Genomic DNA, 57,671 nt, shown 5'->3' with positions numbered 1-57,671 from the left:
GAACGTAGATCCCGGCGGATATCTTCCCTGCAGACCGCGGTTCAGAAACACGCCGCTCTCATCGTCTGCGTTCAGTGCCTCCCAGTCCTCATCAATCGTATTAGGATTAAAAACCGGATTGCTCACATTGGCAAGTACACGGCCCGTTTTTGCCTCCAGCACGACAACTGCACCGCGGTATCCGTCCAGTGCATCGGCCGCGGCCTGCTGGAGTGTTGTATTCAGCGTTGTATAGAGACTGTCTCCCGGGTTCTTCGCATCGCTGAATTCATTCTTTACCTGCTTTAACTTACTTGTATGGGACTCCATCAGCATATAGTTGTAGGAAGATTCGAGGCCGCTGTTTCCTTTTCCCGTGTAGCCAACCACCTGCGCAAACAGGCTGCCGAACGGATACGTTCTTACCTCATCCCCGTTTTCATCTGTCGTCGTCTTTGCCAGTTCTTGGCCGTCCGCAGAATAGATTGTTCCGCGGATCACGCGCTCTGCATAGTTATTCTGTCTCGTATTGTAAGAACTATTCAGAAATTCTTCTTTCCGCACGACATTAAAGTAAACGAGATACGCGATCAGCCCAAGAAACATGGCCACGAACAGGAACGAAACGATCAGATACGGCCCTGCGCCGTTGTTTGCCGCCTTACCAGTGGAGGCTGTTCTCGGTCTGCTCTTCGATCCGCCGTTCGAATTCATCCGGCTGCTCGCGGTACTTCTGGCGGGTTCCCTGTCCGTCGTTCCGGCTGCCGCTCTTCTTTCGTCTTTCGGTCTCTTCGTCCGGGCGTCGTTTTTTCTTGGCGCCTGGGTCGTTTTTCTGCTGGTTTCGTTTCTTCTTGTTTTGTCTTTTCTCAAGCTCCTCACCTTCGTCTTCCCTTAAGATGTACAATCCCTGAATGATCGACAGCATCAGCACCGTGGAGAACATAGAGCTTCCTCCATAGCTGACCAGCGGCAGCGTGATACCTGTCATAGGAATAAATTTAATGGTTCCTCCGATGGTGAGGAACACCTGTGTCGCATATTCCGTTCCAAGACCCATGGCAATCAGTTTGTAGAACCGTTTGCTCATCTTCATGGAAATATTGATAATCAGAAGGAATGTGGACATGCACAGCAGAATCAGGCAGATTCCGAAGATAATGCCCATCTCCTCACAGATCGCACAGAAAATAAAGTCTTTCGTTGCAACCGGGATAATGTCAGGCCGTCCCTCGAAAAGGCCGGTTCCGAACCATCCGCCGGAGCACATGCCGAAGAGTCCCTGTGCTAACTGGCTGCTGATATCCCAGTTTCCGATCGGATCCTGCCAGAGTGCCACACGGTTCCGTACATGGGAAAACAGGAAATACGCCACAACGCAGGCGGCACTCATTCCCGCAAGTCCCAAAAGCGGATATCTGGCTTTTCTCGTTGCCACATAGATTACAACCACGTACGCCATAAAGAAGACGAACGCAGTTCCAAGGTCGGTGGATGCAACAAGGATCAGCACATGAACTGCCGCAACGACCGTTGCTTTCACAACGTTTCCAAAGGAATTATCCTCGCGCAGCATGCCTGCCATAAAGAACACGAGTGTGATCTTGGCAATCTCGGAGAGCTGGAACGTAATGCCGTGGATTTCGATCGACAGCTTCGCACCGCCGGAAGTAAAGCCAAGCACCATAACGACGGAAAGCATGGCAATTCCGAGCACAGCGTAAATCCAGGTCAGATTTTTCAGAAACTTGCCCTTTCGGACAATGACCGGAATGATGAAGCAGAGCAGTGTGGATGCCGCCAGAATTTTGTACTGGGACATCGCCTTTGACACGCTCAGTCTCGTCAGAATAATCATGCTGATCGAGAGCAGCATACACATGTTGTTTACCAGGATCATCGATGCCTTCCGGTAAATCAGGCGGTACAGGATCTGTACGCCCAGGATATACGCCATCGTGAGCAGAAACATCTGAATCGTTGATACTTCGCCTTCCTGCAGGAACATCACGAAGAAACAGATGAAATTCATCAGAATGATCATGATGATCTGCCGCATCAGAATGTAATGGCGCTCATCCTCATCCCGCTCTTTGAGTGCAGCAAACGACTGCACGGTAAAACAGATCATGAGGAAGGTAATCACATATTTTGATAACTGAACAATGGTATTTTCCATAAATTCCCCTTATTTTTTCTCACCGTTTACTCTACTTTCCGGCGGAAATGGCCTTTGGTATATTCCTGTTCGGCCGGAACTGCGATTCCTTTACAGTACGTTCCAGCAAACGCAGCGGCGATTTCTTTTGTCTCCTCCAGTGTCTCGATGGTAAAATTCAGCCGCACCGCAGCCGGATGCATGGACCGGATCTCATCGGCTTCTTTTACCAGGCCGAGCGGAAGGCTGTTGTAGATCACACTGTAGCACGAGGTGCAGTAACTCTTCACCGGGAAGTATTTTCCCATCCGGTCTTTTAAGCGTACCAGAGAATAACTGTGATTGCAGCCGTTCAGGTTCTTCTGGACACACTGGGCGGAAACCATCATCGGAAGGTAGCCGTAGACCACCATTTCGCTGTTCGTATTGTCACGTTTTCCGATTTCCCGCTCGTTCAGCTCATACGGAACGGTATCACGCTGCACGCCCTGCTCCTGCCAGAATGCCTGCGCACGGCTGTTGTACGTGTAAACGCTGTAATCGAGCCGGATATCCTTTTCCATTCCCATCTCTTTCAAAAATGAAAAGCTTTCGAGATTGCGGATCAGGAAACCGCCAAGACCGATCTCCTTCAGACAGCGGAACGTGTCGCGGTATTCCTTCAGATCGCCTTCACGCACAACGTGCGGCAGCATCAGATAAACCTGTTTTCCCAGTTCTTTCGCCTGCAGGATTCCTTTTTCCGCCTGTTCTTCGAAGATTTCCCGTTTGAAGCATCCCATGCCGGCGTAGATCGTCGTGATCTCCGGAATCTCGAGCAGCGCATTCCACTGGGCTCTCGTCTCGGCAGATGCGGTCAGCTCCATTTTCTTTTCTGCCCTGTTCTCCTGGTCCGGTTTTCCAGATGCTTTTGCTTCCTGTTCCGGCTTTTCCGCTGCTTTTCTGCGGTATGGCTCTGTCATCTCTTTCACCAGCTGGTCCGAAACGCCTCTCCGCAGCTCGTTTAACGTCTGCATCGGCACGAAACAGTTGTCATCCATACAGACATCGAGTTCTTTGAAATAGAATGGTGTCTCGCCTGTCTTTTCCAGCTGTGTTTTTACGCGTTCCTCTGTCAGCGGCTGCTTCTTTGCCGGTTCTACCATGCCCGCCTCTGCTGTTACGCTGTATTTTCCGCTTTCTGCACTTAAGAACGCCGGCTGGCCCGGATACAGGGTCAGAAAGCCGGAAATCGGCTCTTTTGCCTCAGTCTCGATATAATCTCTCTGGATCTCATAAAAGAGCTGCTCATTTCTGCGCTGTTTCTTTTTATTTTCCTGCTCTTTTTCGTTCTTCAGCGCCATCATATCGCGTCCGTTTCTTACGGTATAATAGCTTTTGTTGAAACCGTCACGGTTATACAGCTCATACAGCTTTTTCATGTCCTCCGGCAGAACGTGGAAACGGGACGGCTTTTTTTCGTACAGATCGAGGTATTTGCGGTAAATGCTGACAACGCCCGCTGTATACTCCGGCTTTTTCATTCTGCCTTCGATTTTGAGGGACATAATCCCGGATTTTACAATCTCCGGCAGCAGTTCTACCGTACACATATCCTTCGGGCTTAACGGATAGCGGTCGCCCGGCTCCCCCATGCGGTGGTTGTCTTTATCGTACGCTTCGTACGGCAGACGGCACGGCTGCGCGCATCTTCCGCGGTTTCCGCTTCTCCCGCCGATCAGGCTGGAAAAAAGGCACTGTCCCGAATAGCAGTAGCAGAGCGCCCCGTGGACGAAGCATTCAATTTCAAGGTTGGTCGTCCGGTGGATTTTCTGGATCTCCGCAAACGAAAGCTCACGGGCTGGTACCACACGCGTCGCGCCAAGGCTCTCCAGGAAACGCGCTCCCGCAGATCCTGTCACTGTCATCTGTGTGCTCGCATGAATGTCGAGATCCGGGAACCAGGAGCGGACCGCCTTTAAAACGCCCATATCCTGGACAATCACGGCATCCAGTCCCTGCTCATAGTACGGACGCAGATACGGATACAGTTTCTCTTCCAGTTCCTCCTCTTTTAAGAGGGTGTTGACCGTCAGATACAGTTTCCGGTTCCGCAGATGGACGTAATCGATGGCTGAGAGAATCTCCTGCTCATCCAGATTTTTTGCATACGCTCTTGCGCCGAATGCGGCTCCGCCGAGATAGACGGCATCCGCACCGGCGGAAACCGCCGCTTTTAACGCTTCCATCGAACCGGCTGGTGCTAATAATTCTGTCTTCATCTTTATCTCCTAAAAACGGGCGATTACCTGTTCCGCAATCCCCCGTTTTTCCTTCTTTTACGCTTTTAATAAATCTTCCAGATCCTTATTTGCCTTATCAAGCTGCCGCTGCAGTTCTTCCATCTCGCCGCGCACATGTTCCAGCTCGATTCGTTTCTCTTCCAGCTCTTTTTTCAGATCGCCGGCTTGGATTTCCGCTGCGATCAGATCGTGCTTCATATCGTAGGTTTCCCGGTCTTTGGCTTCCATATCCTCTTCGAGGGTATCTACCTGGCTTTTTGCTTTGAAATAGTCGTCTGCAATGTTCAGTGCAAGCAGTGTGTGCTTCGTATCCACCGACAGGCGGTTGTATCCGGCTGACTGGGAAAGTTCGCTGATCTTCTGATTCAGATAAGCAGCTACTTTCTGCAGATATTCCGGGCTCTCATAGCCTCCCAGTGTGATAATTTTTCCATCTATTAAAACCTGTGTTGTATTTTTTACAGCCATTCTTTTGCTTTTCCTCCACTGAATTTAACCGGACCAAACTTCCGGCTAATATAACCTATCATATACCGAAAATGGAAGAAAAACAACCTTTTTCTGCAAAAAGCGACAGAAAATGAAAGATTCAGGGCTTTTACTCTTCGATCTTACGCGGTGCCTCCAGCCCCAGGTGGTGCCAGGCAAATTCCGTTGCCACTCTTCCGCGCGGAGTGCGGTTGATAAATCCGGATTTGATCAGGAACGGCTCGTAGACATCTTCGATGGTGCCGGCATCTTCTCCAATCGATGCTGCCAGGGTATCGAGTCCCACCGGACCGCCCTGGAACTTTTCCATAATGGTGGTAAGAAGCAGCCGGTCAGTCTGATCCAGTCCGTAACGGTCTACTTCCAGCAGATCGAGAGCAAATGATGCGACCTCTTTTGTGATTCTTCCATCGTATTTCACCTGGGCAAAGTCGCGGACACGCTTTAAAATCCGGTTTGCCAGACGCGGTGTTCCCCTGGAACGGCGCGCCATCTCAAGCGCTCCCTGCGGGTCCACCTCCACATTCAGTACTTTTGAGGAGTGCAGGATAATGTTGGCCAATTCTTCCTCCGTGTAAAATTCCAGATGGTGGATGACACCGAACCGGTCGCGGAGCGGGGCAGTCAAAAGACCTGCACGCGTTGTTGCGCCGACCAGCGTAAACTTCGGCAGATCCAGGCGGATCGAGCGCGCCGAAGAGCCTTTTCCGATCATGATATCAATCGCAAAATCCTCCATCGCTGGGTAAAGAACCTCCTCGACCTGGCGGTTCAGGCGGTGGATCTCATCAACAAACAGGACGTCGCCCTCCTGCAGATTGTTGAGGATCGCTGCCATCTCACCCGGTTTTTCGATCGCCGGGCCGCTCGTTACCTTCATATGGGTTCCCATCTCATTTGCAATGATGCCCGCCAGCGTTGTTTTTCCAAGTCCCGGAGGGCCGTAAAACAGCACATGATCGAGAACATCACTTCGCTGTTTTGCTGCTTCAATATATACTTTCAGGTTCTTTTTCGTCTTTTCCTGTCCGATGTAGTCGTCCAGGTGCTGGGGACGGAGCGAACCTTCGATTTTCACGTCCTCCTCGAGAACGTCAGTTGTGATAATTCTTCTTTCCATCGTTATAAGGTTTCCTTCTTCCACAATTTAGGACCATCTGCTAAAACATATGCTTCAATGCCGCTTTCAGCACAGCCTCGCTGTCCATGCCTTCGGTGATTTCGACTTTCTTTACTGCCTGCAGTGCTTCCGTTCCGGAGTAGCCAAGCGCAGTCAGCGCCTGTACCGCATCCTGGAAGGCATCCGGTTCGCCTGTCTGCCGTACCGCCGCAGCCGCCTGATTTCCTGCCAGCTTCTGCTCGAACGCTTCCTGCAGGTCGAATTTGTCTTTTAATTCCAGAATCAGCTTCTGCGCGGTCTTCTTTCCGATGCCCGGTGTTTTGGCAATCGCCTGGACATCTTCCGAGAGGACGGCAAAGCGCAGATTGTCTGCAGTAAGCGTGGACAGCACCGCAAGCGCCGCTTTTGGTCCGATGCCGCTTACGCCGATCAGCATACGGTATATTTCAAGATCTTCACGGGACAGAAAGCCGAATAGGGAAATTCCGTCTTCCCGCACACTCATATGGGTATATATCTTTAACTCTTCTCCCTCCCGGATGCCTGCGTCGAACATACTCGCTGGAATATTCAGCTCATAGCCGATTCCATGGCTTTCGAGAATCATTTTTCCTTCCGAAAGAGAATCTACAGTTCCTTTGATAAATGCAATCATGTTTTTCCTCCAAAGCGCCGTTTTCTTTTTTCGAAAGCGAACGCACATTCTATTATAGCAGAACTTTTCTCATCACGCAACGATTAGTCGCTGTCTTTCTTGCATGTCAGATTTTTTCGTCTTATAATATCTTTAGATTCAAAAAAGTTTTTCAAAGGAGACAAAAAACCTTATGCAGATCATAGATTCTACCCCCGCTGCTCTCTCTGCCAATCTTCAGATGTATCTGAGAAACGGCGATGTCTTTTTCGATATTGAGACGACCGGCCTTTCCTGGCGTACCTCGCATCTCTATCTGATTGGTGCGCTGTTCTTTGACCCGGCCGCGGATGCTTTCACACTGCGCCAGTGGTTTCTTGATCGACCGACCGAAGAAAAAGAGATGCTTGTCTCTTTTTTCACGTTTCTTTCCGACGTGAAGCAGCTGGTGCATTTTAATGGAACGACATTTGATCTTCCTTACCTCACACACAAAGCACTGTTTTATCAGATGGAAGATCCGCTTTCGTCAATCGCATCCCTGGATCTTTATCAGGCACTCCGCCCGTTTCAGTCAATCCTGGGACTTTCTTCAATGAAACAGAAAAATGTGGAACAGTATCTCTCATTCCCACGGAAGGATCAACTTAACGGAAAACAGTTGATTTCTGTTTACCACGACTATCTTCAGACACTGGATGAAAAGAAACTGGAACTGCTTTTCCTTCACAATTATGAGGATGTCCTCGGCATGGGTTCTGTTCTGGAACTGCTCGCGCTTCCTGCCCTGTTTCACGGCGATTTTTCTGTCCAGTCGTGTCGTTTTACCGGACAGACACTGGAAGTTTCACTGCAGCCCGAGCGGGAAGTTCCGGTTTTCCTCTCCCGTGTCTGCGCGGATGGTTCTCTTACAGCCTTTGGTTCACGGGTTTCTCTCTCCCTGCAGACGCATACGGCGGAGCTGAAATATTTCTTCCCGGACTATAAGAATTACTATTATCTTCCGCTGGAGGATCAGGCTGTTCACAAGAGCGTTGGCGCGTTTGTCGATCCGGAACACCGTCAGAAAGCAAAGGCTGCCAACTGCTATCAGCGGCGGACCGGTACATTTCTTCCGCAGCAGAAAGAGTTTTTCACCCCGGCCTTCCGCGAGGATTTCAAAAGCCGCCCTTACTATTTTGAGTGGTCCGATGCCTTTCTTTCGCAGGAAAATCTCCTGAAAGAGTATCTCTGTTCCGAGCTTCAGCTCTTTTTCAAATACGATAGCAAAACCAGAAAATAAAACAGCCGTACACGTTTTTGCATGCACGGCCGTTTTTCCGGGACTGTCCTTTCCAAGCAGTCCTTTATTTTTTCTCTTCTTTCTCTTCTACCTTTTTTTCTTCCTTTTTCAGAGAAGCATGATGCGTTCCCTGCAGATGCGGATAGGCGCGCAGATAACGTTTCGTTGTCAGGCGCATCAGCCAGTTGGTCGGAAGCTGCGGTTTTGTCATCTGGTCAAAGCGCTCCAGCAGCTCTTTAAGATCCGGCATCTTATCGCTGCGCACATCAAATCCAAGTGCCGCAAACCGTTCTTTCTGCTCTGCTCCGAACTCGGTCAGGCGTTCCTTCTGCTCTGCTCCGAACTCCATCAGGCGGTTCTTCGACTCGGAAAGCGGATTTCTTCTTCCCTCGGCTTCTTTCCGCTCCTTCTCCAGCTTCTGCATCTGCTCCATTGCCTCAGACAGTGTCTGGCGTTTCTCGGCCAGATATTCTTTCATCTTATCTCTGGAATACTCTGCACGATACTGCTGTACTTTCGCATTCATCTCCTCGGCAAGCTGGTTAAAGCGGGATTTCTGCAGATATTTCATAAATTCTCCCCACGTTTTCTCCAGACTGCGCATCTTCTGTCCCAGCTGGAATGCTGCGGCTGCGGAAAATCCAAAATCTACCAGATAGCAGACGGTAACAACGGAAACAATGATCTCTCCTGTAGTATCCGAAACAAGATTCACTACTTTCACGGCAATCGGCTGCAGAATATAGAACAGCCCCAGTGTAAAGAATCCCCAGGCAATCGAACTGCTGAGGCAGATCTTTCCCTGAAAATTAAACTTCTGATTGCTGTAGTCCCACCAGTGCGCATGAAAAATGGTCTCCATCAGCACGCCGGTTACATATTCCAGAACCGTCGCTACAATGACACCTCCGAAATACAGTGCCCAGACGTTCGCTTCAAACGGGCGCAGGATCAAGTATACCATAACAGCGCCGGTGCCGTACAGTGTCAGCAGCGGACCATTGACAAAACCGCGGTTGACCAGTTTTTTCTGCCGGATCGATACATAGGAACTCTCCCAGATCCATCCGCAGAAGCTGTACAGCCAGAACCATGCTAGAACGTGGTACAGATCCACACCCAGAATCTTCGTCTCCCACATAAACTTTCATCCCCTTTTTCTTTTCTGGTGCCAAAAACAGGATGATAAGAAAATACCGCAGGCAACAGGTTTCCTGTCTGTTCAGGAAACCCGGTTGTCTACGGCATTCTAATCATCCAACTGCAGCACCTGCAAGTTAAATTATTCTTACTCTTCTACTGGCTCTTCGTTTTCCAGAGCTTTCATGCTCAGAGAGATTTTTTTGTCTTCCTCGTTGAAATCAACTACTTTTGCAGTGATTTCCTGTCCGATTTTCAGTGCATCAGACGGTTTCTCAACGTGCTCTCTGGAGATCTGGGAAACATGAAGCAGAGCATCTACGCCCGGCTCAAGCTCAACGAATGCACCAAAGTCAGTCATACGGGCAACACAGCCTTCTACTACGTTGCCTACAGCGTATTTGTCAGCAGCGTTCAGCCACGGATTCTCTTCCGGGAATTTTAAGGAAAGAGCGATCTTGTCGCCGTTGATGTCTTTGATCAGAACTTTTACAGTCTCACCAACTTTGAATACTTTTTTCGGGTTCTCTACGCGGCCCCAGGACATCTCAGAGATGTGAAGCAGTCCGTCAGCTCCGCCCAGATCGATGAATGCGCCGAAATCGGTAACATTCTTAACAGTTCCCTCTACAACATCGCCAACTGCAATGCGTGCGAACAGTTCTTCCTGCAGTTTCTTCTTCTCAGCAACGATGAGCTGTTTGCGGTCACCGATGATGCGTCTTCTTCTCGGGTTGAACTCGGTAATAACGAATTCAATTTCCTGATCTGCATATTTAGACAGATCTTTTTCATATACATCAGATACAAGGCTGGCCGGAATGAATACTCTGGTCTCCTCAACAACTACGGATAATCCTCCGTTCAGTACCTGTGTTACTTTTGCTTTCAGAACTTCATGATTCTCGAATGCTTCCTCGAGTCTCTTGTTGCCTTTTTCAGCAGCAAGTCTCTTGTAAGTAAGAAGGACCTGTCCCTCTCCATCATTTACTTTCAGAACTTTGACTTCCATTTTGTCACCTGGCTGTGCAACGGTGTGAAGATCGATGGAAGAATCGTTGGAATATTCGTTTTTGGTAAGAATACCATCGGCTTTGTATCCGATATTCAGGATAATCTGATCGTCTTTGACATCGATTACAGTACCCTCAACGACTTCTCCGTTTCTGATTGTTTTAAATGATTCATCCAGCATTTGTTCAAAACTCATTTCTGACATTTTTTGAACCTCCTCAATTATTTTATTCGGGGTGGATGCCCCAGCTGTAATACCTACGCGACCAAATGATTGAAAAGGCTTAGATTCCAAATCAACGAGTGTCTCTATAAAGTAAGTATTTTTACATTCTTCTTTACATATCTCATACAGCTTTTGCGTGTTTGAACTATGTCTGCCTCCCACGACAAACATGGCATCAACCTTCCTGGCAATTGCTCTCGCTTCCGTCTGTCTTTCCTCGGTAGCGTTGCAGATAGTCTTTAAAACAGTACTATCATAACTCTTTTTCAAAAAAATTTCAACTAAATCTTTAAATTTGTTGTAATTAAATGTCGTCTGTGCCACAATAGATATTGGTTTTCCATTTTCGGGCACAAAAATTTCCGCTTCTTCGGCGGTATGCATCACGGTAACCGGGCCGCTCGCCCATCCCATGATGCCCTGTACCTCCGGATGATCCGCGCTTCCGATGATGACGACGTGGCGGCCTTTTCTGCCCTCCTCGTCCACAATCCGGTGGATCTTCTTGACAAACGGGCACGTCGCATCTACAATCTTCATGCCGCGCGCTTCGATCTTTTCGCAGACATCCCGCGACACGCCATGCGACCTGATCACAACGGTTCCGCCGGAAAGCCCCTCTAGTTCATCTTCCGAATGGATCACCTGCACGCCGCGGTTTTCGAGATCCTCCACAACCTGTTCGTTGTGAATAATCGGCCCGAAGGTGTAGACCGGCTTTTCACCGCTCTCAATTTCACGGTATACCGTATCGACCGCCCGTTTGACGCCGAAGCAGAAGCCTGCACTTTTTGCAACAGTTACTTCCATCTGTTTTTCTTCTCCTCTTTTCTCTGCCGCGTTTACATGCGCTCGCGGGCAAGGCTTAAGATCTTTTCCACAACCTCATCGATCGTCATTTCAGAGCTGTCAACGAGTACGGCGTCTTCTGCCTGTACTAGCGGGGAATGCTCTCTGTGCATGTCCTGATAATCACGCTCATTGATATCTTCCTCGATTTTCGCAAGATCGGCTGTCTGTCCCTTTTCGGTCAGCTCTTTCCAGCGGCGCAGTGCGCGGACATGGGCACTTGCTGTCAGATAGACTTTCAACGGTGCGTTCGGCAGAACAGCAGTTCCGATATCGCGGCCGTCCATCACAAGATCCGTATTCTCCGCCATCTCCTGCTGCAGCTCCACGAGTTTTTTCCGTACTTCCAGATAGGCGCTTGTCGCGGATGCCATCTTTCCAGCCTCCTCGGTGCGCAGTCTTCCGGTGACATTGACGCCGTTTAAATAAACCTGCTGCTCTCCGTTTTCGTAGGAAATGGAAATTTTCACATCTTTGCAGGCTGCCTCAATTTTTTCCTGCTCTTCCGGTGCAATGCCAAGATCTGAAAAATAGATGCCCATGGCACGGTACATTGCTCCTGTATCAACGTAGACAAACGAAAGCTCCTTTGCCACACGTTTTGCGATTGTACTTTTGCCAGCGCCTGCCGGTCCGTCAATTGCAAGATTAAATCTCATCTTCTCTCTTCCTCCTGAAAATTCTAAAATCTGTGATCCATATTTTATTCCTGTTCTTCCTTTGCCCGGATCTCTTCGGCTGCAGCATGGGCACTTACCCAGGCAATCTGCAGATTGAAGCCGCCGGTCAGTGCATCGAGATCGAGCACTTCTCCTACGAAGTACAGACCTTCTTTTTTCTTTGCCTCCATCGTGCCCGGACGGATCTCTTTCACGGAAACACCACCCTGTGTGATAATTGCTTCACGGAAACCCCGTGTTCCGGTTACTGTAAACGGGAAATGCGTGATCAGCTCTTCAAAGTGCTGACGCTCCGCTTTCGATACGGCATTGACCTGTTTGTACGGGTCGATCCCGCCAAGAGAGAGCATCACCGGAAGCAGTTTCGCCGGGAACAGACTGTTGATCACGTTGCGGAACTGTTTGTTCCGGTTTTCCTCAAATTCACGCAGGATCCGCGCATCCAGCTGTTCTTCCGTGAGTGCCGGCTTCAGGTTCAGATATCCTTTCAGCGGCTGCTGTTCCAGTGCTTTTCCGATGTAGGAGCTCGCAGAAAGCCCCAGCGGGCCGGAAATTCCGAAATGTGTAAACAGCATCTCGCCGAATCCATCGAACAGCGTCTTTTTGCCGTTTTTAATCGTCATCGTCACATTTTTCAGGGAGAGTCCCTGCAGCTCACGGATGTACGCTTCCTCTGTTTCCAGCGGAACCAGCGCCGGGCGGAGCGGAGTGACGGCAAGTCCTGCCTCTTCTGCGAAACGGTAGCCGTCTCCATCCGACCCCGTCGTCTGGTACGACATACCGCCGGTTGCGACAACGACATCATCGTAAAAAAGCTCTTTCCCGTTTTCCAGGCGGATTCCTTTCACGCGGTCTCCTTCGAAAAGAAGCTCTTTTACTTTTGTATTCTTATGCACCTGCACATTTTTCCGTTTCAGTTCCGTCTCCAGCGCGCGGATAATATCCGAGGAGTGATCTGACTCCGGGAATACACGGTTTCCGCGCTCCACTTTTAAGCGGACACCTGCCGCTTCGAAAAACTCCTGCACCTGGGCGCTGTCAAAGCTGTAGGCGGAGCTGTACAGAAATTTCGGGTTTGTCACCACATTCGTGAAGAACTCTTCTGTCGGGCAGTCGTTTGTCACATTGCAGCGGCCCTTTCCTGTGATAAACAGCTTCTTTCCCAGCTTTTCATTTTTTTCATAGAGATGAATCTCTGTCTTTTCGCCGGCGGCAAGCACGGCGGTCATCATTCCGGCGGCGCCTCCGCCGATTACTGCTGCTTTTCTCATGCTTTCTCCTTTACCGGCAGAGCTGCCTTTTTTCCGCCCATGGGACGTGCATCGTCCAGCCCGTTGATTTCATCGTTGCTGTAAACCTGGTACTCATCCCACAGTTTTTCCATGCTCTCAAGTGTCTTTTTCACATCCGCCTGGCGTTTCATGCAGAGCGCCACGACAAGCGCATTGATTACACTCAAAGGGGCCACCAGAGAATCAACGATCGATGCCATATCGCTCTTGGCAATCAGCGTACAGGCTGCATAAACATTCATCGGTGAATGCACACTGTCTGTGATCGTAATCACCTTCGCTTTGCGGCTGTTCGCAAATTCCAGTGCCTTCATCGTACGCATCGAATACCGCGGGAAGCTGATGCCGATCACCACATCATCCTCCGTGATGCGGATCATCTGCTCGAAAATCTCGCTGGAACTGTTTGTCTGTACCTGGCGCACATCCGGGAAAATCATATGGAAATAGAACGCCAGAAAGCTCGCAAGCGGCGCGCAGCTCCGAATGCCGACAATGTAAATTGTCCGCGCAGAAAGAATCGTATCCGCAGCGCGCTCAAAGGCGCTCCGGTCCACTTCTTCCAGCGTCATCTTGATTTTTTCAATATCCGACTGCAGGACGGTCTCCAGAATTTCTCCCTGCGGCACGCGGCCATACGTAAACTGCATCCGCTGCACTGAATTCAGACGATTCATCACCATCTCCTCCAGTGCGCGCTGGAACTCCGGATATCCCGCGTAGCCAAGCTGCATCGCAAAGCGAACCGTTGTCGATTCGCTGACGCCGACCTGCTGTCCCAGGCGCGCTGCCGTCATCGATACGGCCTGGTCATAATGTGCCGTAATAAAATCTGCCAGCCTCTTCTGTCCTTTGCTCAACTTTCCGTAATTTTGATTCAGACGAATGAGGAGATTCTCGTTCGCTGCCTTCTGCTCTTCTGAAGAAGACTGTTCTTTTTCTTTTTTCATGTTATTTTCTTCCTGATTTGTTTTTCCGATCTGCAAATGCCGTTCGGCATCCACATTTTTTCTTTTGGGGGCATCCTGATTCTTTTTCGGACACACCTCGATCTTTTGAATTATAACACGAATAAATTACTGGCGCAATGGCTGAAAAGCTGAAAAGGAAAGCCGGTGTTCTGCATTCCCTTTTTACGGGGAACACAGAACACCGGCTGATTTTTTTACTCAGATTTTATTTAGACCGGATATGCGCCGTCTTTTTTGTCAGCGGCTGCCGGATCTACTTTTGTCTGCTGCGCTTCACGATATTTGAAGAAGTCTACAGCTACCTGCGGGAACAGAGCGTAGGTTAATACATCCTCATCCTGCTGTTTCCACTGCTCGATCTCTTTCTCCAGTTTCGGAAGCTCCGGCTCAAGCAGGTCTGCGTAGCGGCAGGTGATCGGCTCGGTATCGCCGATGCATTTCTTCTGTACTTCCGGATTGAACGGTTTTACAGTTGCACCGTATTTTCCGGCAAGAACGTCTTTTGTCTCTTTCGTTACCATCTTGTAACGCTCGCCCATCAGGACATTGAATACAGCCTGGGTACCAACGATCTGGGAAGACGGAGTAACCAGCGGGCACTCGCCGAGGTCTTTTCTTACGCGCGGTACTTCTTCGAGTACATCGTAGTATTTGTCCTCTGCGTGCTGCTCTTTTAACTGGCTTGTCAGGTTGGAGAGCATACCGCCCGGTACCTGATACAGAAGAGTCTTGATATTTACGCCAAGGTTCTTCGGATTTAAGAGGCCTGTATCGAGCGCTTCGTCTCTCATCGGACGGAAGTAATCTGCGATCTCAGCCAGTTTGTTCTGATCCAGACCAGTATCGTATGGAGTGCCTTTGAAGGTTTCAACCATAACCTCAGTTGCCGGCTGTGAAGTACCCATAGCGAATGGAGACATTGCGGTATCGATGATATCAACACCAGCCTCTACTGCTTTCAGGTACGTCATGGATGCAACACCGGAAGTATAGTGGGTGTGCAGCTGAATCGGAAGATCGGTTGCTTCTTTCAGCGCGGTTACCAGCTCAGTTGCCTTGTACGGAACGAGCAGGCCTGCCATATCTTTAATACAGATGGAATCTGCACCCATCTCTTCGATTCTCTTTGCCATGGTGGTCCAGTAATCCAGGGTGTAAGCATCTCCTAAAGTATAGGAAAGCGCTACCTGTGCGTGGCCTTTTTCTTTGTTTGCTGCGCTGACAGCGGTCTGCAGGTTGCGCAGATCGTTCATACAGTCAAAAATACGGATGATGTCGATTCCGTTTGCAATGGATTTCTGTACGAAATACTCTACTACGTCGTCTGCGTACGGACGATATCCCAGGATATTCTGTCCACGGAACAGCATCTGCAGTTTTGTATTTTTGAATCCGTCACGGAGTTTTCTCAGTCTCATCCATGGATCTTCATGCAGAAAACGTAAGGAAGCATCGAAAGTTGCACCTCCCCAGCACTCTACTGCGTGATATCCGATTTTATCCATTTTATCGATGATCGGAAGCATCTGTTCTGTTGTCATTCTCGTCGCGATCAGGGACTGATGTGCATCACGCAGAACAGTTTCCATAATCTTGACAGGTTTCTTTTCTACTGCCATTTCTATCCTCCTAAATTAAGTGTTTCTCACTTTTGTTTGTCTTAAGAAGTTATACACCGAAGATCGCCATGAAGGTACCGGCCGCTACGGCTGTACCGATAACACCGGCTACATTCGGTCCCATTGCATGCATCAGCAGGAAGTTCGTCGGATCTGCCTCCGCACCGACTTTCTGGGATACACGGGCTGCCATAGGTACCGCAGATACACCTGCAGAACCGATCAGCGGGTTGATTCTTCCGTGGGTTGCCTTGCACAGTACCTTTCCTAACAGGACACCGCCTGCGGTACCGAATACGAATGCGATCAGACCCAGGGCAACGATCTTTAAGGTGCTGACATTTAAGAATGCCTCAGCACTTGTGGATGCACCAACGGAAGTACCAAGAAGGATAACTACAATGTACATCATGGCATTGGAAGCTGTCTCCTGGAGCTGTTTTACAACGCCGCACTCACGGAACAGGTTACCAAGCATCAGCATACCTACCAGCGGAGCGGTAGATGGAAGGATCATGCAGACAACGATGGTGATAACAATCGGGAACAGGATCTTCTCGAGTTTGGATACGGAACGAAGCTGCTCCATTTTGATTTTACGCTCTTTCTCTGTAGTCAGAAGCTTCATGACCGGCGGCTGGATGATCGGCACCAGTGACATATAGGAATATGCTGCTACGGCGATCGGTCCCATCAGATGCTGCTGTCCGAGTTTATTCAGAAGGAAAATAGAAGTCGGGCCGTCGGCACCGCCGATGATGGAGATAGCAGCTGCCTCTCTTCCATTGAATCCCATGAAAATAGCGAAGAAGTATGCCAGATAGATACCAAGCTGTGCTGCTGCACCCATGATAAAGCTGATCGGGTTTGCAATCAGCGGACCGAAGTCTGTCATCGCACCTACACCCATGAAGATCAGGGACGGAAGGATACTCCACTCGTCCAGAGTAAAGAAATAGTAGAACAGACCGCCCGCATGCTCAAGACCCTGTACGTCGGTATAAGGCTCAGCCATGATGTCCGGGTAAATGTTTACAAGCAGCATACCGAATGCGATCGGTACAAGAAGCAACGGCTCAAATTCATGCTTAATCGCAAGATACAAGAAGAAGCAAGCCACTGCGATCATAACGTAATTGCCCCAGTCCAGATTAAAAAACGCCGTCTGGTGAAGCAGGTTGTTTAAAGTTTCAGTAATCATTTTTTCACCTCCGGTTTTTTCTTACAACGGGCATTAGTTCATGGTTGCAAGAACGTCACCGGATTCTACTGCATCGCCTACTGCTACATTGATGGTTGCTACTGTGCCATCCTGCGGTGCTACAACCGGGATTTCCATCTTCATGGCTTCCAGTACAAGAACAGCATCTCCTGCTTTTACAGCGGTGCCTGCTGCTGCTTCGATTTTGCAGATTTTACCAGGTACAGAAGCAGTAACCTCTACGCTGCCTGCTGCGCCTGCCGGAGCTGCTGCTTTCGGTGCTGCCGGTGCTGCTTTTGGTGCCGGAGCTGCTTTTGCTGCGCTGACAACTGGAGCTGCGCCTGCTGTGGTTCCTTCTTCTACAGTTACGTTATATACATTTCCGTTTACGGTAATGGTGTAGTTTTTCATTGAAAATTTCCTCCTTAAGCTCTTTTGCCTTTTCTGCGGATCGGACGTGCAACATAAGCATCTCCGGATGCAGAAGCCATATCTTCTTCATACATGGCGATTGCAGCTGTAATAACAGCCTGCAGCTCCATATCGTCTGCTTCCGGTGCTGTCTCTTCAACAACCGGTGCTGCGACAGCCTTCGGTGCTTCCTGTACAGGTGCTGCCGGTGCTTTTTTCTTCTTCTTGTCTCCCAAAATGTAATCAAACGAAGAAATAACGAAAATCAGGAAAATCAGCATAACAAATACGGTACCGATTCCGATGATGGTGTTCATGCCGGCCTGGCCGATCAGAACGCCCTTTGACTCCTCAACGGTGATGGTGAGGTCGGTCGGAACTGGTGTTCCGGTGCTGATGTTCCAGAATACGCGGACAATACCAGGATTTTTTTCAAATTCACCCGGAATTGTGCAGGTTACAAAATCTCCGTCTACTTCGAGAGTACCGTCTTCCAGGCTTTTTACCTCTCCGAGGTCAGCCTTTGCCTCTTCCCATGCCTCAGCTGCTCTTGCATAGAACTGCTGGTCGGAAGCTTCCATATTGGCAAGATCGTCATCGCTGTAGGTCATCAGGCTCTGTCCTACCCACTGAACACTGGAGGAGAGCAGAGAATCTACCGTAGATGCCTCAACCGGTGAATAAGCCGGTGTAGATGCCGCATCCGCAAAAACAGGAGCTACGGTCACAACCATGGTGCAGGCTGCGGTAAGGACGAGACTTACTAATTTTTTCCAGTTCTTTCTCATCGTATGCCACCTTCCTTAGACTGTTCCGTGTTTTCTGTCCGGTCTGTCTTCTCTCTTGGTATACAGCATCTCGAATGCGCCGATAACATATTTTCTGGTGTCTTCCGGCTCGATGATGGTGTCCACATAGCCTCTTCTGGCTGCGGAAGTTACATTGTTCTGAAGGGTTGCATATTCAGCTGCTTTCTCGTTGATGGTAGCAGCGTCAGATCCTTCGTACATGATCTTTGCTGCAGATTTTGCATCCATCATTCCGATTTCTGCGTTCGGCCATGCAAATACCATGTCTGCTCCGATGGATTTGCTGTTCATGACAACGTATGCGCTTCCGTATGCTTTGCCGACAACAACGTTTACTTTCGGAACGGTTGCGTTTGCGAAAGCTGCGGTCAGGGCTGCTGCGTTCTTAGCCATGGTTCTCTCAGAGCATTTGGTTGCCTTGAATCCGGTTACGTTTGTGATGGTAAGTACCGGGATGCAGAAAGCATCGCAGAAGTTTACGAAATCTGCTGCTTTTTTGGCTCCTCTTGCGCTTAAGGTTCCATCCATTTTCTCTTTTACAGTTCCGTCCTCGCCGTAGATTTCAGAGCGGTTTGCAACTGCTCCTACGGTTGCTCCGTTTAACTGGATGAATGCGGTTACAACATCTTTTCCGTAAGCGGCTTTGGTCTCAAAATAGATGCCGTTGTCGCTGAGCTGGGAAAGAAGGATTCCGGTATCGCCTGCGCAGTTTGCAAGGTCTGCACATGCACGGTTCAGATCATCCTCGCACTCGGTGTATGCTTCGTCCTCATTGTTTGCCGGAAGCATAGATACCAGGTTTCTGATCTGTCCGAGGATTTCTTCCTCGGTTCCAGCAAAGTCAACAAGACCTGCTTCTTCGCCCTGGAAATCTGCGGATGCGGTATCACATTTGGATACGTGGTTTCCGTCCAGTGCGTTCGGGGAGTTTACGAAAAGTTTTCCGTTTTTAGACTCCATGAACGTGAAGTCTGTCATAGCCGGGATGAGTGCCATACCGCCGCCGCATGTGCCAAATACTGCCGTGATCTGTGGAATCACGCCGGATGCCATTGCCTGCGCCATATAGATTTCGCCGAAACCGTTCAGAGCATCAGTTGCCTCCTGCAGACGCATACCGGCACAGTCTACCAGTCCGATGACCGGAGCACCTGTTTTCTGTGCAAACTCATACAGTCTCGCGATTTTTTTTGCATGCATTTCGCCGATAGTACCGCCCATCACAGACGCATCCTGGCTGTATACGTATACCAGGCTGCCGTTGATCACACCGTAACCAGTAATTACACCATCGGATGGTGTCTCCATGCCGGCCATGTTGAAATCTGTGCTTCTGGCAGTAACCTGTCCGCCGATTTCCACAAAGCTGTTTTCATCCAGCAAAGAGGCGATTCTTGTGCTCGCTAAACTTTGTGCTGTGTTACTCATTCTTCAAACCTCCATCTTTCTATTTTCATTATAAAATTTTAAACAAATTTTATACAAGTCTATCATATCTGTTTTTTCGTTTTTTTTCAATACTTTTTCTCACCTTTTTGACAGAAAATAGACAGAAAAATTTCAGATTTTTCCTATTATAAATGGAAGGTCAAACTTGATTTTTCCCGGCCTTTCCTTTTTCAAAAAGTCCTGTTTTCTTTCCGCATCGTACAAAAAAGCCGCCCGGCGGCGGCTTTTCTTACACGTTTTTCCTTCGGTTTAATATAGTTCAATGTGAACCGGAATTCCATTCTCATACTGCATCGCCGGTTCGCCAAGAATCAGCGGACGAAGATACGCCATCATCTCCTCGGTCACATCATGACCATCTTCTGTAATCCAGGAAAGCGGCACTTTCTTTTCTTTATTTGCCACTTCCGATACCGGAACGGAGGTATACTCCACGCGGTAAGGATCCGCGGAGATTCTTCGGATCGATGCCATCTGTCCTCCCTGTTTTTCCAGTGCACACTGGCAGGCTTTCATGCCGAGCATACGGGACTCCTCAAGATCGGTCGCACTCGCAAGATGAGCCGCGCACCGCTGCATCAGGTTCAGTTCAATCGATCTTACCTTACAGCCGATACGGTCACGCACCAGCTCTTCGAGTACTTTTGCAGAACCTGCAATGTAGCTGTGCCCAAACTGATCCTGTGCATCGCTCTGCACCTGCTCAGAAACATAGCGGCCCTCGCTGTCATGGATGCCCTCGCTGATTGCAACCAGAACACTGTCCTTCTGTTCCAGTTTTTCCTGCACATCCTTTAAAAACTGTTCGGTGTCAAAGACCGGCTCGCAAAGATAGATCAGGCTCGGCCCTTCTCCGCCGTTGACACGGGACAGTGCAGACGCTGCCGTCAGCCATCCTGCGTTTCTTCCCATGACCTCCACGATGGTCACAGCCTTCTTTTCATATACATGGCAGTCTCTCTCCAGCTCTGCAAAGGTTGCTGCCAGATATTTTGCCGCAGATCCAAAGCCCGGGCAGTGATCCGTTTCGACAAGATCATTGTCAATCGTCTTTGGCGCCCCGACAACAAACACATCGTCCACACCGTTTTCTTTGCAGTACTTTGACATCTTGTCTACGGTATCCATCGAATCATTTCCGCCGATATAAATAAAATAACGGATCTCATGTCTGCGAAAAATTTGAAGTATTTCTTCAAAATCCTCCTTGTTTTCTTCCGGATCGCCCAGTTTATAACGACAGGAGCCAAGCGCTGCTGCCGGGGTCTGCATCAGAAGAGAGATTTTTTCTGCTGAATCCAGTTTTTTTCCAAGATCAAGAAATTTTTCTGCAAGCACGCCTTCAATTCCATTTACCGCACCATAAATATGATCTACTTTTCCGGACAGTACAGCACAGGAAACAACTCCTGCCACCGTTGCATTGATCGCCGCGGTCGGTCCGCCAGACTGCGCTACTAACAGATTTCGCATATGATTTTCCTCCATCTATTCCCACTACTTTCTAAAAGTTTTTCACGAAATCACTTTCGCTTCGTCCTATAGCGTACCATATTTTTTTTCTTCCGTACACCCTGTTTTGCGTTTCCGGGAAAAGCCTGTAGACTTTCACAACGGATTGCAAAGTTTTTCGTTTTTTTCTTGCAGGATTGCCCTTAAAAAGCTATAATAGAAGCAATGTCCACGAAAAGGACGCAGAAAAATATACGTTTCATCAACAAAAAAACTGGAGGTTTTTTTCATGCAGACCAAGCAAGATGGCCGTCTCGGCACCGAAAAAATCGGGAAACTGATGCTCGAACTGGCCCTTCCCTCTGTCCTCGCACAGATTGTAAATGTACTATATAACATTGTAGACCGCATTTATATCGGCCGGATTCCTGATGTTGGTTCCCTGGCACTGACCGGTGTCGGCGTCACGTTTCCGATTATCACAATCATCTCCGCCTTTGCCGGATTCGCAAGTGGAGGCGGTGCTCCTCTTGCCGCCATCGCACTCGGACAGAAAAACCGGGACCGCGCAGAAAAAATTCTTGGAAGCTCCACTTCCCTGCTGCTCTTTTTCTCCGTGTGTCTGATGGCGTTTTTCTTTTTCTTTCAGACACCGCTTCTGTACCTCTTTGGTGCAAGCAGCAACACAATCCGATACGCTTCCACGTATATTTCCATTTATCTTGTCGGAACCGTATTTGTCGAGCTGGCTGTCGGATTGAATACTTTTATCAGCTGTCAGGGACACGCACGCACGGCCATGTGCTCCGTTCTCATTGGCGCTGTTATCAACATTGGTCTTGACCCGGTTTTCATCTTCGTTCTTCATATGGGTGTTTCCGGGGCCGCACTTGCTACCATTCTCTCCCAGGCTTTAAGTGCTGCATGGGTTCTTCGGTTTCTTACCTCAAAAAAATCAGGTGTCCGCCTTTCTCTTCGCACCATGAAACCGGATTTTTCCATTTTAGGCTCTGTCATGGCACTCGGCATCTCACCATTTATCATGTCTGCAACGGAAAGTGCCATCACAATCGTCATGAACCACGGGCTACAGACGTACGGCGGCGACCTCTATGTCGGCTCGATGACAATTCTCCAGTCGGTGCTGCAGCTGATTTTCGTACCGGTCAACGGCTTTACGAACGGTGTACAGCCGATCATCAGCTACAACTTTGGTGCAGGCCAGTTTGACCGTGTTCGCCAGACAATCCGGCGCATGATCGCCATTACTTTTACTGCCGCTTTCGTCTACGTTGTATTCGCAATGCTTCGTCCGGCTCTTTTTGCCGGTCTTTTCACGACTGACCCGGAACTGATTGTCATCGTAGAGAAGGTACTTCCGGTTTACATTGCCGGCATGGCAATTTTCGGACTGCAGAGCGGCGTACAGAGTTCCTTCCTCGGTCTTGGCCAGGCGAAGATTTCTCTTTTTATTGCACTGCTTCGAAAAGTCATCCTTCTGATTCCGCTTGCACTCATTCTGCCGCATTTCTTCGGTGTCATGGGCGTTTACTATGCAGAACCGATCGCTGATGTATGTTCTGTTATCACTGCCGTTACGCTGTTTCTCTGCAATATCCGGAAAATTCTTTCAACAGAAACACTTGCAAAAGTGACTCATACCGAAGAATGACAAAAGAGGCGCTCTGCGACCTTTTCCATGCACCACCCATAATCAATTTTCTCGATCGTTTCGGCTGCATAGACGGGATATTCCGCGAGAAGAATCCCGTCGATCGAATACGTAACCGAACCGACCTTTTCTCCTTTCTTTACCGGGGCTTTCAAAAGCTCCGGTAAAAAAATGTCTTTTTCCGGTATTTCTGTCTCTTTCAGAAGAGCGGGAAGCGAGCGCGCCGGATCAAGCGCCGGGCTTGTAAGGGTAAGGCGGGCGCTGCTTTTTACCTGCAGCATCCCGTCGTAAACACCGTCTGCTACTTCAATCTGCCCTGGGTTCCAGCTATGGTCCAGCACGTCACGATACATATACGATTCCAGCCCGTAGTTTAAAAGCTTTGCGGCATCCGCCCATTTATAGTTTTTATGGCTGGGCCATCCGCACGCAAGCAACGACACAATCAGACGCTTTCCATCCCGCTCCAGCGCACCGGTATAACAGTAACCGGCTTTTGCCGTGAAGCCGGTTTTTCCCGAAACAGCTCCATCCATCTGATCCAGCAGTGCGTTGTGATTATAGCAGTTGAACATGTTTTTCTTTTCCAGATCCCAGAAGGTATAGGACCGCGTCTGCGTCACTGCGAGAAACTGGGCGGCTTTCGGTGAAATCCAGACACAGTATCGCATGATCCGTGCCAGATCAGCTGCTGTCGTGTGGTGATCTCCGCCTGCGTCAGAAGCATCGAGACCGTTCGGCGTCACAAAATGCGTATCTGTACAGCCGATTGCTGCGGCTTTTTCATTCATAAGCGATGCAAATTCCTCTACACTTCCGCCGATGGTCTCTGCAATCATTACCGCCGCGTCGTTATGCGATTCCAGCATCAGGGAATACAGAAGATCGCCAAGCAGAAACTGTTCTCCCTCCCTCACACCGAGATGTACTTTCGGCGCTGCGGCTGCTTTAGCCGATGCAGTTGCGACCGTCTGCTCTTGTCCGTTTTCCAGTGCCAGAATGCATGTCATGATTTTCGTTGTGCTCGCCATTGCCATAGGATCTGTCTCGCGTTTTCCGAACAGCACACGGCCGGTATCGCCATCCATCAGGCATGCCGCCGTTGCAAACAGCTGATTCGGCTCGCTCTCCTGCTCTGTCGCAGTCACGGACACACTTCCCAAAAACAGAAGCAGGATTCCCAGGAAAAAACCTGTCTTGTTTCTTCTTTTTCTGTTCAAAATCAGATCCCCCTTGTGTTTTTTCTCTTTAAAAACGGAAAAGCCGGACGCTCTTTTGGGACCGGCTTTTTGTCTGCTTCTTCTTCATTATATGAGGTTTCCTGTAAAATCATGGTAAAATTTCACAAAGTTATTGACACTGCGATCCATATCATGTATAATTCCCATGTTTGTATAGAATTACTAAACTTTTTGTTTATTTTTACTGAGATTTCCTGAGAATCCGTATTCAGCAAAAGGATCCCGGGAAAGACTTTGGATGCAGAAAGGATTTTTTATGGAAATCGGAAAAAAAATCAGGGAACTGCGGATGTGGAAAGGGCTGACGCAGGAGGAACTGGCAGATCGGAGCGAGCTGTCAAAGGGATTTATTTCCCAGCTTGAAAACGATGTGACCTCTCCCTCGATCGCCACGCTGGTTGATGTTCTTACCTGCCTTGGAACGGATCTAAAAACGTTTTTCGGCGAAGAGCAGGACAATCAGGTTGTCTTTTGCGAAGAAGATTACTTTGTAAAGACCGCTGAAGCGCAGGGCAACGAGATCGCATGGATCGTTCCGAATGCACAGAAAAACAGGATGGAGCCAATCCGGCTGACGCTGCAAAGCGGCGCGTGCACCGAGATTGATTCACCGCATGAAGGCGAGGAATTCGGCTATGTACTTTCCGGCCGTATTCTCCTTCATCTTGGAGATGAATGCCACAAAGTGAAGAAAGGGGAAAGCTTCTACTATCCCGCTTCCTGTAATCACTATCTGGAAAATCCGGGTAAAACGCCGGCCATCATTCTCTGGGTCAGTTCTCCGCCTTATTTTTAGATTTTTTACACCGCGTGATTTTCACGAGAAACGGTGTTCCAAATTTCACAACCCGAAAGGAGCATATTACACATGAGTACCAAATTACTTGATCTGGTCAACATCACAAAATCGTACGACGGAGTTACCATTCTGGATGATCTGAATCTTTATATCCGTGAAAACGAATTTCTTACCCTCCTTGGCCCGAGCGGCTGCGGAAAAACAACCACATTACGTATCCTCGGCGGTTTTGAGACACCGGATGCCGGAAAGGTTTTATTTAACGGACAGGATATCACCCAGCTTCCGCCGAACAAACGCCAGTTAAATACGGTGTTCCAGAAATATGCTCTTTTCACGCATATGACAATTGCGGAAAACATTGCTTTCGGGCTGAAAATCAAAGGAAAATCCAAAGCATATATCGATGACAAAATCAAATACGCATTAAAACTTGTTAACCTTGAGGGTTACGAAAACCGCTCCCCGGCGCTTCTCTCCGGCGGCCAGCAGCAGCGAATCGCCATTGCGCGCGCGATTGTCAACGAACCAAAAGTTCTGCTTCTGGATGAGCCGCTCGGCGCACTTGACTTAAAGCTCCGTCAGGATATGCAGTACGAGTTGATCCGTCTGAAAAACGAGCTTGGTATCACCTTTGTCTATGTCACCCATGATCAGGAAGAGGCGCTTACTATGTCGGACACGATTGTTGTCATGAACCAGGGTTATATCCAGCAGATCGGCACACCGGAAGACATCTACAATGAGCCGCAGAACGCATTCGTTGCAGACTTCATCGGTGACAGCAACATTCTCGACGGCATCATGATTGAGGACCGTCTCGTCGAGATTCTCGGTGCGAAGTTCGAGTGCGTTGATGTCGGATTCGGCAAAAACAAACCGATCGACGTTGTGATCCGCCCGGAGGATATTGATCTTGTGAAGCCGGAGGAAGGTACCATCCGCGGACGTGTCACCCATCTGATTTTCAAAGGTGTTCACTATGAGATGGAGGTTACGGTGAACGGTTTTGAGCTTCTCGTTCACTCTACCGATCTGTTCCCGGTCGGACAGGAAGTCGGCATTCACGTCGATCCGTTCGATATCCAGATTATGAACAAACCGGAATCCGAAGATGAGGAGGCGGCAGCCATTGAAGAGTAATAAATTAAAGAAATGGCTGGCAGCACCGTATGCCGTCTGGGCTGCCGGTTTCATCATCATCCCGCTGATCCTGATTCTCTACTATGCGTTCACCGGGGAAGAAGGCGGCTTTACCCTTTCGAATTTTGCCTACGTTGCAACGAAGGAAAACATCAAGGCACTTGGCCTGGCTCTGTGGCTCTCACTCCTTAGCACAGTACTCTGTCTTGTCCTTGCCTATCCGCTTGCCATGATTCTGGCAAACCGGAATGTCAACCAGACCAGCTTTATTGTGCTGATCTTCATTCTCCCGATGTGGATGAACTTTCTGCTCCGTACGCTTGCATGGCAGACACTGCTTGAGAAAAACGGCGTCATCAACAGCATTCTCTCGTTTTTCCATCTGCCCGGCATTTCCATCATCAACACACCGGGAGCGATCATTCTCGGTATGGTTTACAACTTCCTGCCGTTTATGGTTCTGCCGATCTACAATGTCCTGATTAAGATCGACCGTGACGTCATCAACGCAGCAAGAGACCTCGGAGCGAACAGCGTACAGACTTTCCTGAAAGTAACGCTGCCGCTCACCACGCCGGGTATCGTAAGCGGTATTACCATGGTATTTATCCCGGCGCTTACAACCTTTGTTATTTCCGACCTGCTCGGCGGAAGCAAGATCCTTCTGATCGGAAACGTCATCGAGCAGGAGTTCAAACAGACCAACAACTGGAATGCCGGAAGCGCACTTTCCACAGTCCTGATGATTTTCATCATCCTGTCGATGGTTCTGATGAACAAATACGATAAAGACGGGGAGGGAACGGCATTTTGAGAAAGAAACTGGAAAAAATTTACATGGCGCTCATCTTTATTCTTCTGTATGCGCCGATTGTCACCCTTGTGGTGCTCTCCTTTAATGCATCAAAAACGCGTGCCAAATGGGGTGGCTTTACGCTGCACTGGTACCGTTCACTGTTTGCCAATACAGAGATCATGAACGCGCTGTATACAACGTTAATCATTGCGCTTCTTGCCTCTGCGATTGCAACCATCCTTGGAACGCTTGCGTGCATCGGCATCAACAGCATGTCAAAAAAAAGCCGGACGCTTTTCATGGGTATTACGAACATCCCGATGCTGAACGGTGAGATCGTTATGGGAATCTCGCTGATGCTGCTCTTTATCATCTGCCGCATTCAGCTTGGATTCGGCACGATTCTGATGGCGCATATCACGTTCAATGTTCCTTACGTTATTTTGAGCGTTATGCCGAAATTAAAGCAGACGAACAAATCAACGTACGAGGCAGCCCTCGACCTTGGCGCTTCCCCTCTGTACGCGTTTTGGAAAGTCATCTTCCCGGACATCATGCCGGGCGTTGTTTCAGGCTTTCTGCTCTCCTTTACCATGTCCCTCGATGATTTCGTTATCACCTACTTCACCAAGGGACCGGGCGTTGATACGCTCTCCACAAAGATTTATGCCGAGGTCCGCAAGGGAATCAAGCCGGAGATGTACTCGCTCTCCACAATTCTTTTTGTCACCGTACTGCTTCTGCTGCTCCTTGTGAATGTGAATCCTTCTCCGAAGGAAGAAAAAGAGGAGGCAAAAGAGCGCGAGGCTATGGCGAAGAAGGGCATCCGTTTCCGCATCACGAAACGTGTGGTCTTCCGCCGGATTCTTCCGATCGCCATGGTGCTTGTCATCGGCGGCGGCGGTATTTACTACGGAAGCCAGAATGCTTCAGCCGGCGGCTCCCAGCAGCTGATTGTGTACAATTGGGGCGAATATATGGATTCTGATGTCATCGATATCTTTGAGGAAGAAACCGGTATCCACGTTGTTTACGAGGAGTATGAGACGAACGAAATCATGTATCCGAAGATCAAATCCGGTGCGATTTCCTACGATCTTGTCTGCCCGTCCGACTATATGATTCAGAAGATGATCCAGAACGATCTGCTGCAGCCGATCAACTTTGACCATATTCCGAACGCTTCCAACATTGGAGATATGTACTACGAGACTTCCGAGCAGTTCGACCCGGGCAATCTCTACTCGATCCCGTACTGCTGGGGAACAGTTGGTATTCTGTACAACAAAAAAATGGTAAGCGAGCCGATCGACTCCTGGTCTGTTCTGTGGGATACCAATTACCGCGACAGCATTCTGATGCAGGACAGCGTGCGCGATGCGTTTGCTGTTGCTTTAAAGGATCTGGGATACTCCTTAAACTCCACCAATATCAAGGAGCTGACGGAGGCGAAGGATCTGCTTGTGACACAGAAACCTCTCGTGCAGGCGTACGTTGTGGATCAGGTGCGTGACAAGATGATCGGAAATGAGGCGGCTATCGGCGTTATTTACTCCGGTGAAGCTATCTACACGAAGCGTGAAAACCCGGATCTGGAATACGTTGTTCCAAAAGAAGGCTCCAACGTCTGGATCGATTCCTGGTGCATTCCAAAAGATGCGCAGCATGTCGAAAACGCAGAGAAATTCCTGAATTTCCTCTGCCGGCCGGACATCGCACTGAAAAACTTTGAGTATATTACCTACTCTACGCCGAATGATGCGGCGCGTGAACTGATTGAGGATGACGATATCCGAAACAGTGAAATCGCCTTCCCGGATGAGGAAACGCTTGCACGGTGCGAAACCTTTACGTATCTTGGCGATGATGCCGATGAGGTTTACAACCAGCTGTGGCGTGAAGTAAAATCAAATTAAAGATCTGCTTTCGGACAAAAAAAGATCCCGGTCAGGAATTCTTAGGAAAGATTCCTGCCGGGATTTTTCTATTCTTACTGTTGCTCTCAAAAGTCTGTTTTAATCAAAATTGTGGTCAAAGCGCGGGGAAAGCGTTCCGTTTCCATGGAGCACTTCATCCAGCTTTACAAGCTCCTGCGGCGCCTCTGCAAGCGCTCTTTCGTACAGGTGGACAAGATTCCGTGTGCCCGCTTCGCATTCCTTCTGAGGCCTTCCAGGCATCACACGGCCGCCCATCGAATCATAGCAGCCGACCAGTTTCATCACTCCAAGAAGAAGGTTTCTTACCGCACTGCTGCGGCAGATCGTGATTCTCGTCCAGAGCTTCATGCCCTTCAGGCATTCGACAATTTCTGTTTCACCGATTTCCGGAAAACAGCGGTGGATGACCTTGTTGCCGTCGGTGTGCGGGCAGATCGGCGATGCCGGACGGTATACGAGCGGATCGAGGCCGTCCTCCAGCATGAAGTACTGGTCAAGGCTCGTCTCAATCTTTGCATGGGAAATTCCAGTGTGATCCACAAATTTCCCGATATACGGATGACACGTCGAATCGAGAAGGTAATGGCAGGCAAAGCCTAACAGATACGCTTCCATCGCCTCTGACGGGCTCTGCTGATACTTTTTCACCTCATCCTCGAACAGAACGGAAGCCGTCTGCTCATGCAGAAGCGTTCCGTAATCAGACACACGGTTTTTCGAGAACGGATGGTAATAAAAGAAGATATCCGGCCCGTGCAGTCCGATCAGATACAATTTTTTGTTTTCTCGAATGATCTTTTTCAAATTTGCCGGAAGCTGTTCATAGACTTCTCTTCCGAACCTGTCGTGTGCGTACGTAGTAGGCATATCGGTATCTCCCTTCTTTTTTCTCCTGCCGGATCAGACATCCAGCTTGATCTGCATTTCCTCTTCCACTTCTGCGCGGAAGTCCTCCATCTTGACCGGACTGATCTCCGGCAGATTGTCGGTGGAATCGACGCCGAAGTTCCTCAGGAATTCTTCGGTCGTGCCGAACACAATCGGGCGGCCCGGCGCGTCGAGGCGGCCAAGCTCCTGCACCAGATTGTACTCCACCAGTTTGTTGACCGCGTGATCGCTCTTGACGCCGCGGATCTTGTCGATCTCCTGCTTCGTGACCGGCTGCTTGTAGGCAATGATCGAGAGAGTCTCCATCATGACGTCGGTCAGAACCGCCTTCTTCGGCTGCATGGCGATGTTGACAAGATAATCATAATATTCCTGTTTCGTGCACATCTGATACGCATTTTCAAGCTCCACGATGTGGATGCCGCGGTCTTTCGTATTATATTTTTCCATCATATGGTTCAGAATCCTGCGGGTCGTCTCCGTGTCATGGCCGATCGCTTTTGCAATCCTTCCCAGCTCCACGGAATCTCCCATCGCAAAAAGGACTGCCTCGATGGCTGCTTCCGCCTCCTCGACCGAAGAGGGGCGTCTTGCCTCACCCAGGGCAGTTTCTTTATTCCTGTTCTGTTCTTCCATCTGTCTTGTCCTCACTGTCTGTCTCGTCTGTATACGGCACAACTACGGTGTCTTCATCCTCCAGGGATTCAATCAGGATATCCCCGAAAAGCTCCTCCTGGCTGATCCGGATTTTGCCGGTTTTCATCAGCTCCAGGATTGCAAGGAAGGTGACAATCACATGCACCTTGCCCGGCTGGGATTCCAAAAGGTCGCGGAAGCTGAAGCGGCGTTTTTTAACAGCAAACTGCTCGACATACGTCATCTTGTCCGGCAGGCTGACCTCTTCTTTTTCGATCTTTCCGAACTTGCTTCGGATCGGGTCGATCTTGTCCTCCTGGCGCTTTAAAATCATTTTATAGATCGTATGGAGCTTCGCGAGAGAAATCTGCGAGAGGAGCTCGGAGGTGTCGACCGGCGTCCTGTACTCCAGCACTTCTCTTGGAAGCGTCGGTTCCTTGTACACGGAACGGCTCGCCTCGTTCATGCGGTCACGCAGCTCGTACGACATGTACTTGTACATTTTGTACTCTAAAAGCTGCTGCACCAGCTCGGCTCTCGGGTCCTCTTCCTCGCCTTCCTCATTCACTTCTTTCGGAAGCAGCATGCGGCATTTGATATCCAGAAGCGTCGCCGCCATGACCATGAACTCACTCATGATGTTGAGGTCTTCCCGCTCCATCTGATGAATGTATTCCAGATACTGGTCCGTAATCTCTACAATGGGGATATCGTAAATATCTATTTTATTTTTATCGATCAGGTGAAGAAGAAGGTCCAGCGGTCCTTCAAACACCGGAAGCTTTACTGGTATCGCCATGTGCTCTGTTCTCCCTTACGGTTTCCCGATATCTGTAATAATCAATTCTCTTCTGTTCCAGATGCGGACCGGAATGGTGTGTTCGCCCGTTCCTGCACTGATGATCTGGCAGGTGCCGCCCGTCAGGAACAGCCCGCGGCAGTTTTTCGAAAAAAGGCGGAAATCCGGCGTCACAAGCCCCCGGTGCGCGCCAAGGCCCACCACGCCGCCGTGATAATGGCCGGAAAGCGTCAGATCGGCTCCATATGATGCATAGGAGCTGCGGTAGGCAGGGTGATGCGCCAGCAGAATGCCGTAGCGCGCCGGATCCGGTTTTCCAAGGTGGTCCGTCAGTTCCGAAACCGGCAGCGGTCCGCGGTAAAAGCGGTTGTAATAGGTGCGGTCCATGGCATAGCCGTAGATCCGGACCGGACAGCCGCTGATGGTAAGATCCGCCGTCTCATTTTCCAGATAGCAGATTCCTGCCTTTTTCAGGCGCTCCCGGAGCTTTTCATACAGATCGCCGTACTGTTCCGGATACAGCTTCAGACGGTATTCGTGGTTTCCGCAGCCATAGATTACCTGGTATTCCTCCGCAAGACGTTCCGCGAAACTCAGACCCGGGTCGAGGTTCTCCCCCGGCTTTGCCACAATCTGGTCCCCGCCGATGATGACAAGATCCGGAGCCGCCTCATCGATGACTGCCTTTAACACCGTGTTATCCGGGCCAAACTCCATATTGTGAAGATCACTGATAAACGCCAGACGAAAACCGTTTCCTTCCGGAAATTTTCCATTTGACGAAAGTTTGTAATAGGTCGTTGTAAATTTTCTCATACCGTTCATTATACTTGATTTTTCGGTGTATGACAACCCGTTTTCCCTGCTGTTTATAAGCCCAATGCCTGTTTTGCCAGCTGATCGGCTTTTTCGTTGTAGGTGACGCCGGTGTGGCCCTTTACTTTGCAGAAGCGGATCGCAACTTTGGCCGATGCCAGATCGTAAAAATTCCGGTAATCGATGGTTCCCTGTTTTTTCGCCTGCCATTCTCTCGTACACCAGCTTGCGATTCCCTGGTAATCGTGATAGATGGCCAGCTCCGGAATATCATGTGTCAGGCAGTAAGCCATGGCCAGCTCTGCGCCCTTGATCTCGCCTGCCACATTCCGCATGGAGACGAGATCCGGGTCGCTGTATTCTTCTGCAAGATTCAACTCTTTTCCGTCCAGGAAGAGGACCACACCGCAGGAGAACTTTCCGAGCGCATGCTGATAGCTTCCATCCACGTATGCGACGGCGCTCCTGCCGACACCGGCGTATTCCGGGTCTTCGCATGGTTTTTCTGCCAGAATCAGGTGTTCCCAGTCCCAAGAAGAAGGATCGGGTGCTGCCGTGCTCTGTACTGCCTTTCGTTCCGGGGCAGCGAAATACGTTCCGATTGTTTCCCGCAGCAATGGTTCCGGCATTTTACCGCCGCCCAGAAAGGCCTCTGCCTCCTCCAGACGCTCAAATCCCTTGTAAATTGCGCCAGGATAACCGTGTACCTGCGCTTTGCACGCATCCCATGTCCGGTAGATGCCCGGAACCTTTCCCTGTTTTACCGCATAGTAATTTTTCTTTGCCATGTTTTTCTCCTTTTCGCGCATGATACTCCGGCTTTATGCCGTCCCAAGAAAATATTGTTTCATCGTACATCCGAACAGGTCCCACATGCCGGCTCTTGCCACGTCTGCTCCATATAAAATCGCAACGGAACCAAGTTCCTCACCGTCTGCTTTGTAAACAACTCTTCCGGCACACTCGCCTTTCTGGATAGGGGCCTGCACCTCTTCCGGCAGTTCTATCGTTTTTTCCACTTCACCGATCACCGTCCCGCCCGTCGCAAGATAGCGGAATTCTTCCGCATATTCCAGTTCTGCCGTATCCTGCTTTCCGTAAACAACCGAAAGTTCCGGCAGGGGATCGCGTTCCCGGTCTATGTAGATGCTGCAGGACGAAAACCCATACTGGAACAGTGACGCCGCATCTGCAAACCGCACCTTGTAGTCCGGTGCTCCCATCACGACTGCCAGCATCGTCAGATCATTTTTCTTCGCCACTGCCGAGACGCAGTACTTCGCCTTCGAGGTGCTTCCTGTTTTCAGTCCCACACAGCCCTCATAGCCGCGGATCAGCTTATTTGTATTGGTGAGGGTGAATGGTTTGCTTCCCTTCTGTGTGACATGCGTAATCTCTTCCATCCAGATAGAGGAATAGTTCAGGATCTGCGGAAAGCGCTCGATCAGCTCCCGAGACATTTTCGCCACATCTGCCGCTGTCGTGTAATGGCCGTCGGAATCCGTGAGGCCGCAGCAGTCCTCAAACTTCGTGTCGTTCATGCCGAGTTCTTTTGCTTTCTGGTTCATCCGGCTGACAAACTCGCTTTCTGTCCCCGCAATATGCTCTGCCATCGCTACAGATGCATCGTTTCCCGAAGCAACGACAATACACTTGATCATCGTCTCAACGGTCTGCTTTTCGCCCTCTTCCAGAAAAACCTGGGACCCGCCCATACTTCTGGCGTGCGCACTCGTCGTCACTTCGTCGGTCAGCTGGAGCGTCCCTTTTTCGAGCTCTTCAAAAATCAGCAGCAGCGTCATGATTTTTGTGATGCTCGCCGGGCTTCGCTGTTCCGACGCATTTTTCTCGTACAGAACAGTTCCGGTCTGTGCCTCCATCAAAAGAACAGACGGCGAAGCCAGCCCAAGGTCCGTTGTCATCTCCGGTGCTGTCTCCTCCGTCTCTTCTGTTTTCTGTTCCGTTGTTTCGTTCTGCTGCTTGTCGGAAGATTCTCCATTCTGCTCTGCCGCAGTCACTTTCAAGGGCGCTGCAAGAAGCGCCAGGATCATCAGCAGGCTCCAGACGATATTTCGTGTTCTTCTCTTCATATTCCCCCGAAACATCTGCTCTTTCTTCCCTACAGGCTATGCAGACGACCGCAGAACTATGCTGTCTGTTCCGTTTACAGCAGCGGTGCCAGAAACTTCAGCGCACCGCGGAGTGCACGGACTGCAAAATTTTTCTTTCGGCAGTAGTCCATATTGATCTGCTCACACTGTTCAAACGTGATCAGCGCATCCTCTTTTACCTGGGCAACCGCACTGCTGCCGTACATCCAGACACCGCACTCAAAATGCAGGTACATGCTCCGGTAATCCATGTTGATCGTTCCGACCGTCGCAACTTCATCATCACAGACAAAGCTCTTGGAATGGATAAAGCCTGGCGTATACTGGTAAATCTGAACGCCGGATTCCAGCAGGATCTCGTAATTGGCCTGCGTCAGAATATAGACAATCTTCTTATCCGGGATGCCCGGCGTTACAATCCGCACATCGACTCCGCGCTTTGCCGCCATGCAGAGAGCGGTCAGCGTCTCGTTGTCCGGAATCAGATACGGGGTAAAAATATAAAGATATTTTTTCGCCTGTGAAATAATGTTCAGATAAACATGCTCGCCTACTGTCTCTCCATCCAGCGGGGAATCGCCGTACGGCTGCACAAAACCGTCTTTTTTAAACGCTTCCTCGTGATAGATTTCCGGCCGGTATGATTCGAAATCGCATTCCATACCGGTGATTGTGCTCCACATCTGCAGAAACATCACCGTAAAACTCCATACCGCCTCACCATGCAGACAGATTCCGGAATCCTTCCAGTGGCCGAACCGCTCCTTGCGGTTAATGTATTCGTCCGCAAGATTAATGCCGCCCGTGAAAGCCGTATGACCGTCGATCACGGCAATTTTCCGGTGGTCACGGTTATTTAAAATGACATTCAGCACCGGTCGGAACTGATTGAACGCCGCACACTTGATGCCCATCTGCTGCAGCGATTTATAATACTGATACGGCAGTGTCGTCACGCAGCCGAAATCATCGTAAATCAGCCGCACATCCACACCGGCGGCCGCTTTTTCCTTCAGAATCTCCAGCACCGTATCCCACAGATACCCCTCGCTGATGATGAAATATTCCATAAAAATGTAGTGTTCTGCCTTTTTGAGTTCCTCAATAAAGTGCTCAAACCATACATCTCCCAGCGGGTAATACTCTGTTTCTGTATTTTCATAAACAGGATAATGCGCATAATTGGTCAGATAGGAAGACTGCCCCGCTGCCAGGATATTTTCTTCCTCGAGCTTTTTACGCGTCTCTTCTTCCTCTCCAAGAACGCCTCCCTGCGAAAGCAGAACTGTATCGTAATGTGTACGGAATTTTCTTGCCACACTGGAATGGCCGAGAATGCCGTACAGGCAGATTCCGGTTACCGGAAGCGCCAGGATACAGACTGCCCACATCAGTTTGTAGCCGGGATTCATTTTCGGATTATTGATAATCGAAAGCACTGCAATCAGGGAAAGAATCGTGACCGCATAGTTGATGTAGACAGATTTTTCATTTAGCTGCATCACAATTCCGGCCAGCCAGCAAAATTCCAGAAGAAGTGCAACACCGATAATGACCATACGGCTGGTAAGCAGCTTCAGAATCTTTTTCACGATACGAAACAGCTTGTTTGCTATTTTGTACAAAATTCTCATTTGTCACCGCCTTGCTGTTTTGTCAAAACCTGCGACTTTAAGTTACAAGTATAAAAATCCCCGGCAAAACAGATCGCCGGGGATTTTTTGCACATTAATTATACTTACGTTTTCTGGCAGCTTCAGATTTCTTTTTACGACGAACACTTGGTTTCTCGTAATGCTCTCTTTTACGAATCTCCTGCTGAATGCCAGCTTTTGCACAGCTACGCTTAAATCTGCGTAAAGCGCTGTCCAACGTTTCGTTTTCTTTAACGATTACATTTGACATAGTCTCACACCTAACCTCCCTCCAGTTGTAGATTGTGCATAATACAACTGTATGGGTATTTTTTGCACTGTTCTTATTATACCAGAAAAATCTCGTACGTCAACAAGTTTTTTCATTTTTTTGCAAAATTTTTCCCTGCCGCCTGCCTGGCTCCTTTTTCTGCCCTGCAGGCGGCAGGATTTTGTGCTGTTTTTCCTGCTTATTGTTATGCGATCTGGCCTTCCAGTACCTCGGCAGCTTTTGCAACTGCTTCGTCGATCTTCTCCGGATTCTTTCCGCCGGCCTGTGCCATGTTCGGACGTCCACCGCCGCCGCCGCCGACAACGGCTGCCACTTCTTTGATCAGTTTTCCGGCATGTGCACCTTTCTTCATCGCATCATCGGTTACCATGGCAAGAAGGCTTACTTTGCCGTCCTTTGCAGATGCCAGAACAACAACGCCGCTTCCCAGTTTTTCTTTCAGCTGGTCGCCAAGGTCACGCAGTCCGTTCATATCGACATCCGGTACGGATGCAGCGAGAAGTTTTACACCTTTGACTTCGGTGACTTTATCCATAACATCGCCGAGCGCTTCTTTTGCCAGTTTGCTCTTTAAGGACTCATTCTCTGCCTGGAGTGCTTTTGCCTCTGCCTGCAGATGAGCGATCTTCTCGAGGAGATCCGCCGGTGTTGTCTTTAAGAGAGCTGCTGCCTCATGCATTTTCTCTTCCTGTGCTTTATAGTATGCAGTAACAGACGGTCCGGTCAGAGCTTCGATTCTGCGGACACCTGCTGCGACGCCTGCCTCAGAAACAAGTTTGAACAGTCCGATTTCAGCGGTATTCTTTACATGGGTACCGCCGCAGAGCTCTTTGGAGAAGTCTCCCATGGAAACGACACGTACTTTGTCGCCGTATTTCTCACCGAACAGAGCCATCGCGCCGGATTTCTTTGCTTCCTCAGTATCCATGATGTCGGTTACAACCGGGATCTGCTCCTGAATCTTTTCATTTACCAGATTCTCAACTTTTTCCAGTTCTTCCGGTGTCATAGCCTGGAAGTGGGCAAAGTCGAAACGGAGTCTGGTCGGGGTTACGAGAGAACCTTTCTGCTCTACGTGTGCACCGAGAACAGTCTTTAATGCCTTCTGCAGAAGGTGTGTTGCGCTGTGGTTCTTCTCGATATTTTTTCTTGCCTCTTCGTTGACCTGAAGTGTAACTTCCTCGCCGTTTGAAATCATACCGGATTTCATGACACCGACGTGGCCGTATTTTCCGCCGCGGAGTTTGATGGTATCTTCTACTTCGAATACACCATTTGCTCCTTTGATGATACCGCAGTCGCCTTCCTGACCGCCCATGGTAGCGTAGAACGGAGTTTTCTCTACGAAAATAGTTCCCTTCTGGCCTTCCATCAGAGATTCTGCAATCTCAGTCTCTGTCGTCAGAACGGTTACTTTGGAGGTATCCTCCAGATGATCGTATCCGGTAAACTCAGTTGTTACGGACGGGTCGATCTCATCGTAAACGGTTGCATCAGCACCCATGTAGTTTGTTACTTCACGGCTCGATCTTGCACGCTCTCTCTGCTCTTCCATTGCTGCATGGAAACCGTCCTCGTCGATGCCGTAGCCCTTCTCCTCAAGGATCTCTTTGGTCAGATCCAGCGGGAATCCGTAGGTATCGTACAGTTTGAATGCATCCTGTCCGTCCAGAACTTTTTTGCCTTCGCTCTGCATTTTTTCTTCGAGCTCGGAGAGGATATGAAGTCCCTGGTCGATGGTTTTGTTGAACTGGGTCTCCTCGTTGTTCAGAACGTTGAAGATGAAATCTTTTTTCTCTTCAAGTTCCGGATATCCGTCTTTGGAGCCTTCGATTACGCTTGCGGAAAGGCGGGCAAGGAACAGTCCGTCAATGCCAAGCAGACGGCCATGACGTGCTGCACGGCGGATCAGACGGCGCAGTACGTAGCCTCTTCCTTCGTTGGTCGGCATGATTCCATCGGAAATCATGAATGTTGCGGAACGGATATGGTCTGTGATAAGGCGGATGGAAACATCGGTCTCATGATCTTTATCATACTCTTTTCCGGAGATTTCGCATACTTTGTTGCGTAGTGCCTGAATGGTGTCGACATCGAAGATGGAATCTACATCCTGTACGACAACGGCCAGACGCTCAAGTCCCATACCGGTATCAATGTTCTTCTGGATCAGGTCGGTGTAGTGGCCCTCGCCGTCGTTGTTGAACTGGCTGAATACGTTGTTCCATACTTCCATGTAACGGTCACACTCGCAGCCAACGGTACATCCCGGTTTGCCGCAGCCGTATTTTTCTCCGCGGTCATAATAAATCTCAGAACACGGACCGCACGGACCTGCGCCATGCTCCCAGAAGTTGTCCTCTTTTCCAAAACGGAAAATACGGTCTGCCGGGATGCCGATCTCTTTGTTCCAGATATCAAATGCTTCATCATCGTCCTGATAGATGGATGGGTACAGACGATTCGGATCGAGCCCTACTACCTGTGTTAAAAACTCCCAGGACCATGCGATTGCTTCGTGTTTGAAATAATCACCGAAGGAAAAGTTTCCGAGCATCTCAAAGAAGGTGCCGTGACGGGCTGTTTTTCCTACATTTTCAATATCGCCGGTACGGATACATTTCTGGCATGTTGTTACTCTTCTTCTCGGCGGAATCTCTGCGCCTGTGAAGTAAGGTTTCAGCGGAGCCATACCGGAGTTGATCAGTAAAAGACTTTTATCGTTGTGTGGAATCAACGAAAAACTCTTCATAGCAAGATGTCCTTTGCTCTCGAAGAACTCAAGAAACATCTTTCGTAATTCGTTTACGCCATATTTTTCCATGACTGTTTGTCCTCCAAATAATTCAGTGTGTCCCGGAATTTCTTCCGGGAATCCATTCTTTTATAATAGCACACTTAATTATTTAACGCAAATTTTTTTGAAATTCTTCTTTCCTTTTTTCAGAACGATACCGTCCTCGCCGAAGGCTGCTTTTTCTACGGCATATTTCGGATCTGTGATTTTCTCACCGTCTACGGATACACCGCCCTGCTCTACGGCACGGCGTCCTTCGTTTCTGGTCTTTGCAAGCTCTGCTTTGACAAGAAGGGTTACGATATCGATTTTATCGTCCGTGAAATCCTCTGCAGAAAGTTCACTGGTCGGCATATGCTCGGAGCTTCCGGTAGAGAATACGGCACGTGCGCCTTCCTGCGCTTTCTTTGCTTCTTCCTCGCCGTGTACCATGGAGGTCAGCTCATAGGCCAGGATCTCTTTTGCCTCGTTCAGCTTGCTTCCTTCCCAGGAATCCATCTCGTCGATCTGCTCCAGCGGCAGGAAGGTCAGCATACGGATACATTTTAAGACGTCGGCATCGTCCACGTTTCTCCAGTACTGGTAGAAATCGAACGGGCTGGTCTTGTTCGGGTCAAGCCATACAGCGTTTCCTGCGGTTTTACCCATCTTCTTGCCCTGAGAGTCGGTCAGAAGGGTGATGGTCATTGCATAGGCATCTTTTCCAAGTTTACGGCGGATCAGTTCGGTTCCTCCCAGCATGTTGGACCACTGGTCATCGCCGCCGAACTGCATATTGCAGCCGTATTTCTGGAACATGTGATAGAAGTCGTAGCTCTGCATAATCATGTAGTTGAACTCCAGGAAGGAAAGACCTTTTTCCATACGCTGTTTGTAGCACTCTGCACGGAGCATGTTGTTGACACTGAAGCATGCACCTACCTCACGGAGCAGTTCTACATAGTTCAGGTTCAGCAGCCAGTCTGCGTTGTTGAGCATCATAGCTTTTCCCTCGCCGAACTCGATGAAACGCTCCATCTGACGTTTGAAGCACTCTGCGTTGTGGTCGATCTCCTCGCGGGTCAGCATTTTTCTCATATCGGTTCTTCCGGACGGGTCACCGATCATGGTGGTGCCGCCGCCGATCAGGGCGATCGGTTTGTTTCCTGCCATCTGCATCCGTTTCATCAGGGTCAGTGCCATGAAGTGACCTGCGGTCAGACTGTCTGCGGTGCAGTCGAATCCGATATAGAACGTTGCTTTTCCATTGTTTACCAGGTCTCTGATTTCATCTTCGTCGGTTACCTGTGCCAGAAGGCCTCTGGCGATCAGTTCGTCATAAATCTGCATTTTGTTTTTCTCCTTTTTTCGGTTGACTTTCGGGTATGTGTTACCGTCTGGGACCAAAGTTTTTTATACAAAAAGACTCCCGTCCTTTCCGATTCAAAGGACGAGAGCCCGTATCTCCCGTGTTACCACCTTACTTCACAGCTGTCTCACGGCAGCTGCCTTTGTCGGTATCCAAAACCTCTGAATACCCTGACGCTGTAACGTTCGTCTCTTACGTCGCAGCCTACTAAAAACGTGCATCATAGTTCTTCTGCCGCCCGTTTTATTCGGTGCGCAACTCCGGGATGTATTCGAATCGTACAGAACCTGCATGCGCCTCTCATCTGCCGGCTGCTTTCTGTCCGCGTTTTTGTACGTCTACTTGTTCCCTTCCAAGCCTTTTTCCATGTTCCATAGTATAAACGGTGATTCGAAATCTGTCAAGACTTCTGCTTTCCGTTTTTTCATCTATTTTTAATATCCGCGGTCCTGATCCATCATATACAGGAGTGCGTTGCAGATGCACGCCGCGATATTGCTGCCGCCTTTTCGTCCGCGTGCCACGATATACGGGATATTGGTCTGCATAATCAGTTCTTTGGACTGTACCACATTGACAAAGCCGACCGGAACTCCGATGATCAGCGCCGGTTTTATTTTTCCTTCCCCGATCAGTTCATAGAGGCGGACCAGTGCCGTCGGCGCATTTCCAACCGCAATAATCAGCTTTTTATCCAGCTCCGCCGCTTTTTCCATGCAGGCTGCCGCGCGGGTGCTTCCGGTTTCTTTTGCTCTTGCCGCAACATCTTCGTCTGACATAAAGCAGAGCGCTTCACCGCCGTGGCGCGCAAGCACCTTTTTGTTGATGCCGGATCTTGCCATCTGCGTATCCGTCACAATGCAGGCTCCCTCCCGGATCGCCTCGATGCCTTTTGCCACCGCATGCTCCGAAAAGCAGAGATTATCCGCATAATCAAAATCCGCACTTGTGTGGATACACCGCTTTACAACCAGTTCCTGATCCTCTGGAAACGTTCTTCCGTTTAATTCTTCCGTGATAATTTCAAAGCTTCTCTTTTCAATCTCGTGCGGGCTTACCTGCTCCAGTTCTATCTTCATCTTTATGCCCCTTCTTCCAGAATTTGATAAATCTTCTTCATGTCGAGATGCTCGCGCAGCGCATCTGCGAGAATATCGTACTGTGTCTCTTTGAATGTCTGGTAATCGACACCGTGAATCTGCTCCATGGCAATTCCCTTATTCTTTGCAAGTGCTTCCACGATCCGCTCGGCAACTTCTTCTTTGTCGAAAATGCCGTGCACATACGTACCGTACACATTTCCTTTCTGTGCACCGTCCAGCTTATCCGAATCAGCACGGTTCTGATCATCGATGAACGTGAATGCTTCTGTTTCTTCTTTCCGCACCGTTTCTCCCATATGGATTTCATAGCCCTCGATCCGGGTTCCCTCGATCCCGGCAAGAACGCCTTCTGTTTTTCCAAAAGCGCCCTCCGCGCGGGTTCTCGTCTTCTCACCGGCAAATACGGTATCCATCGGCAGGAGTCCCATTCCTTTGATCGTTCCGCCGGCTTCGACATGCAGCGGATCGCTCAGCGTATCTCCGAGCATCTGGAAGCCGCCGCAGACACCGAAAATTACTTTTCCGGCCGCAGCCGCCTTCAGTACGGCCGCTTCCAGACCATTCTGACGCATCCAGAGCAGATCCTCCATCGTGTTTTTCGTTCCAGGAAGCAGAATCATATCCGGATTTTTCAGTTCGGAGACAGAGCTTACGTAGCGGAGTGATACGCCTTCGATCCGCTCGAACGGGTTGAAATCGGTGAAGTTTGAAATACGCGGGAGACGGATGACCGCAAGGTCAATGAGACCGATCTCCTCTTTTCTGGTGAATCGCTCGGTCAGACTGTCCTCGTCTTCCACTTCGATGTGGAGATACGGCGCCACGCCGACCACCGGGATGTGTGTTTTTTCTTCCAGCATCACAACGCCCGGGTCCAGGATGGTTTTGTCCCCGCGGAATTTGTTGATAATCAGACCCTTGATGCGGTCGCGCTCATCCGGCTCTAAAAGCTCTACGGTACCGTAAAGCTGAGCAAAAACGCCGCCGCGGTCAATATCTCCGACGAGGAGCACCGGTGCATCCACAAGCTTTGCCATTCCCATATTGACGATATCATCGGCTTTCAGGTTGATCTCCGCCGGACTTCCGGCTCCCTCGATCACAATGATATCATACTGTTCTTCCAGTGCATGGTACGCTTTCATGATGTCCGGGATCAGCTCTTTTTTGTGGGAAAAATATTCCCGCGCACTCATGTTTCCCAGTACCTCACCGTTTACAATCACCTGCGAACCGGTGTCATTCGTCGGCTTTAACAGAATCGGGTTCATCAAAACGGACGGTTCGATCCCGGCCGCTTCCGCCTGCATGACCTGTGCACGTCCCATCTCAAGGCCTTCTCTCGTAATAAACGAATTCAGCGCCATATTCTGTGATTTGAACGGCGCTACACGGTATCCGTCCTGATGGAAAATCCGGCATAAGCCCGCCGCAAGCAGACTCTTTCCCGCATTTGACATCGTTCCCTGTATCATAATTACTTTCGCCATCGTTTTTCCTCCTAAAACCACTGCAGAATCTGTGAAACGGCTTCTGTCAGAATCTGGTTTTCTTCATGTGTGCGTACGGCTGCACGGTAATATCCATCGGCAAGGCCCGGGTAGTTGGAACAGTCGCGGATCAGAATGCCGCCTTTTTCCAGCCGTGCGGCAAGTCCTTTCGGTCCCTCAAAGAACAGATAATTTGCACAGGAATCCCATACGGTAAGACCTGCTTTTTCCAGTTCTGCTTTCATCCAGGCGCGTTCTTTTCCGATCAGTTCCCGTGCTTCTTTGACGTAAGCATCCTCGTTCAGGGCGGCAAGGCCTGCCATCTGCGCCGGAGTCGAAACATTCCACGACTGCATGCTGCGGCTGATCCGATCCAGCAGATCCTCGTCGCTGCAGAGCAGATAGCCAAGACGCAGACCCGGCATTGCGTAAATCTTTGTGAACGCACGCAGAATCAGCAGATTCGGATATTCGTCCAGTTTTCCCTGCATCGTCACTTTTTCCGGCTCCGGCAGAAATTCTATGAAACACTCATCCAGCACCAGATAGATGTTACGCTCCCGGCAGTTATCCAGGATCTTTAAAAGAAGCTCCTGCGGAATCGTAAGGCCGGTTGGATTATTTGGATTACATAAAAAAACAAGATCCAGATCGTCGGTCAGATCATCGCAGAAATCGTCCTGTAAAAGAAAGCCTTTTTCCTTTTGCAGCGGATACATACGGATAAAACACCCTGCCGCTGAAAGTGCTGCTTCATACTCTGCAAATCCCGGCGCTGCAATCAGCGCTTTTTTCGGGCGGAGAGCCTGTGTCAGGGCAAAAATAAGCTCCGCGGCGCCGTTTGCAAACAGGATATTTTCTTCTGGAAGCTGCTCCTTTTCCGACAGTGCCCGGGTCAGGTCCCGGCACAGTGCGTCAGGATACTGTTCCACCGATTCCGCGCTCTTTCTCACCGCCTCTTTCACACTTTCCGGAGCTCCAAGAGGATTGACATTCACAGAAAAATCGACTCTGCATTTTTTCGTGTAAATGTCTCCTCCATGTGGATTTTGTCTCATACCATATGCCTTCCTTTCTCTTTTCCGTTGTGTTTCTATCTTCTCTTTTTACAGAAATAAAAAGAGCGCGCGGATTCCCGCAAAGAACACCAGTCCGAGGAACGAGGTCAGATACATCAGATGATTTGCTCTTTTGATATCTTCCGCCTCGACCGGGCGGATGTCATCGCCGATCGTTGGTTTCTTTACGACTTTGCCGAAATACACGGCATCTCCGGCAAGCTGTACTTCCAGCGCCCCTGCCATAACTGCTTCTGTCTGCGCAGAATTTGGGCTGGCGTGGCAGTAACGGTCGCGTTTGTAAATTTTTTCTGCATTTTTCCAGTTCATGCGCTCGCATGCAGACGCAAGAATCATCAGCCATGCGCTGATTCTCGCCGGTATGTAATTGACGACATCGTCCAGCTTTGCCGCACACCGTCCAAAATACAGATATTTGTCATTTTTGTATCCCACCATGGAATCCATGGTATTGATGGACTTATACAGAAAGCCCAATGCCGGTCCGCCGATGGCAAGAAAGAGGAGCGGTGCAATGACACCGTCCGACGTATTCTCCGCGATCGTTTCCACGGCAGCTTTCGTCACTCCTGTTTCCGAAAGATTTTCCGTATCACGTCCTACGATCATGGAAATCGCATAGCGCGCCCCCGGAAGATCGTTTTCTTTTAATTTCTGATAGACCTTCATGCTCTCATCCTTCAGGCATTTCGTTGCCGGAATCTGCCAGCACCAGAGAACCTCCAGAAGGAAGCCGATGACCGGATGAATTTTAAATGCCGCAAAGAGCAGCAGTGCCGGAACACCGTATCCCGCCAGACAGACGAGGATCACGAGAAAAACTCCTCCGGCAAGCTCTCCCTTTGGCGTTTTCGGAAATACCTTCCGCAGCCATTTTTCCAGCAGGGCAATGAGATTTCCGATCACACGGATCGGATGATACAAAAAGGAGGGATCTCCAAGCAGCAGGTCCAATCCATAGCCCACAATCAGGGCTGCTAATGCTGTTTTCATCTTGTTTTCTCCTGTTCTTTCCGGTAAGAGACACACTGCTCCAGAAATTCCAGTGCGAGGTGCGGACTTGCCATATAGTAAAGATGCGGGAATCCCGCCATCATCCGTTTTGTCGCATGAATGCATTCCCAGTTCCGCTTCCGCAGCGGTTTTGCCGCATGCCATGCACTTCCGCAGTCTGTGCTGTCAAAGTAATGGAACTCATGGCCGCGCACCGGATTTCCGCCGTTCCGAAAGGTATCCTTCGTGTTTGGCGTGAGGGTGATATAGCCGAATCTTCCCAGCTTTTTTGTCCGGTAAACATTTCCCGGAACAGCCTGTACCATAGGATACACATTTCCATCCATATCCTCCATGGATTCTGACAGGTACATATAACCGCCGCATTCTGCAAGAACCGGCATTCCCTGACGGATGTTATCGCGGATCTTCGTTCTCATGGTCTGGTTTTCCGAAAGCTCTTCTGCGTGCAGCTCCGGGTAGCCGCCGCAGAACAGAAGTCCGTCTGTATTCTTTGGCGGCTCCGCATCGGAAAGCGGCGAAAAATATTCGATTTTGGCTCCGAGTGACGCGAGAAGCTCCAGATTATCCCGATAAAAGAAACAGAATGCTTCATCCTTTGCAACGGCAAGAATCGGCTTCGCAGCACGCACCTTGGCGGCTGCTTCGCTTTCTGTCACCTTACACAGGGCTTCCGGCATTTTTCCCGAGAGCTCTTCTGCCCCTTCTGCAATCGCAAGAATTTTTTCAAAATCCAGTGTCTTCTGCAGTGTTTCTGCAAGCAGATTGACCTGCTCCTGCAGATTTTCCACCTCATCCGGCATCACAAGGCCGAGGTGGCGGCTTTCTAAGTGGCATTCCTTCAGTTCCGGCACAAAGCCGACACAGGAAATGCCAAGTTCTTTTTCCGCCATCGGCGCGATCTCCCGGTACAGCATCTCTGACATCCGGTTAAAGATTACACCGGCGATCCGGCTGTCCTCTTTGTACTGCAGGTATCCCTTGATAAAGGCAAGCGCTGAAACGCTCATGCCTTTGGCATCGACAACCAGAAGAACCGGCGTTTTTGTCATACCGGCGAGATCGTAGGCGCTGCCTTTGGTAGAAATTCCTCCAAGACCGTCGTAATACCCCATAACGCCTTCCAATACGGAAATGTCATGACCCGCTGCATGTTTGCAGAACAGATACTGTGTTGTTTCTTCCTCTGTGAAAAACGGATCCAGATTACACGACGGGGCGCCGATTACCTGTTCGTGAAACATCGGATCGATATAATCCGGGCCGCATTTAAACGCTGCGGGCTGCTTTCCCATCTGCTGCAGTGCACGGAGCAGTCCGCAGGTGATCATCGTTTTCCCGCTTCCGCTCCTTCCTGCTGCCAGCATGATTCTTGGTGCTTTCATTCTTTGGCACCTCCCTGGGCTGTAAAGATATAAACCGGATTCTGGGCAATCATCAGATGGCTTCTTCCGGCCTTTTTCGCATTGGAAGCCTGCAGGCAGACGATTTCCGGCTCTTCAAACGCAAGTTTTTTGAAACACGATGCTGCCTCCGCTAATGTTTCCACGGTTACTGTATTTAATACCACGCGGATGTTCGGATTCTTCCGCAGGAGCAGTTCCAGAATCTCTTTTAAGTTTCCGGCAGACCCGCCGATAAATGCATGCGTCGGAACCGGGAGTGCTTCGAGTGCTTCCGGTGCAGTTCCCTCAATAATTTCCAGATGATCCACTGCAAATTTCTTTTTATTTTCCTGCAGAAGTGCAACGGCTGCCGGATTTTTTTCTATCGCATATACCTTTCCCTGTGCTGCACGAAGCGCCATCTCAATCGAAACAGAACCTGTGCCCGATCCAATATCATAGACAACAGAATTCGAAGAAAGCTGCAGATGAGAAAGAGATGCATTGCGCACTTCCCGCTTGGTCATCGGTACTTTGTCACGCAGAAATACTTCATCTGCCATGCCGGCTGTAAACTCCGGTTCCGGATTCGGGTTTTCAAACAGAAGAACCGCAAGCGGAGCAAACTCCATTTTAGCAAGTTCGAATGGGGTTCCTGTCACAATCTGTTCTTCCGGATACGACAGATCCGTTCCCACATGCAGCACAATCTGCTCCCAGCCGTACGAACTTAACGTCTGGCAGATTTCCCTGACACTGCCCTTTCCGCCGGCGATCGCCAGAGTTTTCCGGTTTCGGCGGACCGTCTCCAGAAAGTTGCAGTGCTGCCCGTGCAGGCTCACAAATGCTGCATCCTCCCAGGACACTCCGATTTTGGCACAGAAATAAACCAGCGAAGAAATTCCCGGCTCTACACGGACAGAAAAATCCGCATCTTCCGCAAGGACGGCCTGAAGTTTCTTTGCTCCGCTGTAAAAGCCGACATCACCCGACTGCAGAAGAACAATCTTTTCATATTCCGGGTGCGCCTTCAGATACTCGTAAATCTTTTCCGGGCTGTATTCTGCAAGCATTGGCTTCTGATATTTTTCTACTGCTTTTGTCATGCGTCCCGCACCGATCAGCACATCCGCCTGCTCACACGCGTCTACGAGCGCCAGCGTCATCTGTGCTTCTGCACCAGGTCCGATTCCGGCGATCACGACGTCCCGTTTCACGGACAGATCAAATTTTTCAACGAGATACCGCTTGACCTCGTCCTCCGAGAGTCCTTCTTCCTCTTTCGGACGGCCGATCAGAACGACACGGACACCGGCCTTTTTGGCTGCCTCAATTTTTTCTTCAAAGCCGCCATTTCTTCCGGATTCCTTCGTTACCATCCATTCGGCATGGAACGACTGCAGCATTGCAACGTTCATGTCCATAGAAAACGGTCCCTGCATGCCTATGGTATGTGCGGCATCAAATCCAAGTTCCGCGCAGGATGCAATTACGCCTGGCAACGGCAGCACCCGGGCATACACACGGTTTTTATAATCCGGAAGCTCTGCAAATTTTGCGAGTTCCTTGCTTCCTGTTGTCACCAGAATCTTTCCCTCTGTGCCCGCCAGATACGATACCGCTTCTTCTGTCGTATCGACCATGACGCAGGATGGATCTGCCGCAAGCGACGGCCGCAGCAGCCGAAGATACGTTTTTCCTGCTTTTTCACATGCAGACCGGATATTTTCCGACACAAGATCGGCATACGGATGGGTTGCATCGATAACCATTTCCGGCTGTTCTTCGCCAAAAAGCTGTTCCATCTCTTCTTCTGTCAGTCTTCCGCTTCGAACCGTCAGGGCACCGCCCTCCTCGATCCGGCACTTGCCGTATTCTGTCGCCGTACAGGCAAGGGATGCAATCTCATATTTCTTCAGAAAACTGCAGATTTCCCGGCCTTCCGTCGTTCCGGCAAAGACGATTACTTTATTCATAGCGATATCCCCTCGGCGTTACCATGTGATCCCGGATTTCCTTTGTCTGACTGTTTCCGATAAATACCGTCGTAAACATATCCACTTTTGTATTGCGAAGTTCTGCAAGCGTCATGGTCCGGCTCGTCTCCCCGTCTCTTCCGATCTGGCTTACGATTCCGCAGACGGTTTCCGGCGCTTTGTAACGAAGCATCAGATCACACGCTTTTTCCAGATAATCCGCTCTCTTATGGCTTCCCGGGTTATAAAGACAGATGACAAAATCCGCTTCCGATGCCAGCAGAAGACGTTTTTCAATTTTCTCCCACGGTGTCAGAAGATCGCTCAGGCTGATCAGGGCGAAATCGTGGATCAACGGTGCACCAAGAACGGCAGCGCCTCCCGTTGCGGCGGTCACGCCTGGAATTACCTTAATTTCAATATCAGGCCATTCTTCCGAAAGCTCATACATCAGACCTGCCATACCGTAAACGCCGGCATCTCCGCTGCAGATCATAGCAACCTGTTTTCCCTCTGCCGCAGTTTCAAATGCCAGACGGCAGCGCTCCACCTCTTTCCGCATCGGCGTCGTCAGAAATTCTTTTCCTGCAAAATGTTCTTTTACCAGATCCACATAGACGGTATAGCCGATGATCACATCGCAGTTCCGCAGCGCATCCGCCGCCTCGATCGTCATTTTTTCATATGCTCCGGGGCCGATGCCCACGACAAAAATTGTACTCAAAATACTGCCCTCCAGTCCGCCGCAGCCAGTGCAACTGTTACACCGTCCGCTGCCTTTTTTTTCTTTATCAGTCTGCCGCCGGCGAGAACTGCGCTGCGCTCACAGACATTGTCAATTCCTGTAATCTTCTTCACAAACGGAGACGGCGTAAATTCCCCCTCCGCCGTTTCCAGTTCTTCTGCAGAAAAGGTCCGGTACTGCCAGCCATACTTTTCCACCAGCTGCAGAATTCCCGGCTCCTGCGCTTTCAGATCAATACTTGCCGCCTGTCGAACTGCTTTTGGAGAAATCCCGGCCGCCGCAAGTGCCGCAAGAACCTTTTCTTCAATCCGGCCGGCCGGTGTATTCTTCTTACAGCCGATGCCGACGGTGATCACCTTCGGGATCAGGTGAAGTGTTCTCTCATATGGCGAATCCTCTTCCGATGTGGTAATGCAGATTCCCATCGACGGTTTTGCCGCCTCTTCCGGGATCAGTTCCTCCGGTTTTGTTCCCTCCACCAGAAAACGGCTGCAGAATCCAACCGTTTTTCCGTCCACCAGAAGCGCCGCTGTCTCTTTTGCCAGCTCCATCTCACAAATTTCACAATGATTTTTTACAGCAAAGACATCGACCGCAAACTTGTGATTGACATCCGTTGCCGTTGTAATGACCGGAACCGCACCCGTTACAGCTGCAACTTCTTCCGTCAGCTCGTTTGCTCCGCCGATATGGCCGGAAAGTAATGAAATCACGAACTTTCCCTGTTCATCCATACACAGAACCGCCGGATCTGTCTTTTTACTTTTCACGTACGGTGCAATACTGCGCACCGCAATCCCGCACGCCCCGACAAACAAAATCGCATCCATTTTCTGAAACATGCGCTCTGTCCATGCAGGAAGCGACGGTGCAATCGCAGGAATTCCCGCTTCTTTCCCGTACTTTTCCAGTGCATATCCTTCACAGCTGTGTTTTTTCAGTGCCGCACAGAGTTTTTGATTCCAGACGCACCCGTTTCTTGTAAAACTTGCTATGGCTATTTTCATCTTATTGTTCTGCCTCTCGGAATTCGGTGGTAAACGCCGGATTGTACAGATCACTTCTGCGGTAATTTCCCTGGGAAACGGCATTTCCGATGATCATCAGCGCTGTCTTGGTGATCTGGTTCTTTTTCGCCGTCTCGGCAAGTGTTCCAACGGTGCAGACGAACGTCTTCTCCTCCGGCCAGGTTGCTTTGTAAACAATCGCTGCCGGAGTATCTGCCGTATAGCCGCCTGCAATCAGCTCACGGGAAAGTTCCTCTAAGAGTCCCGTGCTTAAGAATACAACCATCGTTGCCTGATGTGCCGCAAAAGACGCAATGCTCTCCCGCTCCGGAACCGGTGTTCTTCCGGCCATTCTGGTGATGACAACACTCTGGGAGATATCCGGCAGCGTATATTCCATTTCAAGGGCAGCAGCCGCTCCGCAGAAAGAGCTGACACCCGGACAGTCATCGTGAGCGATTCCAAGGGCATCGAGCGCATCAATCTGTTCGCGGATTGCACCGTACAGGCACGGATCTCCCGTGTGGAGTCTTGCCACAGTCTGACCTTTGCTTTCGGCCTCTTTCATAACATCAATCACCTGCTCCAGCGTCATGGTTGCACTGTTATATACCACACAGCCCTCTTTTTTCAGATCCAGCAGTGCCGGATTGACAAGAGAACCTGCATAAATGATAATGTCCGCCTCACCAAGCAGCTTCTGTCCTCTTACCGTAATCAGATCCGGGGCTCCGGGGCCCGCTCCAATAAAATGTACCATCTATTTTTTCCTCTTTTCTTTTACAATAATCAGTGAATAGTAACTTGCCTGGTCCGGGATTTCTTCCGCGCTGAAATACTTCTGTTCCGTATCCATGCCGCAGTTTTCTACCATCACCGCCCGGCAGTTCTTTTCCTTCAGGAACTGTTTCACAGCCGGCATCTTTTTACCCGCTTTCATCAGAACCTTTGTTCCTGAAAGTTCCAGTGCATCTTCAATCTGATAAGACGCCGGAATCACATGCAGTTCTTCGGAATTTTCCACCAGTCCCTCGGAAAGAGATGCTGCTGCCGCGCAGAACGATGTAACACCGCTTACAATTCTCGCATCGTAACCGTCTTCCAGTACCCGTCTGTGTACATAAAGGTAGGTAGAATACACGGTTGGATCTCCGAGTGTCAGAAATACTACGTTTTTTCCTGCATCCAGCAGCTCCTCTATTTTTTCTGCACCGCGCCGGTGATTTTCCTCCAGTTCTTTGGCATTCTTTGTCATCGGCATTGGAATAGCAACGAGCTCTTTTTCTGCCAGTTCCGGCACTGCCTGAACAGCAATCTGGTAGGCAATGCTCTCTTCCGGTTTCTCTCCTGGTACTGCAATCGTATCATTTTCCCAGATCAGACGGACGGCCTTTAACGTCATAAGCTCCGGGTCTCCCGGTCCGATTCCTGTTCCAAATAAAATTCCTGTCATTTTGTTTTTACTCTTTTCTGTTTTCTTTTTCTTCCTGCTCCCGCAGGCGCTCCAGAAGTTCTCCCGCTCCCGGGGTTTCCCCAAGCAGGCCCTCATTGCTTGAAAAAACAATCGCCTCCGTCTGCACTCTGCCCTCAATATGGTAATTCATGTAAAAAGCAATTTTTTCTGTCACTTTTTCCATGGTCTCTTTCAGGCATCCTGCTTCCTTTAAAATCTGCACCGCTTCTTCCGTCGTTCCGGTCTCCAGCAGTTTTTTTGCCAGTGCAAGATCCGCCCCTGCACGCACCGCCTGCGCCGTAAGAAGCTCCGCACGGCAGTCTGCCTCGTGGGAATGGGTATTCATAATTCCGCCGGACACCTTGACAAATTTTCCAAGATGTGCCACAAAAAGGATGGCGTCAAAGCCGAGCTCAGCTGCAAATTCCAGTGTTTTTCCGACGTAATTACTGCACTTAACGGAATGGTCTGCACGGACCCACGGATACGTTTTTAAGAAGTCCTGTCCGTAATTTCCCGGTGTCACCAGAAGGACGCGGTCACCCTGTGCTTTCCGCATTTCCATCTCGACGCGGATCGTGGAAATCAGCGCCTCCTCGCTCATCGGCACTACAATCCCGCTCGTTCCAAGGATTGAAATGCCGCCGGTGATGCCAAGTCTCGGATTGAATGTATGCTTTGCCAGTTCTTCCCCTTCCGGTACGGAGATGATAACCTGCAGTGCGCGGAAATCATCGAGTTTTTTCTGAATCTCCTCCACATTCTCGCGGATCATCTGGCGCGGTACATGGTTGATCGCCGCGTTTCCGACCGGCTGATCCAGCCCCGGCTTTGTCACACGCCCGACGCCGAATCCTCCATCGATTACAATTCCCTCTTCTGTTCCAAACGTCACTTCCGCGTAAATCAATGCTTTATCTGTCACATCCGGATCATCCCCGCCGTCTTTTCGGACGGCACAGCTTACTTTTTCGGCACTTCTCCGGATATCCAGCAATTCCAGATTCAGAACAATGCCCTTTGGCGTATGGATTTTCACTTCCTGTATTTCTTTCCCGGAAAGCAGCATAAACGCCGCTCCCCGCGCTGCCGCTGCAGCGCAGGAACCCGTCGTATATCCCATGCGGAGTTTCTTGCTGCCGCGCATAATATATGCATCTTCCAAGCCTGTCCTGCTCATGTTTTTCTCCTTAACAGATCCGGCGGTTTTTCTGCCAGATCACGCGATCTGTTTTATCATAACACACAATGAAAAAATGCTGAACCATTTTCGCATATTTTTTCAAAAAAGATCAATTTTTCCCGGCTGTTTTTCTATCTCAGAAACTTATTCTTTTCCCAGCTTCCTGTTGTTTCAAACTCCGCAGCTCTTCTTTCTGCCTGTTTTACAATTTTTTCATCAATTCCCATATTTCCAAGCAGCGCAATCGCATTCTTTCCTCTTGCCGGCCCCTGTTCCAGGCGATACGGGAAGGAAATACTCTGCGCGGTAATCTGCTCTTCAAAATGATAATTGGTATAGAGATCTTCCAGCAGATACGTCAGTTCAGTATCATGTGTTGCTGCAAGACAGAGCACATTTGCACGGCGCAGGGCAGCAAGCACACTCTCTGACGCTGCAATCCGCTCCGTCGTGTTTGTTCCCCGCAGCACCTCATCAATGACGCACAGAAGCGGTGTTTTTTCCCGGCTTGCCTCCAGAATCCGTTTTAAAGATTTTGCTTCCACAACAAAGTAACTCTCTCCCTGTGCCAGATTATCGCGGAGTGCCATGGATGTCATGATCCGGCACACAACACCGCGGTACCGCTTCGAAAGACTCGTGTTCAGTGCCTGCGCCAGAATCGCATTCACTGCCATGTTTTTCATAAATGTGGATTTTCCCGACGCATTCGAGCCGGTCAGCAGAATTCCGCCCTCCGCATACAAACTGTTTGCCACCGGATGTGTCAGAAGCGGATGATAAAGCTCCTCCACATCGATCCGACAGCCCGCCTTTTTCTCATCCAGGAATTCCGGCCGGCAGTAATACGAAAGGCTCTCCCGGTACGATGCTGCAGACAGTGCAAAGTCCAGGAGTCCAAGATCCTCTGCCATCTGCAGAATCGCTTTTTCATACGATTTCACTCCGGAAACAACCGAAGAATACTCGATCAGATCCAGCAGAAAGAACGTATGAAAGTATGCAAAAATCATGTTTGCTGCACCGCCCTGCGATTCTTTCGTATTCACAAGTGTTCTGCATTTTCTTGTAATCGGACGGAGTTGTTTTTCCTGTTCTTCCAGACGCTTCTGATACATTTCCAGTCCGGAAATTTTTTCTTTTCCAAGTTCCCTGGCTGTCCGCTGCAGCCGCAGGATACAGCCAAACGCTTTTAATGCACTCTCCAGCTTTTTGCTCTCCCTTCCATGCATCAGTCCGTTGCCGACCATAGAAGCAAACAGAACAGCCACACCCAGCGGAGGCAGTACAAACAGCAGTCCAATTCCAAGCACAGCAATACCGGCCATCAGAAGATATTTCCCCTTCTCTCCAGGCTCCGCCTCCATCAGTACGGCTATTTCTTCTGTCGGCGGATTCATCTTTTCTTTTCCCATCAAAAGAAGTGCTTTCTGCACTGCTTCTCTGGCTTTTTGGTTCTCTGCAAAAAGCTTCATCAGCCGTTCCCGCTCTTCCCTGATTTCTGTTGTTGTGACCGGCATCCGAAGCGCCGTGTACAGATATTCTTCCCCGCACACCGACACTGTGTGGTCGACTGTGTCAAAAACCGCATCGAGATCCAGGTCATTCCAGGTAATCGCGTCCACGCAGAAGTTTTCCCCTGCTTTTCGTCTCAGACACGCTTCCAGTTTTTCTTTCTTTTCCCGTGCCGTCCGTTTCTCCTGCTTTTTTCCCCATTTCTTCCGCAGTTGTACCAGCTTCTTTTCCTGTTCATTTCTGTTATTCTGTACCATCCAAACTCCCAGCAGTATCAGAACAACAAAAATTCCTGCTGCCGTGTACAGTTCTTTCATGTCTTATCGCCATCCTTTTTCCTGCTCTGTATCATAAGTCTTTTGATTCTGTCTTATTCTAGCACAGAACCCTCTTCCCTTCCAGATTTTGTTGCAAAAATCATCTCCACCGCCGCATGTACAGCCAGTCTCTGTGAACTGCTGCCGTCACCAATGCAGGTGGAAAGGGTAAGTATCTTTTGAACTTTCTTTTCCTCACCGCTGCCAAAGATAATGCTGTTTTCTTTTCTTTCCTGTACCCATGCATTCCAGTCCGCATCGCTCCATGCTCCCAGCCGGTAAACATCACTTTTGGCATCCGTCTCCTCCACACTCCAAATACGGCACTGCCATGCTTCACCCGGCAAATACAGGTACAGATACGGAAATTCCTGTTCCCACGACGCCTCACGATACTTTTTCAATCCTCCGAACATCGTTCCATCCCGCATATTATGCCCATATAAAATCGTGTGACGTTCAGAAAAATCCTCTGGTGTATCACACGGTGCAAAAATACTGCCGTAAATCCGCTCCCTGCAAAACGCATCGTGTGTCAGATAATATGCGTTATCCTGCCCGTGCGCAACCGGAACATCTAAGGCGCAGCCCGGAATCCAGAGCCACGCGCAGATTTCTCTATTTTTTGATCGAAGTCCTGTAAAATCAATTGTCCGAAACAGATTTTGATCTGTACTGCCCGGTTCCTGCTCCTGCACTTCTTCGCTTTTTTCGTTTTCCTCTTTGTTCTCTTCTTTTTCTTCTCTGACATACATCTCCACCGCTTCTTCCTGTTCTTTTCGAATCTGCCGGCTTACCTGAATCTGCGGCAGATACCAGAAAAAAAGCGCCGCCAATGTCAGAACTGCAATCCCTCTTCTTTTTCTGCTGATTTTTTCTCTCTCCATTTTGTTTTCATTCCACCACCCGAACCGATGGTGGAATGTTTTTCCGTTTTGTTATTCAACCGGAATCCGGTTTTTTACAATACTGTTGTGTCCATAATCATCCCAGCGGTATTTCTGATTTTCAAATACAACCTCACTTTCTTTGGGATGTCCGCAAAGATTTACCGATACCGAAAAGACGCGCGCAGGATCTTTTCCATATGCCGGCTCTTCTAGTTTTTTCACGGTAACATTCTTCGTACCTGTCACCTGCATAAGCGAATACCGCAGCACCTTCTTCTCCTGTACCCGGTAATCGTTTCCTGCCGGAATTCCCCGGATCTGTACCGACTGTTCCGTGTAGCCGTCCTGATCTGTCGTTTTCTCCACCTGTGTTTTTGTAAACGTAAGATAGCATTGGTATGTATGTTCTTTTCCATACAGATCCTTTCCCTTCACGGAAAACAGAAACGTTGGATTTCCATGCGCCCATGTAATCTCATCCGCCTTAATCTTCTTTGTAATCGTCAAGGTTTCACATGCAAGATCCTTCATCGTCACGGTCTGCACTTCCTGTTTTGCCTCCAGCACAAACGAAACCGGTTCTGCCGCAAGGTATCCATCCGGCGCGGCCTCCTCCACAAGGACATAAGAACCCGGCTTTAATTTTTCCAGTTCATGCGGGCCGCTTCCTCCTGAAATCCAGCTGTCCACACGGTTTCCATCCATATCTTTTAATACCAGCTTTGCGCCGGAAATTCGTTTTCCGCTCTCTGCATCTATTTTTTCAATTGTCAGATGTGTTCCATCATTTTCGACCGTCACCGACAGTTCCGATTTACCGTCAATTTTTCCGTTTTCTACCACAAATTCCCGGCATGTGCTGTCCAGCAGAAAGCCCTCCGGAGATGCTGTCTCCTGATAGTACCAGACACCGTCCAAAAGTCCCGTCAGCTCAATTTTTCCATTTGCATCCGTCTTTTTTGTCTCATCAAAACTTCCATCTTTCGTCCAGATATGAAAGGCTGCTCCCTGAAGCACTTTTCCGTCTCCCTGACTTACTTTCTGCAGAACAAAACGGTTCTTCCAGTTTGTAAACGTCAGTGTGATCTGTGCGTTTTGTTCCCCGATCGTTATTTTCTTTTCCGTCGGATCCAGCACATATCCATTTGGAGCCGCCGTTTCCCGCACAAGATACGTTCCGTACTCCAGCCCGTTTTTGAACGCCTCTCCATTTTCATCCGTTTTCAGCACAGCTGCTACCGCCTGATCCGGAAACAGCACTGTTCCGTTTACCGTTGTAATTGCTCCGCTCGCAATCACCTGATATGTTGCACCAGAAAGTACTTTCCCTGAGTTTTCTTCCGTCTTTTTTATCTTCAGTGAGCCTGTTTTTCTTGTGTTTTCTGCCTCCAGATGGATCGTCTGCATGCCTTCCTTGTCAATGGAAAATTCCTGCTCCCAGCTTCCTGCATAACCAGCTGGATTCTTTGTCTCCACAACACGGAATTTTCCATTTTCACTGTCTGTATCCAGAATTCCCTCCAGCAGATAAGAACCCGTTTTTTTCACCCAGTTCATCTTTTTGAATTCACTCCAGGTGTTGTTTTTCCAGCGGTACACGGTAAATTCTGCACCCGAAATAGCTTCTTTTGTCTCTGCATCCATTTTTTTCACTACAAGATCTCCTACTTTCGACAGATGACAGGGAACGTTCGCTGTGTAACCAAATTCCGAAGTATTCCACGGCACAACAGTTATTCCCGTTTCCCGGGATGCTCCATGCCAGTTGTTGTACGTACTGGAAGTATCGTTTACAAAATTATCCGGCCATTTTTTCGGTGCTTTCACTCCGCCGCCGGGACCAGTTACCGCGTCGTTAGTGCCTCCATCATAGAAAATCATCGTCTGGGAATTTCCTTCAAAGGTAACTGTAACCCAGCCTTCCGAATTTTCCGGAGTTGTTCCACCGTCCGGCTCAGAGCCGCGTCTTGCCGACCAGATCGCTTCTGTTCTGGCATCGTAGACGATTCTGGCATCTGCCTCCTTCGTCAGATAGATATGTTCTGTCTCATCAGCCAGATAAAAGCCCTGCTTAAAGTCCAGATCTGAAAGTGTAAAATATCCTTTCACATTCAGCGGATTTCCTTTACTGTCGTAATAAGCAAACCGTACCTTGATCCAGAGCAGACCTTTAATATCAATGACCGGCTTATTGTGGTCAATCGCCACGACTACCGCATCCACGTCCTCATACCCTGATGGTACAACCGTGTTCTGCCAGTCTTCCAGCCAGATCCGCATCGTTACATTTTCCCCGTGGCACTCTCCAACATTCGTATATTCCGCATACATTTTTCCTTTTTTCGACTCCAGCGGCGTGAAGGAACGGAGATTACTCCATCCCTTCACATCGGCCGCCGGCCACCATGTGGAACAGCATTTCGAATGGCTCTCTCCGTTTTTGCAGAACAGATTGTCCCAGGTACTTCCATCTGTACTTCCAAAACGGATTTTTGTCTCACTTCCGATCAGCGGGGTAAAATCATATCGGCCGTCAATAACAGAGTCCGAT

General features: G+C 49.5%; 48 protein-coding genes (2 of these 48 cut by a window edge). 6 read left to right on the top strand and 42 right to left on the bottom strand.

The features are described from left to right. From DWX32_RS01730 to ruvA, 6 genes are all read right to left on the bottom strand, one after another. A protein-coding gene (locus tag DWX32_RS01730; protein WP_243037534.1) for a peptidoglycan D,D-transpeptidase FtsI family protein crosses the window boundary here: on the bottom strand, window positions 1-585 show its 5' end (the start). It extends 774 nt beyond the left edge of the window; only the first 585 of its 1,359 coding nucleotides appear in the window; it begins with the start codon at window positions 583-585; its stop codon lies beyond the left edge, outside the window. A gap of 55 nt (window positions 586-640) precedes the next feature. Continuing rightward, window positions 641-2,155, bottom strand: coding sequence for an FtsW/RodA/SpoVE family cell cycle protein (locus DWX32_RS01725; protein ID WP_117508997.1), 1,515 nt, complete (start codon window positions 2,153-2,155; stop codon window positions 641-643). A 26-nt stretch (window positions 2,156-2,181) separates the two neighbouring features. Beyond that, a complete protein-coding gene (locus DWX32_RS01720) occupies window positions 2,182-4,395 on the bottom strand; it encodes a U32 family peptidase (protein ID WP_117508998.1) in 2,214 nt (737 codons plus the stop codon). A gap of 57 nt (window positions 4,396-4,452) precedes the next feature. Further along, a complete protein-coding gene (gene zapA, locus DWX32_RS01715; protein WP_055226374.1) occupies window positions 4,453-4,884 on the bottom strand; it encodes a cell division protein ZapA in 432 nt (143 codons plus the stop codon). Between the two features lie 130 nt (window positions 4,885-5,014). Then, a complete protein-coding gene (gene ruvB / locus DWX32_RS01710) occupies window positions 5,015-6,025 on the bottom strand; it encodes a Holliday junction branch migration DNA helicase RuvB (RefSeq protein ID WP_022461905.1) in 1,011 nt (336 codons plus the stop codon). A 40-nt stretch (window positions 6,026-6,065) separates the two neighbouring features. Next, on the bottom strand, window positions 6,066-6,680 hold the full coding sequence (gene ruvA / locus DWX32_RS01705) for a Holliday junction branch migration protein RuvA (RefSeq protein WP_117508999.1): 615 nt from the start codon (window positions 6,678-6,680) through the stop codon (window positions 6,066-6,068). A gap of 172 nt (window positions 6,681-6,852) precedes the next feature. On the opposite strand from ruvA, the gene DWX32_RS01700 reads away from it, so the two are divergent. After that, complete coding sequence (locus tag DWX32_RS01700) at window positions 6,853-7,941, top strand: ribonuclease H-like domain-containing protein (protein WP_117801021.1); 1,089 nt, start codon at window positions 6,853-6,855, stop codon at window positions 7,939-7,941. A 64-nt stretch (window positions 7,942-8,005) separates the two neighbouring features. Here DWX32_RS01700 and DWX32_RS01695 read toward each other — a convergent pair whose 3' ends face one another. The 11 genes from DWX32_RS01695 to DWX32_RS01645 all read right to left on the bottom strand — a co-directional run bounded on the left by DWX32_RS01695 (window position 8,006) and on the right by DWX32_RS01645 (window position 21,075). Continuing rightward, the gene (locus DWX32_RS01695) at window positions 8,006-9,082 is read right to left on the bottom strand and encodes a putative ABC transporter permease (protein WP_117801018.1); all 1,077 of its coding nucleotides are present in this window, start codon (window positions 9,080-9,082) and stop codon (window positions 8,006-8,008) included. 147 nt (window positions 9,083-9,229) lie between these two features. Continuing rightward, window positions 9,230-11,131 carry a bifunctional 4-hydroxy-3-methylbut-2-enyl diphosphate reductase/30S ribosomal protein S1 gene (locus DWX32_RS01690; RefSeq protein WP_118659150.1) on the bottom strand — a complete coding sequence of 634 codons (1,902 nt, stop codon included), beginning with the start codon at window positions 11,129-11,131 and terminating at the stop codon, window positions 9,230-9,232. 32 nt (window positions 11,132-11,163) lie between these two features. Continuing rightward, entirely contained in the window at window positions 11,164-11,829 is a 666-nt protein-coding gene (gene cmk, locus DWX32_RS01685) for a (d)CMP kinase (RefSeq protein ID WP_022462337.1), read from the bottom strand. A 44-nt stretch (window positions 11,830-11,873) separates the two neighbouring features. Further along, window positions 11,874-13,121 (bottom strand): NAD(P)/FAD-dependent oxidoreductase, encoded by a 1,248-nt coding sequence (locus DWX32_RS01680; RefSeq protein ID WP_117804071.1) that lies wholly within the window; start codon window positions 13,119-13,121, stop codon window positions 11,874-11,876. Continuing rightward, window positions 13,118-14,092: a MurR/RpiR family transcriptional regulator gene (locus tag DWX32_RS01675; RefSeq protein WP_117509159.1), complete on the bottom strand. Its 975-nt coding sequence runs from the start codon at window positions 14,090-14,092 to the stop codon at window positions 13,118-13,120. Before DWX32_RS01675 ends, DWX32_RS01680 begins: the two co-directional genes overlap by 4 nt. Before the next feature lie 230 nt (window positions 14,093-14,322). After that, window positions 14,323-15,732 (bottom strand): oxaloacetate decarboxylase subunit alpha, encoded by a 1,410-nt coding sequence (locus DWX32_RS01670; protein ID WP_117804070.1) that lies wholly within the window; start codon window positions 15,730-15,732, stop codon window positions 14,323-14,325. Between the two features lie 49 nt (window positions 15,733-15,781). Beyond that, a complete protein-coding gene (locus DWX32_RS01665; RefSeq protein ID WP_022462333.1) occupies window positions 15,782-16,933 on the bottom strand; it encodes a sodium ion-translocating decarboxylase subunit beta in 1,152 nt (383 codons plus the stop codon). A 33-nt stretch (window positions 16,934-16,966) separates the two neighbouring features. After that, window positions 16,967-17,344, bottom strand: coding sequence for a biotin/lipoyl-containing protein (locus DWX32_RS01660; RefSeq protein WP_117509004.1), 378 nt, complete (start codon window positions 17,342-17,344; stop codon window positions 16,967-16,969). A gap of 14 nt (window positions 17,345-17,358) precedes the next feature. Next, on the bottom strand, window positions 17,359-18,132 hold the full coding sequence (locus DWX32_RS01655) for an OadG family protein (protein WP_118659149.1): 774 nt from the start codon (window positions 18,130-18,132) through the stop codon (window positions 17,359-17,361). A gap of 15 nt (window positions 18,133-18,147) precedes the next feature. Then, window positions 18,148-19,581 (bottom strand): acyl-CoA carboxylase subunit beta, encoded by a 1,434-nt coding sequence (locus tag DWX32_RS01650; protein ID WP_022462330.1) that lies wholly within the window; start codon window positions 19,579-19,581, stop codon window positions 18,148-18,150. A gap of 270 nt (window positions 19,582-19,851) precedes the next feature. After that, window positions 19,852-21,075 carry a 6-phosphofructokinase gene (locus DWX32_RS01645; protein WP_055226388.1) on the bottom strand — a complete coding sequence of 408 codons (1,224 nt, stop codon included), beginning with the start codon at window positions 21,073-21,075 and terminating at the stop codon, window positions 19,852-19,854. Window positions 21,076-21,343: 268 nt separating this feature from the next. Between DWX32_RS01645 and DWX32_RS01640 the strand changes: the two genes are divergently transcribed. Beyond that, on the top strand, window positions 21,344-22,726 hold the full coding sequence (locus tag DWX32_RS01640; protein WP_055226390.1) for an MATE family efflux transporter: 1,383 nt from the start codon (window positions 21,344-21,346) through the stop codon (window positions 22,724-22,726). Here the strand turns inward: DWX32_RS01640 and DWX32_RS01635 are convergent. Beyond that, a complete protein-coding gene (locus tag DWX32_RS01635; protein ID WP_226906314.1) occupies window positions 22,711-23,946 on the bottom strand; it encodes a D-alanyl-D-alanine carboxypeptidase family protein in 1,236 nt (411 codons plus the stop codon). The genes DWX32_RS01640 and DWX32_RS01635 overlap by 16 nt on opposite strands. Window positions 23,947-24,223: 277 nt before the next feature. Between DWX32_RS01635 and DWX32_RS01630 the strand changes: the two genes are divergently transcribed. The 4 genes from DWX32_RS01630 (at window position 24,224) to DWX32_RS01615 (ending at window position 28,621) form a co-directional block, all read left to right on the top strand. Then, entirely contained in the window at window positions 24,224-24,763 is a 540-nt protein-coding gene (locus DWX32_RS01630) for a cupin domain-containing protein (protein ID WP_055226534.1), read from the top strand. 72 nt (window positions 24,764-24,835) lie between these two features. Further along, on the top strand, window positions 24,836-25,909 hold the full coding sequence (locus tag DWX32_RS01625) for an ABC transporter ATP-binding protein (RefSeq protein WP_117509007.1): 1,074 nt from the start codon (window positions 24,836-24,838) through the stop codon (window positions 25,907-25,909). Continuing rightward, complete coding sequence (locus DWX32_RS01620) at window positions 25,881-26,723, top strand: ABC transporter permease (protein ID WP_118659148.1); 843 nt, start codon at window positions 25,881-25,883, stop codon at window positions 26,721-26,723. Before DWX32_RS01625 ends, DWX32_RS01620 begins: the two co-directional genes overlap by 29 nt. 23 nt (window positions 26,724-26,746) lie before the next feature. Beyond that, a complete protein-coding gene (locus DWX32_RS01615) occupies window positions 26,747-28,621 on the top strand; it encodes an extracellular solute-binding protein (protein WP_179964625.1) in 1,875 nt (624 codons plus the stop codon). 99 nt (window positions 28,622-28,720) lie between these two features. On the opposite strand, the gene DWX32_RS01610 is transcribed toward DWX32_RS01615, so the two are convergent. The 24 genes from DWX32_RS01610 to DWX32_RS01495 form a co-directional block, all read right to left on the bottom strand. Then, window positions 28,721-29,509 (bottom strand): zinc dependent phospholipase C family protein, encoded by a 789-nt coding sequence (locus tag DWX32_RS01610; protein WP_118659147.1) that lies wholly within the window; start codon window positions 29,507-29,509, stop codon window positions 28,721-28,723. A 33-nt stretch (window positions 29,510-29,542) separates the two neighbouring features. After that, a complete protein-coding gene (gene scpB, locus DWX32_RS01605; protein ID WP_055226398.1) occupies window positions 29,543-30,166 on the bottom strand; it encodes an SMC-Scp complex subunit ScpB in 624 nt (207 codons plus the stop codon). Then, a complete protein-coding gene (locus tag DWX32_RS01600) occupies window positions 30,144-30,965 on the bottom strand; it encodes a segregation and condensation protein A (protein WP_117509009.1) in 822 nt (273 codons plus the stop codon). The genes scpB and DWX32_RS01600 overlap by 23 nt, the downstream gene beginning before the upstream one ends. 15 nt (window positions 30,966-30,980) lie before the next feature. Then, a complete protein-coding gene (locus DWX32_RS01595; protein ID WP_158579538.1) occupies window positions 30,981-31,781 on the bottom strand; it encodes a metallophosphoesterase in 801 nt (266 codons plus the stop codon). A gap of 53 nt (window positions 31,782-31,834) precedes the next feature. Beyond that, entirely contained in the window at window positions 31,835-32,569 is a 735-nt protein-coding gene (locus DWX32_RS01590; protein ID WP_118659145.1) for a ribonuclease H1 domain-containing protein, read from the bottom strand. Window positions 32,570-32,602: 33 nt separating this feature from the next. Then, on the bottom strand, window positions 32,603-33,871 hold the full coding sequence (locus DWX32_RS01585) for a D-alanyl-D-alanine carboxypeptidase family protein (RefSeq protein WP_243030473.1): 1,269 nt from the start codon (window positions 33,869-33,871) through the stop codon (window positions 32,603-32,605). Between the two features lie 74 nt (window positions 33,872-33,945). Beyond that, window positions 33,946-35,526 carry a cardiolipin synthase gene (gene cls, locus DWX32_RS01580; RefSeq protein WP_117760330.1) on the bottom strand — a complete coding sequence of 527 codons (1,581 nt, stop codon included), beginning with the start codon at window positions 35,524-35,526 and terminating at the stop codon, window positions 33,946-33,948. A gap of 94 nt (window positions 35,527-35,620) precedes the next feature. Beyond that, window positions 35,621-35,797, bottom strand: coding sequence for a 30S ribosomal protein S21 (rpsU, locus tag DWX32_RS01575; RefSeq protein WP_004222305.1), 177 nt, complete (start codon window positions 35,795-35,797; stop codon window positions 35,621-35,623). Window positions 35,798-36,002: 205 nt separating this feature from the next. Next, entirely contained in the window at window positions 36,003-38,642 is a 2,640-nt protein-coding gene (gene alaS, locus DWX32_RS01570) for an alanine--tRNA ligase (RefSeq protein WP_117509013.1), read from the bottom strand. Window positions 38,643-38,720: 78 nt separating this feature from the next. Next, complete coding sequence (tyrS, locus tag DWX32_RS01565) at window positions 38,721-39,944, bottom strand: tyrosine--tRNA ligase (RefSeq protein WP_022462314.1); 1,224 nt, start codon at window positions 39,942-39,944, stop codon at window positions 38,721-38,723. 453 nt (window positions 39,945-40,397) lie between these two features. Next, window positions 40,398-41,042, bottom strand: a complete 645-nt coding sequence (locus tag DWX32_RS01560; RefSeq protein WP_055218068.1) for a precorrin-8X methylmutase — start codon at window positions 41,040-41,042, stop codon at window positions 40,398-40,400. A gap of 2 nt (window positions 41,043-41,044) precedes the next feature. Continuing rightward, window positions 41,045-42,556, bottom strand: coding sequence for a cobyric acid synthase (locus DWX32_RS01555; protein WP_117760332.1), 1,512 nt, complete (start codon window positions 42,554-42,556; stop codon window positions 41,045-41,047). A gap of 11 nt (window positions 42,557-42,567) precedes the next feature. Then, window positions 42,568-43,614, bottom strand: a complete 1,047-nt coding sequence (gene cobD, locus DWX32_RS01550) for a threonine-phosphate decarboxylase CobD (protein WP_117804064.1) — start codon at window positions 43,612-43,614, stop codon at window positions 42,568-42,570. 48 nt (window positions 43,615-43,662) lie between these two features. After that, a complete protein-coding gene (gene cbiB / locus DWX32_RS01545; protein WP_118659144.1) occupies window positions 43,663-44,628 on the bottom strand; it encodes an adenosylcobinamide-phosphate synthase CbiB in 966 nt (321 codons plus the stop codon). Beyond that, entirely contained in the window at window positions 44,625-46,034 is a 1,410-nt protein-coding gene (locus DWX32_RS01540) for a cobyrinate a,c-diamide synthase (RefSeq protein WP_118659143.1), read from the bottom strand. The genes cbiB and DWX32_RS01540 overlap by 4 nt, the downstream gene beginning before the upstream one ends. Further along, the gene (cobK, locus tag DWX32_RS01535; RefSeq protein WP_117801002.1) at window positions 46,031-48,010 is read right to left on the bottom strand and encodes a precorrin-6A reductase; all 1,980 of its coding nucleotides are present in this window, start codon (window positions 48,008-48,010) and stop codon (window positions 46,031-46,033) included. The genes DWX32_RS01540 and cobK overlap by 4 nt, the downstream gene beginning before the upstream one ends. Then, window positions 48,003-48,734 carry a precorrin-3B C(17)-methyltransferase gene (gene cobJ, locus DWX32_RS01530; RefSeq protein ID WP_022462307.1) on the bottom strand — a complete coding sequence of 244 codons (732 nt, stop codon included), beginning with the start codon at window positions 48,732-48,734 and terminating at the stop codon, window positions 48,003-48,005. The genes cobK and cobJ overlap by 8 nt, the downstream gene beginning before the upstream one ends. Then, on the bottom strand, window positions 48,731-49,762 hold the full coding sequence (locus tag DWX32_RS01525) for a cobalt-precorrin 5A hydrolase (RefSeq protein WP_118659142.1): 1,032 nt from the start codon (window positions 49,760-49,762) through the stop codon (window positions 48,731-48,733). Before DWX32_RS01525 ends, cobJ begins: the two co-directional genes overlap by 4 nt. Window position 49,763: 1 nt before the next feature. Next, window positions 49,764-50,522 (bottom strand): precorrin-4 C(11)-methyltransferase, encoded by a 759-nt coding sequence (gene cobM, locus DWX32_RS01520; protein ID WP_117804060.1) that lies wholly within the window; start codon window positions 50,520-50,522, stop codon window positions 49,764-49,766. Next, window positions 50,523-51,215, bottom strand: coding sequence for a precorrin-2 C(20)-methyltransferase (gene cobI, locus DWX32_RS01515; RefSeq protein WP_117804059.1), 693 nt, complete (start codon window positions 51,213-51,215; stop codon window positions 50,523-50,525). It abuts the gene before it with no gap. Between the two features lie 7 nt (window positions 51,216-51,222). Next, on the bottom strand, window positions 51,223-52,395 hold the full coding sequence (gene cbiD / locus DWX32_RS01510; protein ID WP_055226415.1) for a cobalt-precorrin-5B (C(1))-methyltransferase CbiD: 1,173 nt from the start codon (window positions 52,393-52,395) through the stop codon (window positions 51,223-51,225). Between the two features lie 134 nt (window positions 52,396-52,529). Continuing rightward, the gene (locus DWX32_RS01505; RefSeq protein WP_117509021.1) at window positions 52,530-54,230 is read right to left on the bottom strand and encodes a MutS-related protein; all 1,701 of its coding nucleotides are present in this window, start codon (window positions 54,228-54,230) and stop codon (window positions 52,530-52,532) included. Between the two features lie 53 nt (window positions 54,231-54,283). Further along, window positions 54,284-55,117, bottom strand: coding sequence for a class B sortase (locus DWX32_RS01500; RefSeq protein ID WP_117509022.1), 834 nt, complete (start codon window positions 55,115-55,117; stop codon window positions 54,284-54,286). Between the two features lie 51 nt (window positions 55,118-55,168). Continuing rightward, a protein-coding gene (locus DWX32_RS01495; RefSeq protein ID WP_117509023.1) for a SpaA isopeptide-forming pilin-related protein crosses the window boundary here: on the bottom strand, window positions 55,169-57,671 show its 3' portion. It continues 140 nt past the right edge of the window; 2,503 of the gene's 2,643 nt are visible here — the last part of the coding sequence; its start codon lies beyond the right edge, outside the window; the stop codon is at window positions 55,169-55,171.

This window comes from Blautia sp. AF19-13LB (assembly GCF_003479105.1).
Taxonomy (GTDB): Bacteria; Bacillota; Clostridia; order Lachnospirales; family Lachnospiraceae; genus Fusicatenibacter; species Fusicatenibacter saccharivorans.
The sequence above is the reverse complement of the archived record's forward strand: the minus strand, read 5'-3'. Positions and strand labels throughout refer to the sequence as shown.

Excerpts from the sequence above, each read along its gene's own strand:
- DWX32_RS01650 (WP_022462330.1), bottom strand. The coding sequence starts at position 19,581 with ATGAGTAACACAGCACAAAGTTTAGCGAGCACAAGAATCGCCTCTTTG.
- tyrS (WP_022462314.1), bottom strand. The coding sequence starts at position 39,944 with ATGCAGATTTATGACGAACTGATCGCCAGAGGCCTTCTGGCACAGGTA.
- DWX32_RS01625 (WP_117509007.1), top strand. The coding sequence starts at position 24,836 with ATGAGTACCAAATTACTTGATCTGGTCAACATCACAAAATCGTACGAC.
- DWX32_RS01555 (WP_117760332.1), bottom strand. The coding sequence starts at position 42,556 with ATGGCGAAAGTAATTATGATACAGGGAACGATGTCAAATGCGGGAAAG.
- DWX32_RS01600 (WP_117509009.1), bottom strand. The coding sequence starts at position 30,965 with ATGGCGATACCAGTAAAGCTTCCGGTGTTTGAAGGACCGCTGGACCTT.
- DWX32_RS01610 (WP_118659147.1), bottom strand. The coding sequence starts at position 29,509 with ATGCCTACTACGTACGCACACGACAGGTTCGGAAGAGAAGTCTATGAA.
- cls (WP_117760330.1), bottom strand. The coding sequence starts at position 35,526 with ATGAGAATTTTGTACAAAATAGCAAACAAGCTGTTTCGTATCGTGAAA.
- DWX32_RS01540 (WP_118659143.1), bottom strand. The coding sequence starts at position 46,034 with ATGAAAGCACCAAGAATCATGCTGGCAGCAGGAAGGAGCGGAAGCGGG.
- ruvB (WP_022461905.1), bottom strand. The coding sequence starts at position 6,025 with ATGGAAAGAAGAATTATCACAACTGACGTTCTCGAGGAGGACGTGAAA.
- cobM (WP_117804060.1), bottom strand. The coding sequence starts at position 50,522 with ATGGTACATTTTATTGGAGCGGGCCCCGGAGCCCCGGATCTGATTACG.
- DWX32_RS01645 (WP_055226388.1), bottom strand. The coding sequence starts at position 21,075 with ATGCGAAATCTGTTAGTAGCGCAGTCTGGCGGACCGACCGCGGCGATC.
- cobD (WP_117804064.1), bottom strand. The coding sequence starts at position 43,614 with ATGAGACAAAATCCACATGGAGGAGACATTTACACGAAAAAATGCAGA.
- DWX32_RS01670 (WP_117804070.1), bottom strand. The coding sequence starts at position 15,732 with ATGGCAGTAGAAAAGAAACCTGTCAAGATTATGGAAACTGTTCTGCGT.
- DWX32_RS01690 (WP_118659150.1), bottom strand. The coding sequence starts at position 11,131 with ATGGAAGTAACTGTTGCAAAAAGTGCAGGCTTCTGCTTCGGCGTCAAA.
- scpB (WP_055226398.1), bottom strand. The coding sequence starts at position 30,166 with ATGGAAGAACAGAACAGGAATAAAGAAACTGCCCTGGGTGAGGCAAGA.
- zapA (WP_055226374.1), bottom strand. The coding sequence starts at position 4,884 with ATGGCTGTAAAAAATACAACACAGGTTTTAATAGATGGAAAAATTATC.
- DWX32_RS01665 (WP_022462333.1), bottom strand. The coding sequence starts at position 16,933 with ATGATTACTGAAACTTTAAACAACCTGCTTCACCAGACGGCGTTTTTT.
- DWX32_RS01560 (WP_055218068.1), bottom strand. The coding sequence starts at position 41,042 with ATGAAGATAGAACTGGAGCAGGTAAGCCCGCACGAGATTGAAAAGAGA.
- DWX32_RS01595 (WP_158579538.1), bottom strand. The coding sequence starts at position 31,781 with ATGAGAAAATTTACAACGACCTATTACAAACTTTCGTCAAATGGAAAA.
- ruvA (WP_117508999.1), bottom strand. The coding sequence starts at position 6,680 with ATGATTGCATTTATCAAAGGAACTGTAGATTCTCTTTCGGAAGGAAAA.
- DWX32_RS01630 (WP_055226534.1), top strand. The coding sequence starts at position 24,224 with ATGGAAATCGGAAAAAAAATCAGGGAACTGCGGATGTGGAAAGGGCTG.
- DWX32_RS01640 (WP_055226390.1), top strand. The coding sequence starts at position 21,344 with ATGCAGACCAAGCAAGATGGCCGTCTCGGCACCGAAAAAATCGGGAAA.
- cobI (WP_117804059.1), bottom strand. The coding sequence starts at position 51,215 with ATGACAGGAATTTTATTTGGAACAGGAATCGGACCGGGAGACCCGGAG.
- DWX32_RS01525 (WP_118659142.1), bottom strand. The coding sequence starts at position 49,762 with ATGAAAATAGCCATAGCAAGTTTTACAAGAAACGGGTGCGTCTGGAAT.
- DWX32_RS01505 (WP_117509021.1), bottom strand. The coding sequence starts at position 54,230 with ATGAAAGAACTGTACACGGCAGCAGGAATTTTTGTTGTTCTGATACTG.
- DWX32_RS01655 (WP_118659149.1), bottom strand. The coding sequence starts at position 18,132 with ATGAGAAAGAACTGGAAAAAATTAGTAAGTCTCGTCCTTACCGCAGCC.
- DWX32_RS01590 (WP_118659145.1), bottom strand. The coding sequence starts at position 32,569 with ATGGCAAAGAAAAATTACTATGCGGTAAAACAGGGAAAGGTTCCGGGC.
- rpsU (WP_004222305.1), bottom strand. The coding sequence starts at position 35,797 with ATGTCAAATGTAATCGTTAAAGAAAACGAAACGTTGGACAGCGCTTTA.
- cobK (WP_117801002.1), bottom strand. The coding sequence starts at position 48,010 with ATGAATAAAGTAATCGTCTTTGCCGGAACGACGGAAGGCCGGGAAATC.
- DWX32_RS01720 (WP_117508998.1), bottom strand. The coding sequence starts at position 4,395 with ATGAAGACAGAATTATTAGCACCAGCCGGTTCGATGGAAGCGTTAAAA.
- DWX32_RS01585 (WP_243030473.1), bottom strand. The coding sequence starts at position 33,871 with ATGAAGAGAAGAACACGAAATATCGTCTGGAGCCTGCTGATGATCCTG.
- DWX32_RS01680 (WP_117804071.1), bottom strand. The coding sequence starts at position 13,121 with ATGAGAAAAGCAGCAGTAATCGGCGGAGGCGCCGCCGGAATGATGACC.
- DWX32_RS01700 (WP_117801021.1), top strand. The coding sequence starts at position 6,853 with ATGCAGATCATAGATTCTACCCCCGCTGCTCTCTCTGCCAATCTTCAG.
- cbiB (WP_118659144.1), bottom strand. The coding sequence starts at position 44,628 with ATGAAAACAGCATTAGCAGCCCTGATTGTGGGCTATGGATTGGACCTG.
- alaS (WP_117509013.1), bottom strand. The coding sequence starts at position 38,642 with ATGGAAAAATATGGCGTAAACGAATTACGAAAGATGTTTCTTGAGTTC.
- cbiD (WP_055226415.1), bottom strand. The coding sequence starts at position 52,395 with ATGAGCAGGACAGGCTTGGAAGATGCATATATTATGCGCGGCAGCAAG.
- DWX32_RS01620 (WP_118659148.1), top strand. The coding sequence starts at position 25,881 with ATGAGGAGGCGGCAGCCATTGAAGAGTAATAAATTAAAGAAATGGCTG.
- DWX32_RS01500 (WP_117509022.1), bottom strand. The coding sequence starts at position 55,117 with ATGGAGAGAGAAAAAATCAGCAGAAAAAGAAGAGGGATTGCAGTTCTG.
- DWX32_RS01660 (WP_117509004.1), bottom strand. The coding sequence starts at position 17,344 with ATGAAAAACTACACCATTACCGTAAACGGAAATGTATATAACGTAACT.
- DWX32_RS01725 (WP_117508997.1), bottom strand. The coding sequence starts at position 2,155 with ATGGAAAATACCATTGTTCAGTTATCAAAATATGTGATTACCTTCCTC.
- DWX32_RS01695 (WP_117801018.1), bottom strand. The coding sequence starts at position 9,082 with ATGTGGGAGACGAAGATTCTGGGTGTGGATCTGTACCACGTTCTAGCA.
- cmk (WP_022462337.1), bottom strand. The coding sequence starts at position 11,829 with ATGAGATTTAATCTTGCAATTGACGGACCGGCAGGCGCTGGCAAAAGT.
- DWX32_RS01675 (WP_117509159.1), bottom strand. The coding sequence starts at position 14,092 with ATGAAAAAAGAAAAAGAACAGTCTTCTTCAGAAGAGCAGAAGGCAGCG.
- DWX32_RS01615 (WP_179964625.1), top strand. The coding sequence starts at position 26,747 with ATGGCGCTCATCTTTATTCTTCTGTATGCGCCGATTGTCACCCTTGTG.